The sequence below is a fragment of the Micromonospora sp. NBC_00617 genome, assembly GCF_045161355.1.
GTDB lineage: Bacteria > Actinomycetota > Actinomycetes > Mycobacteriales > Micromonosporaceae > Micromonospora.
This window is the reverse complement of record NZ_CP107751.1, coordinates 3204199-3261869: the sequence shown is the minus strand read 5'-3', so window position 1 is coordinate 3261869 and position 57671 is coordinate 3204199. Positions and strand designations below refer to the sequence as shown.

Below are 57671 nucleotides of genomic sequence, written 5' to 3'. Positions count from 1 at the left end.
AGGGCGAACGGTGAATGCCTTGGCACCAGGAGCCGATGAAGGACGTGGGAGGCCGCGATAGGCCTGGGGGAGCTGTCAACCAAGCTGTGATCCCAGGGTGTCCGAATGGGGAAACCTGGCACCAGTCATGTGGTGTCACCCACACCTGAACACATAGGGTGTGTGGAGGGAACGCGGGGAAGTGAAACATCTCAGTACCCGTAGGAAGAGAAAACAAATAGTGATTCCGTGAGTAGTGGCGAGCGAAAGCGGATTGAGGCTAAACCGGTTGCGTGTGATACCTGTCAGGGGTTGCGTGGTCGGGGTTGTGGGACCCTGCTGAACAAGCTGACACTTGTTCGAGGAGTTACAAAGTCAGTGGCTAGTCGAACAGTCTGGAATGGCTGACCGTAGACGGTGAGAGTCCGGTAGGTGAAAGTTGCTGACCTTCTGTGGGTGTTCCCGAGTAGCGGCGGACCCCTGAAATCTGCCGTGAATCTGCCAGGACCACCTGGTAAGCCTAAATACTTCCTGGTGACCGATAGCGGACGAGTACCGTGAGGGAATGGTGAAAAGTACCCCGGGAGGGGAGTGAAATAGTACCTGAAACCGTTCGCCTACAATCCGTCGGAGCCTTGCGGGGTGACGGCGTGCCTTTTGAAGAATGAGCCTGCGAGTTAGTGGCATGTGGCGAGGTTAACCCGTGTGGGGGAGCCGTAGCGAAAGCGAGTCTGAATAGGGCGATTCAGTCGCGTGTCCTAGACCCGAAGCGGAGTGATCTAGCCATGGGCAGGCTGAAGCGCGGGTAAGACCGCGTGGAGGGCCGAACCCACCAACGTTGAAAAGTTGGGGGATGACCTGTGGTTAGGGGTGAAAGGCCAATCAAACTCCGTGATAGCTGGTTCTCCCCGAAATGCATTTAGGTGCAGCGTCGCGTGTTTCTTGCCGGAGGTAGAGCACTGGATGGTCTAGGGGGCCCACAAGCTTACCGAAATCAGCCAAACTCCGAATGCCGGTAAGTGAGAGCGCGGCAGTGAGACTGCGGGGGATAAGCTTCGTAGTCGAGAGGGAAACAGCCCAGATCACCAGCTAAGGCCCCTAAGCGTGTGCTAAGTGGAAAAGGATGTGGGGTCGCATAGACAACCAGGAGGTTGGCTTAGAAGCAGCCACCCTTTAAAGAGTGCGTAATAGCTCACTGGTCAAGTGGTTCCGCGCCGACAATGTAGCGGGGCTCAAGCACACCGCCGAAGCTGTGGCATTCACATTTTAACCTCGCGTGCCCTTGATGGTGCGTGCAGGTGTGTGGATGGGTAGGGGAGCGTCGTGCCGCGAGTGAAGCAGCGGGGTGACCCAGTTGTGGACGCGGCACGAGTGAGAATGCAGGCATGAGTAGCGAAAGAAGGGTGAGAAACCCTTCCGCCGGATGACCAAGGGTTCCAGGGCCAGGCTAATCCGCCCTGGGTGAGTCGGGACCTAAGGCGAGGCCGAGAGGCGTAGTCGATGGACAACGGGTTGATATTCCCGTACCCGCGAAAGAGCGTCCCTGATGAACCTCGTTGTGCTAACCACCCGAACTGCCTGATGTCTTCGGACGGATGGTGGGGAGCGTGGGAACCTGATGGGTAGTAGTCAAGCGATGGGGTGACGCAGGAAGGTAGCTGAGCCCGGCCGGTGGTTGTGCCGGGGTAAGCGTGTAGGCCGTGTCGTAGGCAAATCCGCGACACATTGAGGCTGAGACGTGATGCCGAGCCGATTCAGGTGAAGTCAGTGATCCTATGCTGCCGAGAAAAGCCTCTAGCGAGTTCTTAGCGGCCCGTACCCCAAACCGACACAGGTGGTCAGGTAGAGAATACCGAGGCGATCGGGCGAACTGTGGTTAAGGAACTCGGCAAATTGCCCCCGTAACTTAGGGAGAAGGGGGGCCGGAGACGTGAAGCCCCGCGCGGGTGGAGCGTTGTATGGCCGCAGAGAGCAGGGGGAAGCGACTGTTTACTAAAAACACAGGTCCATGCGAAGAAGTAATTCGATGTATATGGACTGACGCCTGCCCGGTGCTGGAACGTTAAGGGGACCTGTTAGCTCTTCGGGGCGAAGCGGAGAACTTAAGCGCCAGTAAACGGCGGTGGTAACTATAACCATCCTAAGGTAGCGAAATTCCTTGTCGGGTAAGTTCCGACCTGCACGAATGGCGTAACGACTTCCCCACTGTCTCAACCACAGGCCCGGCGAAATTGCAGTACGAGTAAAGATGCTCGTTACGCGCGGCAGGACGGAAAGACCCCGGGACCTTTACTATAGCTTGACATTGGTACTCGAATTAGCTTGTGTAGGATAGGTGGGAGCCGGTGAAGTCCATACGCCAGTATGGGTGGAGGCAATCTTGAAATACCACTCTGGTTGATTTGGGTATCTAACTTCGGACCGTTATCCGGTTCAGGGACAGTGTCTGGTGGGTAGTTTAACTGGGGCGGTTGCCTCCTAAAGGGTAACGGAGGCGCCCAAAGGTTCCCTCAGCCTGGTTGGCAATCAGGTGTTGAGTGCAAGTACACAAGGGAGCTTGACTGTGAGACTGACAGGTCGAGCAGGGACGAAAGTCGGGACTAGTGATCCGGCACTTGCGAGTGGAAGCGGTGTCGCTCAACGGATAAAAGGTACCCCGGGGATAACAGGCTGATCTTCCCCAAGAGTCCATATCGACGGGATGGTTTGGCACCTCGATGTCGGCTCGTCGCATCCTGGGGCTGTAGCAGGTCCCAAGGGTTGGGCTGTTCGCCCATTAAAGCGGTACGCGAGCTGGGTTTAGAACGTCGTGAGACAGTTCGGTCCCTATCCGCCGTGCGCGTAGGATACTTGAGAAGGGCTGTCCCTAGTACGAGAGGACCGGGACGGACGAACCTCTGGTGTGCCAGTTGTCCCGCCAGGGGCACGGCTGGTTAGCTACGTTCGGAAGGGATAACCGCTGAAAGCATCTAAGCGGGAAGCCTGCTTCAAGATGAGGTATCCCACCCACTTTGTGGGGTAAGGCCCCCAGCTAGACGACTGGGTTGATAGGCCGGAAATGTAAGCCCGGTAACGGGTTCAGTTGACCGGTACTAATAGGCCGAGGACTTGACTACTAAGCTGCTACGCGTCCACTGTGCAACTCTGAACAAGCGAACACCCGTGACGTGTGTGCCGGGGTTGTTTGATATGTTCATAGAGTTACGGCGGTCATGGCGGAGGGGAAACGCCCGGTTACATTCCGAACCCGGAAGCTAAGCCCTCCAGCGCCGATGGTACTGCACTCGCGAGGGTGTGGGAGAGTAGGACACCGCCGGACAATCTTCCAGTCGAGGGCCGCCCCATCCGGGTCGGCCCTCGACTGCGTAGCGCCATTGGTGGCGCAATCAGGAAGGATGTACCTGTGAGTTCAGGACCGCAGGGCGGAGATCGTCCCCGTCGTTACGAAGACCGCACCGACGGCCCGGCTGGACGCGACCGTGGTGCGCGCCGCGACGACCGGCCCCCGTACCGGGGAGATCGGGACAACGCCGGCGGCGCCCGAGGCGGATACGCCGGCGGTCGTGACGGCGGTTCCCGTGGTGGCGACCGCGATGGCTCGCGTTCGGGTGCCCCGCGTGAAGGCGGTTTCCGCGGTGGCGACCGCGATGGATCGCGTTCGGGTGCGCCGCGTGAGGGTGGTTTCCGTGGTGGTGACCGTGACGGTGGTTTCCGTGGCGGTGACCGTCGTGAGGGCGGCTACCAGGGTGGCGGCGACCGTGGCCGTTCCGGTCCGCCCCGCGAGGGTGGTTTCCGTGGTGGTGACCGCGAGGGTGGTTTCCGTGGTGGTGACCGCGAGGGTGGTTTCCGTGGTGGTGACCGCGAGGGTGGTTTCCGTGGTGGTGACCGCGAGGGTGGTTTCCGTGGTGGTGACCGCGAGGGTGGTTTCCGTGGTGGTGACCGCGAGGGTGGTTTCCGTGGTGGTGACCGCGAGGGTGGTTTCCGTGGTGGTGACCGCGAGGGTGGTTTCCGTGGTGGTGACCGTCGTGAAGGCGGTTTCCGTGGTGGCGACCGCGATGGATCGCGTTCGGGTGCGCCGCGTGAGGGTGGTTTCCGTGGTGGTGACCGTGACGGTGGCTTCCGTGGCGGTGACCGTCGTGAGGGCGGCTACCAGGGTGGCGGCGACCGTGGCCGTTCCGGTCCGCCCCGCGAGGGTGGCTTCCGTGGCGGTGACCGTCGTGAAGGCGGCTTCCGTGGTGGCGACCGTGACGGGTCGCGTTCGGGTGCGCCGCGTGAGGGCGGTTTCCGTGGCGGTGACCGTGACGGTGGCTTCCGTGGTGGCGACCGTCGTGAAGGCGGCTTCCGTGGTGGCGACCGCGATGGATCGCGTTCGGGTGCGCCGCGTGAGGGTGGTTTCCGTGGTGGTGACCGTGAGGGTGGTTTCCGTGGCGGGGATCGCCGTGAGGGCGGCTACCAGGGTGGCGCCCGCACTGGTGCGCCGCGCGAGGGCGGCTTCCGCGGCGGTGACCGCGATGGATCGCGCTCCGGTGCGCCGCGCGAGGGTGGTTTCCGTGGCGGTGACCGCGAGGGTGGTTTCCGTGGCGGTGACCGTCGCGAGGGTGGTTTCCGTGGTGGTGACCGTGAGGGTGGTTTCCGTGGCGGGGATCGCCGTGAGGGCGGCTACCAGGGTGGCGCCCGCACTGGTGCGCCGCGCGAGGGTGGTTTCCGTGGTGGCGACCGCGATGGATCGCGCTCCGGTGCGCCGCGTGAGGGTGGCTTCCGTGGCGGTGACCGCGAGGGTGGTTTCCGTGGCGGCGAGCGTCGTGAGGGCGGTTACCAGGGTGGCGGCGACCGTGGTCGTTCCGGTCCGCCCCGTGACGGTGGCTTCCGTGGCGGCGACCGCCGTGAAGGCGGCTTCCGGGGCGGCGAGCGGGACGGCTCCCGTGCGCCGCGTGAGGAGGGTTTCCGTGGTGGTGACCGTCGTGAGGGCGGCTACCAGGGTGGCGGCGACCGTGGCCGTTCCGGCCCGTCCCGCGAGGGTGGCTTCCGCGGTGGCGACCGCGAGGGCTTCCGAGGCGGCGACCGTGGTGGCTCCCGCCCGGGTGCGCCCCGGGACGGCGGGCGCGAGGGTGGCTTCCGGGGAGGTGACCGGCGTGAGGGCGGCGCGTCCCGTGAGGGTGGCTTCCGGGGAGGTGAGCGTCGTGAGGGCGGCGCGTCCCGCGAGGGTGGCTTCCGGGGTGGCGACCGCGACGGTGGGTTCCGGGCCGACGAGCGGCCGCGTCGCGAGGGCGACTTCCGGCGCGACGACCGTGGCGCGGGCCCGGAGTCGTCCGAGAATGGGCGCAGCCTGGCTCCGGTGCTGCCGGACGACATCGTCGCGACCGACCTTGACAAGGACGTCCGTGCCGAGCTGCTCTCGCTGAACAAGCCGGTCGCTGAGACGGTGGCCCGGCACCTGGTCGCCACCGGTCAGCTGATCGACGAGGACCCGGCCGAGGCGTTGGCGCACGCGCTGGCCGCCCGACGGCTCGCGTCGCGTATCTCCGCGGTCCGCGAGGCGGTCGGCCTGGCCGCGTACCACGCGGGGGAGTGGCAGACGGCCATCGCCGAGCTACGGACGTACCACCGGATGACCGGCCTGCAGAGTCACCTGGCCGTGCTCGCCGACTGCGAGCGCGCCCTGGGCCGGCCGGAGCGGGCCATCGACCTGTTCCGCGGCGCCGACCAGGCGAAGCTGGACCAGGCCGTCGCGATCGAGCTGCTGATCGTCGCGGCCGGTGCACGGGGTGATCTTGGCCAGAAGGACGCCGCCGTCGCGATGCTCCAAGTGCCGGACCTCACCAGCGAGGCGACGCTGCCGTGGACGGCGCGACTGCGGTACGCGTACGCCGACGCGCTGCTCGCGGTGGGCCGACGTGAGGAGGCCCGCGAGTGGTTCTCCCGCGCCGCCGACGTGGACACCGAGGGCGAGACCGACGCCGCGGAGCGGTTGCTGGAACTCGACGGCGTCGTCATCGAGGGAGATGACGAGGACGAGGCCGAGGAGATCGCCGCGGGCCCGGGCGCGCCCGGCTCGGTGCCGGCCCAGCCGGACACCGACCTGACCGCGGGCGACGCCCGCGACCGTGACGCCGACGACTCCGACACGTCCGACCGCGAGACCGACGCCGAGGCCGACCTCGACGAGGATGAGGGCGAGGACGACCTCGACGACGACGACTTCGACGACGAGGACGACGAGGGCGAAGACGACGACGAGGACGAGGACGACGAGGAGGACGGCGTCGTCGGCCGCTCGGGCGACCGCGTGGACGGCGACGGCGAGGACGAGGACCGCCACGCGGACGCGAGCGGCACCTCCCCGGCAACCGCCACTGACTCGACCACGCCCGCCGGCGACAAGCGCGCAGATGACGCGGTGCGCGGCGACACGGTCGACGGCGACGGCACTGCCCCCACCCGGGGTGACGAGCCGGAGTCGACGCAGCGGTGAGCGCGGACGCCGGGAAGCGGCTGATCGACGGGTACACCCTGGTGGTCTTCGACCTGGACGGGGTGATCTACCTGATCGACCGGCCGATTCCCGGCGCGGTCGACGCGGTGGCTCGGCTGCACGCCGAGGGGCGGGCGGTGGCGTACGCCACCAACAACGCCTCACGTCGTTCCAGCGACGTCGCCGACCTGCTGACCGGGATGGGCGTGCCGGCGCGGCCGGAGGAGGTGCTCACCTCCGCCGCCGCGTCGGCCGAGCTGCTGCGGGAGCGGCTGCCGGCCGGGGCACCGGTGCTGGTGGTCGGCGCGGAGGCGCTGCGCGCCGAGCTGCGCGCGGTCGGGTTGACCCCGGTCAGCCGCGCCGACGAGAAGCCGGCGGCGGTGGTGCAGGGCTACGGTCCGCAGGTCGGCTGGGCCGAGCTGGCCGAGGCGTCGGTCGCGGTACGGGCCGGCGCGATCTGGGTCGCCACCAACACCGACCGGACGCTGCCCAGCGCCCGGGGCCCGCTGCCCGGCAACGGATCGCTGGTCGCGGTGCTGCGAACCGCGTTGGAGCGGGACCCGGACCTGGTGGTCGGCAAACCGGAGTCGGCGCTGTTCGAGACCGCCGCCCGGCGCGGCGACGGCGGCCGAGCCCTGGTCGTCGGGGACCGGTTGGACACCGACATCGAGGGCGCCCGCCGAGCGGGACTGGACAGCCTGCTCGTGCTCACCGGCGTCAGCGACGTACCCGAGCTGCTCGCGGCCGAGCCACGACGGCGGCCCACGTACGTCGCGCGGGACCTGGCGGGGCTCTTCGACCCGGCGGCGGCCGTGCAGGTCCCCGGCTCGGCGGACGCCGGCGGCTGGTCCGTCACGGACCGCGACGGGACGCTGGAACTGGCCGGCGCCGGCCGGGATCTGGACGCCCTCGCCGCGCTCTGCGCGGCGGCCTGGTCGGCTCCGGAGCTGCCGGCGATCCGCCCGGTGGGCCCGGACGCGGCTGCCGCGCTGGAGAGCTTCGGGGTGGCCGCCGACGGGTGACGCCGCCGAGCGCACTCGTCAGAGCAGCTTGCGCAGCTTCATCAGGTCGAACGGGTTGGCCTTGATCGACACCCGGCGGGACGTGACCGCCTTGGTGACGTCCAGGTCACCGCGGACCAGGGCGAGCAGATCGTCGCTGGACGTGCTCAAGGCGATCTTGGCCTTGGGGTCGTCACCGTCGGTCAGCTCGACCAGCCGGCCACCGCTGATCTTGCCGTGGAACGCCGTGTCCAGGTCGGTGACCCGGCAGGCCAACGTCCGTTCCAGGTCGATCCGTTCGCGGACCGTCTCGGCGTTGCGGTCCAACCGGGCGGCCAGCTCCTGCAACGCCTGCCGGCACTCGTCCACGCTGGCCACATCTCCCCCTCGCCGATCGCCACGCCGTCCCCGGCACCGTACCGCACGAGCCAGTCCGGGGTGCCCGGTAGCGTGACACCTGCAGACCCCGCCCCATGGAAGGACTCAGGCATGCAGGACGCGTGGCGCGCCTACCTCGAACTGGCCATGGGCCTGGCGGAGGCACCCCGGAAGAAGGCCCAGGACGCGGTGCGTCGCCTCGTCGGCTCGGGCGGCGCGACCGCCGCCCAGCTGCAGGCCCTCGGCGAGGAGCTGGTCACCACCGGCGCCGCCAACCGGGAGGCGCTGACCAAGCTGGTCCGCTTCGAGGTCGACCGGGCCCTCGGCGCGGTCGGTCTGGCCACCGCCGACGAGGTGGCTGAGCTGACCCGGCGCGTGCGCGACCTGGAACGGCAACTGCGCGAGGCGCGCGCCACCGAGCCGCTCGCGGCGCAGCCCGCCACCGAGCCGTCCGCCGGTCCCGCCCCGCAGCCGGCCGTGCCCTCGACCGGGCCCGCGCCGCAGCCCGATCCGACCCGCGCGGCGCAGCCCGGCAGCGGCCCGGTGCCGTCGGACGGCCCTGCCGGAGCGCCGGTCTCCGCGCCGGTGGCCAAGAAGGCCGTCGCCAAGAAGGCGCTGGCCAAGAAGGCTGTCGCCAAGAAGGCCATCGTGAAGAAGCCCCCCGCGACGATCAGCCGTACCGGGGACGACACCCCGACGCCGGTCGTGCAGGACGACACCCCGACACCGGCGGTCATGCCGGCGAAGAAGGCCGTCCGTAAGCGCCGCCCGGACGGTGATTCGTGAGCGACGGCGCGCGTCCGGGCCCGCCGCCCGGCATCCGCCCCGGCCCGCCGGGAGGCTTCCGGCCCGGGCCGCCGCCCGGGTCGTTCGCCGCCCGGCCCAGCGCGCCCATGGGTGCCCGCCCCGGCCCGCCGCCCGACGTCACGGATCTCGGCGACGACACGGCCCGCCACCCGGCGGTGGACGCGGCCGTGCGGGCCATGGACAACGCGGCGACGCTCGCACCGGCCGACCAGATCGCGCAGTACGAGGCGGCCTACGAGACGCTGCGCGAAACGCTCGCCACCATCGACCAGACCTGACCAGGGCGACGAGCCCGACAGACCGGAGAACCACCCATGGCACGTCGCAACCGGCTGGACGCCGAACTCGTCCGCCGCGGGCTGGCCCGCTCGCGTGAGCAGGCCGCCGCGCTGGTCGAGGCCGGCCGGGTCCAGCTGCGCGGAGTGCCCGCGCGCAAGGCCGCCGCGATGGTCGACCCCGCCGATCCGCTGCTGGTCACCGGGGCTGACCCGACCGAGGAGTACGTCTCGCGGGGCGGGCACAAACTCGCCGGGGCGTTGGCCGCGTTCGGCCCCGCAGGGCTGCGCGTCGCCGGGCGGCGCTGTCTGGACGCCGGAGCGTCGACCGGGGGCTTCACCGACGTGCTGCTGCGCGCCGACGCCGCCGAGGTGGTGGCCGTGGACGTCGGCTACGGGCAGCTCGCCTGGTCGCTGCGCACCAACGAGCGCGTCCGCGTCCTGGAACGCACCAACGTCCGTACCCTCGTCGCGGACGCGATCGGCGGGCCGGTCGATCTGACGGTGGCCGACCTGTCGTTCATCTCGTTGCGGTTGGTGCTGCCGGCCCTGGCCGGCTGCACCCGCGACGACGGCGACCTGGCGCTGATGGTGAAGCCGCAGTTCGAGGTGGGCAAGGAGCGCGTCGGCGCCGGCGGTGTCGTTCGCGACCCGACGCTGCGCGCCGAGGCGGTGCTCGACGTGGCCGCCGCGGCAGCTCAGCTCGGCCTCGGTCTGGCCGACGTGGCGGCCAGCCCGCTGCCCGGGCCCAGCGGCAACGTCGAGTTCTTCGTATGGTTGCGCCGGGGCGCACCACCGGCCGACCCGCAGCGCGTGCGGGCCGTGGTGGAGGCCGGGCCGAACGGCCCGACGACGGCCGGCGACGTGCCGGGCGTGGCGGCGGAGGAGGTCGCAGGGTGAACGCGTACAGCGAGCGGCGCACGACGGCCGGCGGCCGTGCCGGTGCGGCGATGGCGGCGTGTCGTCCAATGGCGGACGGGCGGGAGCTGCGATGAGCCGAACGGCGCTGCTGGTGACCCACACCGGCCGTCGACGCAGCACCGAGCACGCCCGGTCGGTCGCCGCCGACCTCATCGCCGCGGGCTTCGAGGTGCGGGTGGTCGCCGAGGAGGCCGAGGACCTCGACCTGCCCGGGACGGTTCCGGTCACCGGCCCGGAGGCCGCCGAGGGCGCCGAGATCGTCTTCGCGCTCGGTGGCGACGGCACCTTCCTGCGCGCGGCCGAGCTGGCCCGCCCGGCGAAGGCGCCGCTGCTCGGCATCAACCTCGGCAAGGTGGGCTTCCTCGCCGAGGCGGAGATCAACGATCTGGACACCGCGGTCCGGGACGTCGTCGAGCGCAACTACACCGTGCACGAGCGGCTCACGCTCGACGTCACGGCCGAGTTCGACGGTGGCCCGACCATCGAATCCTGGGCGCTCAACGAGATCAGCGTCGAGAAGGGGGAGCGGGCGCAGATGCTCGAACTCCTCGTCGACGTGGACGGCCGCCCGCTGTCCCGCTACGGCTGCGACGGCGTGGTCTGCGCCACCCCCACCGGCTCCACCGCCTATGCGTTCTCCGGCGGTGGTCCGGTGGTCTGGCCGGAGGTGGAGGCCCTGCTGCTGGTGCCGATCAGCGCGCACGCGTTGTTCAGCCGGCCCCTGGTCACCGCGCCCACGTCGACGTTCGTCATCACCGTCGACCCGTTCACCACCCTCGCCGTGCTCGCCTGCGACGGCAGGCGGGTCTACGACCTGCCGCCCGGCGCCCGGGTGACGGTGCGTCGAGGGGCTCTGCCGGTGCGCATCGTCCGGCTGCGTGCCCGTCCGTTCACCGACCGGTTGGTCGCCAAGTTCGGTCTGCCGGTGCACGGGTGGCGAGGCAACCGCCGGTGACGGTGACGCACGTCGACGCCACCCACCCCGCCCCGGATCACCTCGACCAGGTGCTCGACGACCTGCGCCCGGGGGCGTCGCAGCTGCGGACCAGCTCGTCGACGCGGGCCGTGGTGAGCTGGAGCCGGCAGCGGTAGAGCTCCTCCTCGGCGGGGGTCAGGCCGATCACGTCCAACACGGGGCAAGAACTGTACGTCGGTGGGGTGCGAGCCGTGCCGGTGCCCGGTCGTGGGGCCCGCCGGCTGGTCAACTGTCGGCCCTCGCGTCTACTGTCGGGTGCTGTGCTGGAAGAGCTGCGCATCACCGGACTCGGCGTCATCGAGGACACCACGCTGCCGTTGACCGGCGGGATGAACGTCATCACCGGCGAGACCGGTGCCGGCAAGACGATGGTGGTGACCGGCCTCGGCCTGCTCTTCGGCGGCCGGGCTGACGCCGGGCGGGTCCGTGCCCAACCGGGCCGGGCCGTGGTCGAGGGGCGGCTACGCCTGTCTGGCCGGGTCGCCGACGCGGTGCACGCCCGGATCAGCGACGCCGGTGGCGAACCCGACGAGGACGGCTCGCTGCTGCTCAGCCGTACGGTGACGGTGGAGGGCCGCTCCCGGGCCCACCTCGGCGGCCGGAGCATGCCTGTGTCGATGCTGGGCGAGGTCGGCGAGCAGGCGGTGGCCGTGCACGGCCAGTCCGACCAGTTGCGGCTGCTGCGCCCGGCCGAGCAGCGGGCCGCTCTGGACCGCTTCGCCGGGCCGGCGCACGAGAAGCTGCTCGACGCGCTGCGCGAGGCGTACACCGGGTGGCGGCGGGTGGTCGACGACCTGGCCGACCGGCGGCGCAACGCCCGCGAGCGCAACCAGGAGGCAGACCTGCTGCGGCTGGGCCTCGACGAGATCACCCGCGTCGACCCGCAGCCCGGCGAGGACGACGAGCTGAAGACCGAGGCGCAGCGGTTGGAGCACGCCGAGGGCCTGCGGACGGCCGCGCAGGTGGCCCAGCAGTGCGTGGCGGGCGGCGCGGAGGCGGCCGACGAGACACCGGACGCGGCGGCGCTGCTCGGCACGGCCCGGCGCACCCTGGAGGCGCAGGCCGGCACCGACCCGGCGCTGGGCGAGCTGGCGGCCCGCCTGGAGGAGGCGGCCACGCTGGTCACCGACGTCTCGGCGGAGCTGTCGGCGTACCTGGCGACGCTCGACGCGGACCCGGCCCGGTTGCAGCACGTCTACGAGCGGCGGGCCGCGCTGCGGGCGTTGACCCGCAAGTACGCCGACGACGTCGACGGCGTCATCGCCTGGGCCGACCGGGCCCGCACCCGACTGTCCGATCTGGACACCTCCGACGACCTGCTGGAGGAGTTGGACGCCGAGGGGCAGCGGCTGGCCGGCGAGGTGGCCGACCTGGCCTCCCGGGTGTCCGTGTCCCGGCAGGAGGCGGCGGTCCGCTTCGCCGACCAGGTCACCGTCGAGCTGGCCGGGCTGGCCATGCCGCACGCCCGGATCGAGGTGGCGGTGCTGCCCCGGCCGGCCGGGCGGGTCGAGCCGACGCTGACGATCAACGGCGTCGAGGCGGGTGTCGCGGCCGACGGCGGCGACGAGGTGGAGCTGCGGTTGCTGGCCCACCCGGGCGCGCCGTCGTTGCCGTTGCAGCGCGGCGCCTCCGGCGGCGAGCTGTCCCGGGTGATGCTCGCCATCGAGGTGGTCTTCGCCGGCTCGGGCGGTCCGCCAACGCTGGTCTTCGACGAGGTCGACGCGGGCGTCGGCGGCCAGGCCGCGGTGGAGATCGGCCGCCGGCTGGCCCGGCTGGCCCGCAGCCACCAGGTGTTGGTCGTCACTCACCTGCCGCAGGTGGCCGCGTTCGCCGATCGGCATCTGGTGGTGGCGAAGGACACCGGCGGCGCGGTGACCACCAGCGGGGTGCGGGTCGTGGAGGACACCGAACGCGCCCGCGAACTGGCCCGGATGCTGGCCGGTTTGCCCGATTCGGATCTGGGTATCGCCCACGCTGAAGAGCTGTTGGCCGTGGCCGCCAAGGAAAGGCGGTTGTGACGCCGCGTATTGTGAGCGCGAGCACACCGGCTTGTGCCGACGTGTGCTTCCCTGGGTAGGCGGCCCTGCTCAGGCATGTCGCGACAGAAAAGCCTGCCTCACATGCCAGGATGGTCACGATGCGTCTACCCACGTTGCGCCGGAACCGAAACGCGGAGCCGGGCAGAGTCCTCGGCACCGCGCGCCTTGATCGCCGGACGAAACGGCTGGTCGGCCGGCTGCGCCCCGGTGACATCGCGGTCATCGACCACGTCGACCTGGACCGGGTGGCGGCCGACTCGTTGGTCGCTGTCGGTGTCGCGGCGGTGCTCAACGCCAAGCCGTCGGTCTCCGGCCGCTACCCGAACCTCGGGCCGGAGGTGCTGATCGCCGCCGGCATCCCGCTCCTGGACGACCTCGGCGAGGGCGTCTTCGAGCGGATCCGCGAGGGCGACCAGGTCCGTATCGAGGGCAACACCGTCTTCGCCGGCGAGGAGCCGGTGGCGCACGGCACCCTGCAGGACGCCGAGTCGGTCGCCAAGGCGATGGCCGACGCCCGGGAGGGGTTGTCGGTGCAGTTGGAGGCGTTCGCCGCCAACACGATGGACTATCTGCGCCAGGAACGCGACCTGCTGCTCGACGGCGTCGGCGTACCGGACATCCAGACCCAGATCCAGGGTCGGCACTGCCTGATCGTGGTGCGCGGCTACGACTACAAGGCCGACCTGGACGTGCTGCGCCCGTACATCCGGGAGTTCAAGCCGGTGCTGATCGGCGTGGACGGCGGCGCGGACGCGCTGGTCGAGGCCGGGTACACCCCCGACATGATCATCGGGGACATGGATTCGGTCACCGACGACGTGCTGCGTTGCGGCGCCGAGGTGATCGTGCACGCCTACCCCGACGGGCGGGCGCCCGGCCTGCCCCGGGTCAACGGCCTCGGCGTCCCGGCGATCACCTTCCCGGCCGCGGCGACAAGCGAGGACCTGGCGATGCTGCTGGCCGACGAGAAGGGCGCGTCCCTCCTCGTCGCGGTCGGCACCCACGCCACGCTCGTCGAGTTCCTGGACAAGGGGCGCGGCGGGATGGCCTCGACGTTCCTGACCCGGTTGAAGGTCGGCGGCAAGCTGGTCGACGCCAAGGGGGTGAGCCGGCTCTACCGGCAGAGCATCTCCGGCTCGTCGCTGCTGCTGCTGGTGCTCTCGGCGATCGCGGCGATGGCCTCCGCGGTGGCCGTCTCCACCGTCGGGAAGGCGTACCTGGGCGTGGTCGCCGAATGGTGGGACAATTTCGTGTTCCAGCTGTACCGGCTCTTCTAGTTCCCGACCGATCAAGAGGCTGCAAGCGTGATCAACTTCCGCTACCACGTGGTGTCCCTCACCGCGGTGTTCCTGGCTCTGGCGATCGGCCTGGTGGTCGGCACAGCCGCCCTCAACGGCCCGGTCGCCGACTCGCTTCAGGGGCAGGTCACCGGGCTGCGCAAGGACAACCAGAACTGGCGCCAGCAGGTCAGCAACATGGAGAAGCAGCTCGGGCTGGAGGAAGAGTTCGCCGAGCAGGTGTCCCAGGTCGTCCTTCCAGGCACCCTCACCGGGCGCCGCGTGCTGGTGCTCAGCCTGCCCAACGGGCGCGACCACACCGAGGGCGTGCTCAAGAAGCTCCAGCGCGCTGGGGCGACCATCACCGGCCGGGTCGAGCTGCAGGACAAGTTCATCAACCCGGACAACAACTCCAACCTGCTGGAGTTGGCCGTCACCGCCGCCCGCCCGACGGCGCAGACCACCGGCCTGCCGGGCAACGGGCACGGCGTGGAGACCTCCAGTGCCATGCTGGCCAGCGTCCTGCTGGACCGGGCCCAGGGCACCGCGCCGGTCAGCGACGCCGATCGGCGGGCGGTGCTCGCCGCATACAACAACGCCGGCTACCTGACCACCGACAACAACAAGGTCACCGGCTCGGCTGAGGCGATCGTCGTGGTCAGCGGTCAGCCGTACGTCGACAAGGACTCCGAGAAGCGGGACGAGTCGGTCGTCAAGATCGCCGAGCAGTTCGACCGCACCGCAGCGATCGTGGTGGCCGGCAACGGCTCCGTCGGCGGCAACCTGGTGTCCGTGGTCCGCGGTGACCCGGTGCTCGCCCAGACCATCTCCACGGTCGACAACGCCAACACCGTGCAGGGCCAGCTGGTCGCCACCCTCGCCCTGGTGCAGCAGCTCACCGAGAAGAAGGCCGGTCAATACGGCGTCGGCGACAACGCCGCCTCCGGCCTGTTGCCTAGACTGCCCCAGTGAGCGAACGACGTATCCCGGTGTCCGGAACCGACGCGCCTGAGCGGGCGACCCTGCGTCGGAGCGAGGTGGCGGCGTGAGGATGCTGGGTCGGCTGCTGATCGCCGGCGCCGGTGCCGCAGCCGCCCGGTACGCGCTGCGTGAGGCTCGTACCTCCCCGGCCGGTCCGGCGCTGGAGCGCACCAACTTCCGTGGCCGGACGGTGACCCTGGCCGCCGGGCCGGCGCTCGCCGCCGGTGCGACCGCCGCGGGCGTGTTCGGCGCCACCAGCGCCGCCTCCGGTGGCGCCGCCCTGGTCGCCGGCCTCGGCGCCGGCGGTGTCGGGCTCTACGACGACGTGGTCGGCGCACGTCCGGAGCAGAAGACGGCCAAGGGCTTCGCCGGGCACCTCGCCGCGCTGCGCGAGGGACGGGTCACCGCCGGGCTGGTCAAGATCATCGGGGTGGGCGCGGCCGGGCTGGGCGCGGCCGCGCTGCTCGCCGCCGACCCGCGGGTCGGCGCACACCCGCGCCGGCAGCGCCACGGCGCCGTCGGCCGGGGGGTCGACGTGCTGCTCGGCGCCGGGGTGATCGCCGGCACCGCCAACCTGCTCAACCTGCTCGACCTGCGGCCCGGCCGGGCCATCAAGTCTGGGCTGCTGCTGGGCGTGCCGCTGGCCGGTGGCCCGCACGGCGGGATCGCCGCCGGCGCGGCCGGCGCCGCCGCCGGCCTGCTCCGCGACGACCTGTCCGAGGACGTCATGCTCGGCGACAGCGGCGCGAACGCGCTCGGCGCCCTGCTCGGCGTCGCGCTCGCCGCCCGCAGCGGCCCGCTCGGTAGGGCCGGTCTGCTGGCCGTGCTCGCCGGGCTCACCGCCGCCAGCGAGAAGGTCAGCTTCACGGCGGTGATCCAGCGGACCCCGGGCCTGCGGCAGCTCGACGCACTGGGCCGACGCGCCGACTGACGACGTGACCAGACCGGCACCCCTCGCCGGCGCCGGCCGGCTGGCCGGGGCAGCCGCGCTCATCGCCGTCCTCACCGTGCTCAGCCGGCTCGCCGGCTTCGGCCGTACCGCCGTGTTCACCGTGGGCCTGGGCCACACCGACCTCGGCGGCACCTACGTGGTGGCCAACGCGGTGCCGAACTTCATCTTCGAGATCGTCGCCGGGGGAGCGCTGGCCAGCCTCGTCGTACCGCTGCTGGCCGGCGCGGTCGCGGCGGACGACCGGACGGCCGTCGCCCGGACCACCGGGGCGCTGCTGACCTGGACGCTGGCCCTGCTGGTCCCGCTCGCGCTGCTCGTGGTGTTCGCCGCCGGGCCGGTGATCGGACTGCTTGGCGACGGGTTGACCGCCGCCCAGCAGCAGAGCGGCGTCCGGATGCTGCGGGTCTTCGCGCCGCAACTGCCGCTGTACGGAATCGGCATCGTGCTCACCGGAGTGCTCCAGGCGCATCGCCGCTTCGCCTGGCCGGTGCTCGCCCCGCTGCTGTCCAGCCTCACCGTCATCGTCGTCTACCTCGTGTTCGGCGCGACACAGGGCCGGTACGCCACCGTCGGCGGGGTGAGCCCGGGTGGCGAGTTGCTGCTTTCCGGCGGCACCACCCTCGGTGTGGTGGTGCTGTCGTTGTCGCTGCTGATTCCGGTCCGCCGGTTGCGTCTCGGGCTGCGCCCCGGATTCGGGTTCACCGCCGACGCGCGGACCCGGGTCGGCGGGTTGGCGGTGGCCGGCGCGGTCACCGTCACCACCCAGCAGATCGCCCTGATCGTCAGCCTGAACCAGGTCACGTACGGTGCGGCGACCAACCCCAGCGTCTACAACCTGGCGCAGACCGTCTACCTGCTGCCGTGGGCGGTGCTCGCGGTGCCGCTGGCCGTCGCGGCCTACCCGACGCTCGCGGCGGCGCGGTCGGCCGGCGACGAGGACGGCTACCGGGCGACCCTGGCACCGGCCGTACGCGGGGTGCTGCTGTTCAGTTGCCTCGGCGCGGCCGTGCTGGTCGGGACCGCGGGGCCGGTCGGGCACTTCTTCTTCCCCCCGTCCACCGCGCCGAGCGCCGCCGCCGCGATCATCGGGTACGCCCCGGGCCTGGTCGGCTACGGCCTCTTCGCGATCCTCACCCGGGCGCTCTACGCGCGCGGGGAGACCCGGGCGGCGACCGCCGCGACCGCCGTCGGCTTCCTGGTGGTGCCGCCCGTCGTCCTGCTGCTCGGCGCGATCCTGCCGTTGACCGACCGGGTGCTCGCCGTGACGTCCGCCAACTCGGTGGGCATGATGGTGCTCGGCGTGTTGCTCGTCACCGCGGTGCTGCGCAGCGCCGGCCGGCCGGCGCTGGCCGGCGCGGCGCGCGCCGGGGCGGCCGGTGGCCTCGCCGGGCTGCTCGCCGCGCTCGCCGGACTGGGCGTGAGCCGCTGGCTCGCCGGGCTGGACGGCGGCACCCCGACGACGGCCGCGGCACTCGGTCAGGGCATGCTGTCCGGGGTTCTGGTCGGTGTCGTGTTCCTCGTCGTGGTCTGGTTCGTCGACCGGCGGGACGTACGGCCGCTACTGACCGGGGTGGTACGCCGCCTCGGCCGGCGAGGGCCGCGGGGCCGGGCCGGCACGCCGACGCCGGACGCGGTCTCCCCCGAGCGGGGCGACGGGAAGGAGACGACGGTTCGGTGAGCGTTGTCAACGGGAACCGGCGGTGGCCGGAATGACGGAAACCAGCGGTTGGCGAGGGTCCGTGGCGCTGCTGCTGGCGTCCAGCACCGGCGGGGTCGGTCAGCACGTCCGCTCGGTGGCGCGCGGGCTCGTCGCGGCCGGTGCCACCGTGCTGGTCTGCGGGCCGGCGGCCACGCAGGAGCAGTTCGACTTCACCGGCGTCGGCGCGCGCTTCGAACCGGTGGAGATCCCGGCCAGCCCGACCCCCGCCGACGCGCGGGCGGTGCTCGCCCTGCGGCGGGCGCTCGCCGCGGCCCGGGTCGACGTGGTGCACGCGCACGGCCTGCGCGCCGGTCTCGTCGCCGTGCTGGCCCGTCCGTCCGCCCCGCTGATCGTGACCTGGCACAACGCGGTCCTCGCGGGCGGCCTGCGCGGCGGGGTCTCGCGGTTCGTCGAGCGGGTGGTCGCCCGGGGCGTCCGGGTGGCTCTCGGCGCCTCCACCGACCTGGTCGAGCGGGCCGCCGCGCTGGGCGCCGCCGACACCCGACTCGCCCCGGTCGCCGCCCCGGCGCTGCCCGCGCCGCGTCGACGCCGCGCCGCCGTGCGCGCCGAGTTCGGCGTACGACCGGAGCAGCCGTTGCTCCTCTCGGTGGGGCGGCTGCACCCGCAGAAGCGCTACGACGTGCTGATCGACGCCGCCGCCCGCTGGCGTACGCGTACCCCGCCGCCGGTCGTGGTGATCGCTGGGAGTGGCCCGGCGTACCTGCCGCTGGCCGCGCGGACCTCCGCGGCCCGAGCCCCGGTGACCCTGCTGGGGCACCGCACCGACGTGGCCGACCTGCTCGCCGGCGCCGACCTCGCGGTGGTCACCAGCGACTGGGAGGCCCGGCAGTTGTTCGCCCAGGAGGCGATGCGGGCCGGTGTGCCGCTGGTGGCGACCGCGGTGGGTGGCCTGCCGGAGCTGGTCGGCGACGCCGCCGCGCTGGTCCCCGCCGGCGACGTGGACGCGGTCGACGCGGCGGTGCGCGCGCTGTTGGACGATCCGCAGGCCCGGGCCGAGCTGGGTCGGCGCGGCGCCGAACGGGCGGCGACGTGGCCCACCGAGGCGGACACGGTGGCCGTGCTGGCGGCCCTCTACGCCGAGCTGGCCGCTCGTCCGACTCCTCCGGCCGCCCCCGGCTCCGACGCGCCGATGACGGGACACCGGTGATGATGCGTCGACTCGCTCCCGCCCTGCTGACCGTGCTCGTGGTGGTGTTGGGCGTCACCGCGCTGGCCGCCCGGCCGCCACAGGGCACCCCGCAGCGCACCGCCGACTTCGTGGTGCTCGCCGGGATCGCCGGGCTGCGCTGGGAGGACGTCGACCAGCAGAGCACCCCGACGCTGTGGCGGATGGCCCGGGACGGCTCGATCGGCTCCCTGTCGGTGCGGTCCGCGCACCGGCCCACCTGCCCGGTCGACGGGTGGCTGACCCTCGGCGCGGGAAGCTTCGCCGCGTGGAACGGCACCCGGCCCGATGGCGGCTGCCCGCCCGCCGGCGTGACCGTGGAACAACCGGACGGGATCGGCGCGAACCTGCCCGATCAGGAGAGCGTGGTCCAGCACAACCAGCAGCGGCTGCCCTGGGGCACCATGCCCGGGTCGCTGTCGGAGTCGGTGCGCTGCTCGGTCGCCGTGGGTCCGGGTGCCGCCGTGGCCGCCGCCCGCCCGTTCGGCCGGGTCGACCGGTACGCCGCGGGTCTGCCGGCCGATCCGCGCCAGCTGCTCGGCTCGTGCGTGCTGAGCATTGTCGACCTCGGCACGGTCGAGGGGACCGACCCGGCCGGGCGTGCCGAGCAGGCGCGGGCGGCCGACGCCCAGTTGGCCCGGGTCCTGGCCGCGCGGCCGGACCGGTCGCTGGTGCTGGTGGCCGGAATCTCCGACACCGAGCAGCCGTCGCGGCTGCACGTGGTGGTCGCCGACGGGCCGGGGTGGGAGCGGGGTTGGCTCACCTCGGCCAGCACCGGCCGGGACGGTTACCTGCAACTTGTCGACCTCGCGCCGACGGCGCTGGCCGCGCTGGGTCGGCCGATGCCGGAGCGGTTGTTCCTCGGCCGGCCGGCGGTCAGCACCGGCGGCCGACCGTCCGACCTGACGGAGGCGATCAACGCGCCGGCGGACGCCGACCGGGAGGCGATCGCCCAGCGGGCCGTCTCCGGCCGGTTCTTCGCCCTGCTCGCCGGGCTTCAGGTGCTGCTGGCTCTGGCGTTGCTGCCGTTGCTGCGCCGGGCCCGACCGCACGCCGGTCCGGCCGGCCCGACCCCGGTCTCCGCCCGCGTCGTGGCGGTGGTGGAGTTGCTGCTGGTGGCGGCGGCGTTGACCGTTCCGGCCGCGCTGCTCGCCGACGCCGTCCCCTGGTGGCGGGGCGAGCACCCCGGATGGATCTTCGCCGTGGTCACCGCGCTGCTGGTCGCGGGTGGCACCGTGGCGGTCCGGTTCGCCCCCGGGTACGCGAACACGCTCGGCCCGTTCGGCGCGGTGGCCGGCCTCACGACCCTGGTCGTCGGGCTGGACGTGCTCACCGGGTCGAGCCTGCAGCTCAACAGCGTGGTCGGCTACTCCGCGTTGCAGGGTGGCCGGTACGCCGGGCTGAGCACGGTCGGGCTGGGAGTGTTCCTCGCCAGCGCGCTGGTGACCGGCGGGTGGTTCGCCCAGCGGGTGCACCGCCGCTGGCGGCCCGCCGTGATGGTCGCCGTGGGCGGTCTCGCCGTGGTGGTGGTCGGCAGCCCGTACCTGGGCGCCGACCCGGTCGGCGCGATCGCGCTGACCGCCGGGCTGAGCGTGGCCGCGGCGATCAGCGCCGGCGGCTGGCTGACCATCACCCGACTGGCGTGGGCCACCATGGCCGCCCTGGCGGTCGGCATCGGCTTCGCCGTGGTGGACCTGCGGCGGCCGGCGGCCGAGCGGGGGAGTTTGGGCCGGTTCCTGTCCGCGATGGCGGACGGCACCGGCGGGTTCACCGTGCACCGGTCCAGCACGGCGAACTTCGAGACGTTGGTGAACAGCCCGTTGACCGTGCTGGCGCTGGCCGGTGGGCTGCTGGTGTGGTTCGCCCTGCTGCAGCCGTGGGGCGGGCTGATGCGGCTGTTCGGCATCTACCCGGCGATCCGCGCCGCGCTGGCCGGCACGGCGGTCGCGGCGGTGCTGGGTGGCGTGCTCGACGGCGCGGCGCTGGACGTGGCGGGCGCGGCGGCCGCCCTGGTGGTGCCGATGGCGGCGCTGGCGTCGCTGCGGGTCCTCGGGCATGCCGCCGACCGGACCCGTCCGGGCACGGGCCGTGCCCGGGAGAACGGGGCCGACGACGACTCGGGCTCCGGTGGCGACGGGCCGGCCGGTGGAGGTGACGGTCCGACCGGTGGCGGTGGACCGCTGGGCGCGGGTCATCCCCGGCCGATCGGCGGCCCGCCCGCGGCGCCCCCACGAGCGGTCGTGCTGCCCGCGGGGCCGGACGCGCCCGTGGGCCCTGCGGTGGTCGACGGGCCCGCGCAGTCGCCGCCGGAGCGTCCGGCCGCGGACGCGGCGGCCGGGACACCCGCCGCGCCGGCGCAGCGACGACCGGCGGACACACCGGCCGCGCCGGCCACCCGGCCATCGACCGAGGTTGCCGCCTCCTGACCGTCGGGCGTCGTCCGGGTGGCCCGCTCCGGTCGCACCCGGGGTGCGGCCTGCGAGTACCCGCCGGGGAGGTGTTACCGTGGAATCCCGTGGATCGCGTGATCACTTTGCTGATCGAGCACGGCGGTCTGCATGACCGCGACAGACGACACGGGAGCAGGCCTTGGCCCCATCAGCACGGACGACCAGGCACATTTTCGTCACCGGGGGCGTTGCCTCCTCGCTGGGTAAGGGCCTCACCGCCTCCAGCCTCGGCAACCTGTTGACCGCGCGCGGGCTGCGTGTGGTGATGCAGAAGCTCGACCCCTACCTCAACGTCGACCCCGGGACGATGAACCCGTTCCAGCACGGCGAGGTCTTCGTCACCGAGGACGGCGCCGAGACCGACCTCGACGTCGGGCACTACGAGCGTTTCCTGGACCGGGCGTTGTCCGGCAAGGCGAACGTCACCACCGGCCAGATCTACTCCGACGTGATCGCCAAGGAGCGCCGGGGGGAGTACCTGGGCGACACCGTCCAGGTCATCCCGCACATCACCAACGAGATCAAGTCGCGGATCCTGGCGATGGCCGACCCGGACGACGACGGCGTCCTGCCCGACGTGGTCATCACCGAGGTCGGTGGCACCGTCGGCGACATCGAGTCGCTGCCGTTCCTGGAGGCGATCCGCCAGGTCCGCCACGACCTGGGCCGGGACAACTGCTTCTACCTGCACGTGTCGCTGGTGCCGTACCTGGCGCCGTCGGGCGAACTGAAGACCAAGCCGACCCAGCACTCGGTGGCGCAGCTGCGCAACATCGGCATCCAGCCGGACGCCATCGTGCTGCGCTGCGACCGGGAGATCCCGGTGAAGCTCAAGGAGAAGCTGTCGCTGTACTGCGACGTCGACGCCGAGGCGGTCGTCGCCGCGCCGGACGCCCCGAGCATCTACGACATCCCGAAGGTGCTGCACCGCGAGGGGCTCGACGCGTACGTGGTGCGCCGGCTCGGGCTGTCGTTCCGGGACGTGGACTGGGCGAGCTGGGACGACCTGCTGGAGCGGGTGCACCGGCCCCGGCACACGGTCACCGTCGCCGTGGTCGGCAAGTACGTCGACCTGCCGGACGCGTACCTGTCGGTGAGCGAGGCGATCCGGGCGGCCGGTTTCGGTCACCGGGCGCGGGTGCAGCTGCGCTGGGTGCCCAGCGACGAGTGCGTCACCCCGGCCGGCGCGGCGGCGGCCCTGGCCGGCGTGGACGGCATCCTCATCCCGGGCGGGTTCGGCGTCCGCGGCATCGAGGGCAAGATCGGCACGGCCCGGTACGCCCGGGAGAACGGCATCCCCCTGCTCGGCCTCTGCCTCGGCCTGCAGTGCATGACGATCGACGTGGCCCGGCACCTGGCCGGCCTGGACGGCGCCAACTCGCTGGAGTTCGACGAGCAGGCCGCGCACCCGGTCATCGCCACCATGGCCGACCAGGAGGACATCGTCGCCGGCAAGGGCGACCTGGGCGGCACCATGCGGCTCGGGGCGTACCCGGCGACGCTGACCGAGGGCTCGATCGTCGCCGAGGCGTACGGCAGCACCGACATCAGCGAGCGGCACCGGCACCGCTACGAGGTCAACAACGCCTACCGGGACGCGCTGACCAAGGCGGGCCTGCACATCTCCGGCACCTCCCCGGACGGCCGGCTGGTCGAGTTCATCGAGCTGGACCGGGATCTGCACCCGTTCTTCGTGGCCACGCAGGCGCATCCGGAGCTGAAGAGTCGTCCCACCCACCCGCACCCGCTGTTCGCGTCGTTCGTCCGGGCCGCCGTGACGTACTCGCAGGCCGACCAGTTGCCGGTCGACCTGGAGGCCGCGTCGGAGGCCCCGTCGGCACGCAAGGCCGCCCGCAACGGCGCCGCGACGAAGGCCCCGTCGGCCTCGTGAGCGACCTTGAGCACCGCTACGAGGTGCGCTCCCGCGAGGAGCGCTACCGGGGTCGGATCTTCGATGTGGTCACCGAGGAGGTGACCATGCCGGGCGGCGGGACCGCGCTGCGCGACCTCGTCCGGCACGTCGGGGCGGTGGCCGTGGTGGCCCTCGACGACGCCGGCCAGGTGGTGCTGATCCGCCAGTACCGGCACCCGGTCGGCCGGCACCTGTGGGAGCTGCCCGCCGGGCTGATGGACGTCTCCGGTGAGGAGCTGCCGGCCGCCGCGCTGCGGGAGCTGGCCGAGGAGGCCGACCTCACCGCCGGGCGGATCGACGTGCTGGTCGACCTGCACAGCTCGCCGGGGTTCACCAACGAGATCGTCCGGGTGTTCCTGGCCCGCGACCTGGCCGACGTGCCGGCGGGGGAGCGTCACGAGCGCCACGACGAGGAGGCCGACCTGCAGGTCGTCCGCGTCGACCTGGACGAGGCCGTCGACATGGTCCTGGCCGGCGAGATCACCAACGCGTCCGCGGTGGCCGGCCTGCTCGCGGCGGCGCGCGCCCGGGACTCCGGCTTCGCGGCGTTGCGCCGGGCGGAGGCACCGCTGCCGCGCTGAGCGCCGCCGCCGGTCCTTCCCGGTCGGTCGTACGCACAAAGGGGCCCCGCGGTCAGCCGCGGGGCCCCTTTGCGTGTCGGCGTGGCCGGTCAGTCCCGCAGCGGGCGACCCTGCGCGTCCGTGCCGCCGTTGACCAGGATCAGGATGCCGTCGATGACGCCCCAGAGCGCGCCGAAGCCGCAGGTCACCAGGCTCACGACGAGCTGGAGGACGGCGATCTTGGTGTGTCCGGTGTAGAACCGACCGGCCCCGAAGGTGCCGAGCAGGATGCCGAGGATGCCCGCGACGATCTTGCTTTTGTCGGAGTAACCCGGGGCGTACCCGGGTTGGTAAGGAGGAGTGGTCATGGGCGGACACACTAGTGATCCACTCGCCCGCTGTCCGCACTGCCACCCGTCAGATGGGACGATAATGGGCGAACACTGTCCTGACGGCTGAGGTGGCGTCCCACTGCCGGCCCGTTCGGCGCCCGGACATTCCGTCAGGTCACCCGGGCACCGGATGCCACTGTGCTGGCTCGTGGCGGGGCCGAGCGCGCCTAGACTGCCGCCGGCGGGACCGGTGGACCGTGGCGGCAATGGGGCCGCCGCGGGAGCGAGCAGTCGGGGGCAAGCAGCCCCGAAGAGAGGTGTCTGCATCGTGAAGGTCGGAATCCCACGCGAGGTCAAGAACCACGAGTACCGCGTGGCGATCACGCCGGCGGGCGTCAACGAGTTCACCTGCAGCGGCCACCAGGTCTTCGTCGAGTCCGGCGCCGGCGTCGGCTCCAGCATCACCGATGACGAGTTCGCCGCGGCGGGCGCCACGATCCTGGCCACCGCCGACGAGGTGTGGGACACCGCCGAGCTGGTGCTCAAGGTCAAGGAGCCGATCGCCGAGGAGTACCACCGGATGCGCGAGGGGCAGGTGCTGTTCACCTATCTGCACCTGGCCGCCTCCAAAGAGTGCACCGACGCGCTGATCGACCACAAGGTCACCGGCATCGCGTACGAGACCGTCGAGCTGCCCGACCGGTCGTTGCCGCTGCTCGCCCCGATGTCCGAGGTGGCCGGCCGGCTCGCCCCGCAGGTGGGCGCGTTCTACATGATGCGCACCGGCGGCGGGCGTGGCGTGCTGCCCGGCGGCGTCTCCGGGGTGTACGCGGCGAAGACCGTGGTCATCGGCGCCGGCGTCTCCGGCCTGAACGCCGCCGCCATCGCCCTGGGCCTGCAGTCCGAGGTGCTCCTGCTGGACAAGAACGTCGCCCGGCTCCGCCAGGCCGACGCCATCTACCGGGGTCACCTGCAGACCGTCGCCTCGAACGCGTACGAGATCGAGCGGGCCGTGCTCGACGCCGACCTGGTCATCGGCGCGGTGCTGGTGCCCGGCGCGAAGGCACCGAAGCTGGTCTCCAACGAGCTGGTCTCCCGGATGAAGCCGGGCAGCGTGCTCGTCGACATCGCCATCGACCAGGGCGGCTGCTTCGAGGACTCGCGCCCCACCACGCACGCCGACCCGGTCTACAAGGTGCACGAGTCGATCTTCTACTGCGTGGCGAACATGCCCGGCGCGGTGCCGAACACCAGCACCTACGCGTTGACCAACGTCACCCTGCCGTACGCCCTGGAGCTGGCCAACAACGGCTGGCGCGACGCGCTGCGCAACGACCCGGCCCTCGCGCTGGGCCTCAACACCCACGACGGCCAGGTCACCTACGGTCCGGTCGCCGAGGCGCACGGCATGACCGTGCTCCCGCTGGCCGACGTCCTGGCCTAAGGCGGTGGCGGTCTGACCGGGGTCGCGCAGCAGGCCGGCGTGGGCGCGGAGCCCGCGCCGGCCCTGCGCCGTGCCGTGCGCGGCTACCTCGACCACCTCACCGTCGAGCGCGGCCTGTCCGCGAACACCCTCGCCTCGTACCGCCGGGATCTGGAGCGCTATCTCACGACCCTGGCCGACGCCGGCGTCGCCGACCTCGCGTCGGTCGGTGCCGGCGTCGTCGAGTCGCACCTGGCCCGACTGCGCGCCGGCGACGACGACCATCCGCCCCTCGCCGTGTCGTCCGCCGCCCGCGCGGCCAGCGCCGTCCGCGGCCTGCACCGCTTCGCGCTGCGCGAGGGACTGGCCGGCGCCGACCCCAGCCGCGACGTCCGCCCGCCCACCCCGCCGCGCCGGCTGCCCCGCGCGCTGGGAGTCGACGACGTGGTCCGGCTCCTGGAGACCGCCGGTGCGATCACCGCGACCGGCGAGGAGGCGCCGCTCGCGCTGCGCGACCGGGCGCTGTTGGAATTCCTGTACGGCACCGGCGCGCGGATCTCCGAGGCGATCGGCGTCGCGATCGACGACCTCGACGCCGACGAGGGCACCGTGCTGCTGCGCGGCAAGGGCGGCCGGGTGCGGCTGGTGCCGATCGGCGGGTACGCCGTCGAGGCGGTGCGCGCCTACCTGGTCCGGGCCCGACCCGGGCTGGCCGCCAGCGGCAAGGGAACCCCGGCGGTCTTTCTGAACGCGCGCGGCGGAGCGCTGTCCCGCCAGGGCGCCTGGGCCATCCTGCGCCGCGCCGCCGGGCGGGCCGGCCTGCCGGTCGAGGGCGCTGCCGCGGTCTCCCCGCACACCCTGCGCCACTCGTACGCCACCCACCTGCTCGACGGGGGCGCCGACGTCCGGGTGGTCCAGGAGTTGCTGGGCCACGCCTCGGTGACCACCACCCAGGTCTACACCCTCGTCACCGTCGAGCGGCTGCGCGAGGTGTACGCCACGGCCCACCCGCGCGCCCTCGGCTGAACCCCGGCGGTCGTCGGCTTCGACACGCCGGGCCGGTGCCGAACGCCCTGCTGGTCGGTGGCGTACAGTCGGCATCGGCGCGGACCTCCTGGGGCGACACGACCGGGGTGCGCAGCGGCGCCGCGAAGGACGTCGGACGGCTCCGACGCCGGGTGGGTCGTCGGGAGGGGGCAACGAGCACATGGCTGGCAACGGTGACCGTGCCGAGACCTGGACGTCGGAGCTCCGCGAGCAGCAGGCCACGCTCGGCGCGGACCTGGGTCCCGCGGACCCGGCTGCCTACACCATGCGCAAGCCGATCCCCGAGCCGATGCCCACCGACCGGCACGGCCCGGCGCGCATCATCGCGATGGCCAACCAGAAGGGTGGCGTCGGCAAGACCACGACCACCATCAACCTGGGCGCGGCGCTGGCCGAGTACGGCCGCAAGGTGCTGCTTGTCGACTTCGACCCGCAGGGCGCGCTCTCGGTGGGCCTGGGGGTCAACCCGCACAACCTCGACCTGTCCGTCTACAACCTGCTCATGCAGGACGACGTGACCGCCGAGGACGTCCTCATCAAGACCGACGTCGCGGGTCTGCACCTGCTGCCGGCCAACATCGACCTCTCCGCCGCCGAGATCCAGCTCGTCAACGAGGTCGCCCGGGAGATGGCCCTGTCCCGGGTGCTGCGCTCGGTGCGCAAGGAGTACGACTACATCCTGATCGACTGCCAGCCCTCGCTCGGCCTGCTGGCGATCAACGCGCTGACCGTCGCGCACGGCGTGCTCATTCCCCTCGAATGCGAGTTCTTCAGCCTGCGCGGCGTCGCGCTTCTGCTGGACACCATCGACAAGGTGCGCGAGCGGCTCAACTTCGACCTGGAACTCGAAGGCATCCTCGCCACCATGTACGACAGCCGCACCACCCACTGCCGTCAGGTGCTCCAGCGGGTGGTCGAGGCGTTCGGCGACAAGGTCTACCAGACGGTCATCACCAAGACGGTGAAGTTCCCCGAGTCCACCGTGGCCGGTGCCCCGATCACGACGATGGACCCGGCGTCCTCCGGGGCGCGCAACTACCGTCAGTTGGCCCGTGAGGTGATCGCCGCCCAGTCGGAGCGGTAGCCGGAACGCCCCGTGTCCGTGTCGTGGACTACGGTCGTGCGGTGACCGCGCCACCCCTCGACCCACCCGAAGCCGCTGCTGCGGCCGTGGTCGACGGTGTGCAGCCCGCCGACACGGCTGCCACCGGCTTCACGGTGCGGCTGGCCAACTTCACCGGCCCGTTCGACCTGCTGCTGCAACTGATCGGCAAGCACAAGCTCGACGTCACCGAGGTGGCCCTGCACACGGTCACCGACGAGTTCATCGCCTACATCCGCGCCATGGGTGACAGCTGGGACCTCGACGAGGCCAGCGAGTTCCTGCTCATCGCCGCGACCCTGCTCGACCTCAAGGCGGCCCGGCTGCTGCCCGCCGCCGAGGTGGAGGACGAGGCGGACCTCGCCCTGCTGGAGGCGCGCGACCTGCTCTTCGCCCGGCTCCTGCAGTACAAGGCGTACAAGGAGGCGGCGGCGCACATCGCCGAGTTGGAGGCGGTCGGCGGTCGGCGGTATCCCCGCGCGGTCAGCCTGGAGCCCCGCTACGCCGAGGCGCTACCCGACCTGGTGCTCGGCATCGGCCCGCAGCGACTGCTGAAGCTGGCCGTACGGGCGATGACCCCGAAACCCGTGCCCGAGGTGTCCATCGCCCACGTGCACATGGTCCGGGTCAGCGTCCGTGAACACGCGGCGATCCTCGCCTCCCGGCTGCGCCGGGCCGGCACGGCGACGTTCTCGCTGCTCTGCGCGGACTGCGAGGCCACCCTGGAGGTGGTGGCGCGGTTCCTGGCGCTGCTGGAGCTGTACCGGGAGGGTCTGGTGGCCTTCGTGCAGGAGCAGGCCCTGGAGGAGTTGACCGTGCGCTGGACCGGCCCGGTCGACGGCGAAACCGACCTGCACGTCGACGAGTACGCCGGCACCCCCGCCGACCCCGACCCGGCCCCAGCACTGGAGTCGGCGGGCGAGCCCGGGCCCGGGGCGGCGTTCGTGGCCGAGCCGGAGCCGGCGGGGGAGGCTGGGCCGACATCGGCGCGCGTGGCCGAGCCGGAGCCGGCGGGGGAGTCTGGGCCGACATCGGCGTTCGTCGCCGGGCCTGGGTCGGCGGCGCAGGCCGGGCCTGGGTCGGCGGGGGAGGCCGGCTCGGAGTTCGCGGGAGCGGGCGGAACGGAAATGACGGAGGGTGAGCGGGATGAGTGACGAGGAACGCCGGGACTCCCTGGCCGACCAGGCCGCCGCCTGGGTCCCGCCGTGGAATCGCCCCCGCCCACCGGCCCCCACCACTGCCGACGCCACCGAATCTCCCGCGGCCGCCGAGCTTTCCCAGGCTCCCGAGGCTGCCGAGCTTTTCCAGGCTGCCTGCGCTGCTGAGTCTCCCGCGGCCGCTGAGTCTCCCGACGCTGCTGAACCTGCCGAGGATGCCGACGCTGCCGGTGCACCTGACGCGCCCGCGCGGCTCGGCGTCCGCACCCTCCCTGGGTCTCCCAGCGCCGTCGAGGTCGACGGGGAACACGACACCGACCAACCCGCGAACGCAGCCGCGGCGGGCACCGTCCCGCCGACGCCCACCGACGACCGTGGAAGCGAACCGCCTCTCCAGGGGCCGAAATCATCCACGATCGTTGACGGGCCGGCCGAGCCTGCCGTCGAGCCTGCCGGGGCTGCCGAGCCTGCCGGGGCTGCCGAGTCGGTCCGGGCTGTTGAGCCTGCCGGGGCTGCCGGGGCTGGGGGCGTACCTCGGCGGGAGGTTGGGGGGCGGCGGCGGGTGACGGCCGCGCCGGAGCCCGCGCCCGACCTGCCCGACGCCGAGCTGCGCGGCGCGCTGGAGGCGATCCTGCTGGTGGTGGACGAACCGGTCAGCGAGCTGGTCCTGGCGCAGGTGCTGGAGCAGCCGGCCGAGCGGATCGGACCGATGCTCGACGAGATCGCCGCCGGTTACACGGCCGCCAGGCACGGGTTCGAGCTGCGCAGGGCGGCGGGCGGTTGGCGGTTGTACACCCGGCCGGAATACGCTACGTACGTCGAGCGGTTCGTCCTGGACGGGCAGTCCGTGCGGCTGACCCAGGCGGCGTTGGAGACTCTGGCCGTGGTCGCGTACAAGCAGCCGGTGACCCGGTCGCGGATCTCGGCCATCCGGGGTGTCAACTGCGACGGCGTGATCCGTACTCTGCTCACTCGCGGCCTCGTCGAGGAGTGCGGCGCCGAACCGGACAGCGGGGCGTTCCTCTACCGGACCACCACGCTGTTCCTGGAGAAGCTCGGGCTGAACACCGTCGACGAACTGCCACCTCTCGCACCCTTTTTGCCCGACGACGTAGAAGAGCTTGCTGATGCGACCCGATAACCGTTCCCCGAAATCCGACGCCCCCGTCTATGAGGGGGCAGAGCGCCTGCAAAAGGTGCTCGCCGCCGCCGGCGTGGGCTCCCGGCGTGCCTGCGAGGACCTGATCTTCCGGCGCCGGGTGACCGTGGACGGGCGCGTGGCGAAGCTCGGCGACAAGGTCGATCCGGCCACCGCGGTGATCCACGTTGACGGGGAGCGCCTCCAGGTCGACATTCGCCTGGTCTATGTGGCGATGAACAAGCCGCGCGGGGTGGTTACCTCCATGGCGGACGACAAGGGACGCAACGAGCTTGCCGAGTTCATCGGCAACCGGGTGGAGCAGCGGGTCTACCACGTCGGGCGGCTCGACGCGGACAGCGAGGGCCTGCTGCTGCTCACCAACGACGGCACCCTCGCGCACAAGCTCATGCACCCCTCGTACGAGGTGCTCAAGACCTACCTCGCCGAGGTGGTCGGGCCGATTCCGCGCAACCTGAGCAAGAGGCTCCTCGCGGGCGTCGAGCTGGAGGACGGGCCGGTCAAGGTCGACTCGTTCAAGGTGGTGGACACGCTGGGTAAATCCGCCCAGGTGGAGCTGAGCCTGCACGAGGGGCGCAAGCACATCGTCCGGCGGTTGATGGAGGAGGTCGGGCACCCGGTCACCCGGCTGGTGCGTACCGCGATCGGGCCGATCCGGCTCGGTGAACTGCGCACCGGGCGGATCCGGCGGCTGACCAACGCCGAGGTCGCCGCCCTGTTCAACGCGGTGGGTGACTGACCCCCGAGTTCGGGGTACGGGTGCCGGTAGGCTCGCGACGGCCGGAACGCGGCCGGCTGAGGTGGCGTGGGTCGCCTCGGGCGGCGGCGCGCGTGGGTCCGCCAGGAACCCCGGGCATGATTGATGACGATTGACAACCGCTTGCGGCGCCAGAGCACCGGGCGATCCGCGAGGTACGGGCTGAGGAGGACACGGTGGAGGAAAACGTACGGACCGGGCGATGTGTGGTCGCTGTGGACGGGCCGTCCGGATCGGGTAAGTCCACCGTGTCGCGGCGGCTCGCCGCCGGCATCGGCGCGCGCTACCTGGACACCGGGGCGATGTACCGGGCGATCACGTGGGCCGTGCTGCGCTCCGGCGTGGACCTCACCGACGCCGCGTCGGTGGCGAAGGTGGCCGGCGAGGTCGACCTGCGCATTGGCACCGACCCCCAGGGGTACGGTGTGACCGTCGACGGCGTGGGCGTGGACGCGGACATCCGCGGCGCCGAGGTGACCGGGGCGGTCTCCGCCGTGGCCGCGGTGCAGGCGGTCCGTGAGCTGCTGGTCGCCCGCCAGCGCGAGATGATCGTCAACGCCGGTCGGATGGTGGTCGAGGGCCGCGACATCGGCTCGGTCGTGGCGCCGGACGCCGACCTGAAGGTCTTCCTCACCGCCTCCGAGGCGGCTCGTGCCGCCCGGCGCAGCGCCGAGGACGCCGCCGACGTGGCGGCCACCGCCGCCGACCTGGCCCGCCGGGACCGGCTCGACTCGACCCGCAAGGTCAACCCGTTGGCCCAGGCGCCGGACGCCGTCGTGCTGGACACGACCGAGCTGGGCATCGACGAGGTCGTGGTCCGGCTGCGTGACCTGCTCACCGAGCGGGGCGTGGCATGAGTAACGCGCTTGTGGCTCTTGACGGTCCGCAGCGCAGCGGAGGAGCGGCATGAGTAGCGACGCCGGTTGGGTTGAGCTGCGCGAGCCCGACGTCGCCGTCGAGGAGCCGACCGGCCCGCAGCCGGTGGTGGCCGTGGTGGGTCGTCCGAACGTGGGCAAGTCCACCCTGGTCAACCGGATCATCGGCCGTCGACAGGCGGTCGTCGAGGACATCCCCGGCGTGACCCGGGACCGGGTGCCGTACGACGCGCAGTGGAACGGCCGGTCGTTCACCGTCGTGGACACCGGCGGTTGGGAACCGGACGCCAAGGACCGGGCCGCGGCCATCGCGGCGCAGGCCGAGACGGCGGTGGTCACCGCCGACGTGGTCCTCTTCGTGGTCGACGCGATGGTGGGCTCCACGGACGTGGACGAGGCTGCGGTGAAGATGCTGCGGCGCAGCGCCAAGCCGGTGATCCTGGTGGCGAACAAGGCCGACAACACCGCCATCGAGATGGAGGCCACCTCGTTGTGGTCGCTCGGCCTCGGCGAGCCGTTCCCGGTGTCCGCGCTGCACGGACGCGGCTCCGGTGACCTGTTGGACGCCATCCTCGCCGCGCTGCCGGAGGCCCCGGAAATCGTGGAGAACCGGCCGCGCGGGCCGCGCCGGGTGGCACTGGTCGGCCGGCCGAACGTGGGCAAGTCCAGCCTGCTCAACCGGTTCTCCGGCGAGGAGCGGGCGGTCGTCGACTCGGTCGCCGGCACCACTGTGGACCCGGTGGACAGCCTGGTCGACATCGGCGGTCAGACCTGGCAGCTGGTCGACACGGCCGGTCTGCGCAAGCGGGTCGGCAAGGCCAGCGGCACCGAGTACTACGCCAGCCTGCGTACCGCCGGCGCCATTGAGGCCGCCGAGGTGGCCGTGGTGCTGCTGGACGCCAGCGAACCGATCAGCGAGCAGGACCAGCGGATCCTGACGATGGTGACCGAGGCGGGCCGGGCGCTCGTCATCGCGTTCAACAAGTGGGACCTGGTCGACGCCGACCGCCGGTACTACCTCGACAAGGAGATCGACCGGGAGCTGCGCCGCATCCCCTGGGCGATCCGGCTGAACCTGTCGGCGATGACCGGCCGGGCGGTGGACAAGCTGGCCCCGGCCCTGAACAAGGCCCTCACCAGCTGGGAGACCCGGGTGCCGACCGCGCACCTCAACCAGTGGCTCACCGCGCTGGTGCAGGCCACCCCGCACCCGGTGCGCGGCGGACGCGCGCCACGCATCCTGTTCGCCACCCAGGCCGGGGTGGCGCCGCCGCGGTTCGTGCTCTTCACCACCGGCCCGCTGGATGCCGGATACCAGCGCTTCGTCGAGCGCAAGCTCCGCGAGGAGTTCGGGTACGAGGGCAGCCCCATCGAGATCTCCGTACGCCCTCGCAAGAAGCTCGGCCCCGGCGGCCGTGGCAAGGCGCACGGCTGACCCCGCACGCCCAAAAATGCCGGATGGCCCTTCGGGGTCATCCGGCATTTCTCTACCCCACCCTCCTAGGACGCTCTAGGCGGTGTGTGGTGGTTCGCGGCCCACGCGACCCGGGTGGGGCCTGTGCGGACGACCGGCAGCTGCTGCGCTAAGCTGTACCGGCTGTCGCGGGGGAAACCACGCGGGGGCGGGACGTGGCGCAGCTTGGTAGCGCACTTGACTGGGGGTCAAGGGGTCGTCGGTTCGAATCCGGCCGTCCCGACGCATCTGACCAGGGGATATGCCGACAGGCATATCCCCTGTGATCGTTTCAGGGCTGTATTGTCGCGTTGCTGTCGCACCCACGCACGGATCTTGCAAAAGCGGTCAGGCGGCCCGGGCGTCGGCCGCGTCGAGGGCCGCGCAGGTGGCGCTCACGCCGTCGGCGGCGGCGTCGCGGGTGAGATGGCCGTAGATGTCGACGGTGGTGGCCACGTTCCTGTGGCGCAGCGTCTTGGACACCACGGCGATCGGCACCCCTTGGTTGATCATGATGGTGGCGGCGATGTGTCGCAGGTCGTGCACCCGAATTGCCGGAAGCCCGGCGTCGGCGGTGAGGCGGCGCAGGTGGTCGAGCACGTACTGCGGCCGCAGGGGTTGCCCATCGGGTCTGGCGAACACGAGGTCGAGATTGTCGTGATGGCGGGCGGTCACCTGTTGCCGGCATTGGCGGCGGCGTTGCCGCTGCAACGCGGCGACGGCCCGGGTGGACAGGGCGACCCAGGCCCGGCTGCCGTGGGTCTTGGGCGCGTTCAACATGCTGCGGCTGTTGTCGACGCTGACCAACGTCCAGCGCACGAACAGTGCCCGCGCATCGAGGTCCACATCGGCCCAGTGCAGGCCCAGAGTCTCGCCTTTTCGCATCCCGGTGCAGATCATCAACTCGAACAGGTCCGCAAGCGGATCCTCAACGGCGTGGCAGTGCCGCAGGAACGCGCTTGTCTGGTTGGTGCTCCAGCAGGTGAGCTCGGGCGTCGGCGGTCGCGGGACCGTAGCGAAGCGAGCGGCGTTGTGGGGCAGCCGGTGGTTGCGGCGGGCGTCGTTGAGCGCGCTCGACAGGGTCGTGATGCAGCGGCGCAGGGTGACCGGGCCGCGGCCGGTGGCGAGCTCACGCTGGATGAACTGGGTGACGTGGTCGTGAGTGAGCCGCTCCAAGGGCACGGCGCCGAGCGCGGGGATGAGGTCGTTGTGGATGTAGGCGCTGTAGCGGTTCACGGTGTTCGTCTTGAGGCTCGGGGACTTGGCCTCAAGCCAGCAGGTGAGGTAGCTGGCGACCGTTTCGCTGTCGTCGAGGCTGACGCCGGCGCGCTCGCACTCAAGCACATGGGCGCGGGCCGCCGAGGCTGCCGCCTTGGTGGCGAAGCCGGTACGCCGCATGGTGCTGCGCTTGGTCAGGCTCGGCAGGTCGACGGCGAACGCCCAGCCGCCGTGCCGGGCATTGGACAGCTTGGGGCACCGGGGGCCGAGTAGTCGGCCGGTGCTGTCACGACAGGCGCAGCAGCGGTAGACGCGGCCCCGGTTCGGGTTCTGTCTCATGACGTCCTCCTCGGTAGAGGTGAGCTTTTGCCACCTCTACCGTTGCCCCGTTCGGCTGCGACAGCATCGCGACAACCCCGCATGTCCTGCCTGCGTGTGACGGTCCTACTTGTCGATCCGTCAAGGGTGAATCACTCCCCTGGCAAGTGGCGGGGGGAGGAAGTGGTGGGCGATGGTCCCGCAGGCCGCCGCCGTATGAGCGGCAGCCGAGGTGTCATGGCCAGCAGGGACGAAGAACCGGAGTTCGACGCGCTTCTACTGTTCTGAGGGCAACCCGGTCGGGGCAGTGGTCTGGCGGCCTCTTCGCACCCGGACCCTGGGTCAGCGCTAGGTGCCGGGCCGTCAGCCAGCCGACATCACCAACCCTTCGGCAGGCGTCGGCACTAACGTCCGTAGCAGGTCCGCAGGTCCGCAGGTCCGCAGGTCCGCAGGTACCAGCCGGCCGACCCCTGAGCGAGGTTGGATCGATGACGTCCGTGTCACCGAGCACCACCCTGCCGCATCCCAAACCGCGGTGCTGCCCGACCCTGACCCCGCGCCGAGCAGCACCGCATCCGTCAGCCCTCCATCGCTGCGACGAGCCGCCGGAGGCCGGCGTGTTCTCGGCGGTTCTCGTGGGTGATCCATTCCTTGCCTTCGGCAGCGATGCCCTCCAGCACGTGCAGGGTGCGCTCGAGGCCCGAGGCGTCGAGGGAGACCTGGGAGGCGATGCGGTCGTCGTCGCCGAGTTCCGGCATGCCTGGCCACTCACCGGTGATCGTCAGCTCGTCCCGGGGATTGTTCGTCAGGGTAAGGGATAGTTTTTTCTCGCCGTTGCGGGCATCGACGACGTGCGCCGCCACGACCGAGTTGTACTGGTAGGTGAGACGCTGCTGATCGCCGAATTCCATGGTCTCGAAGTCGAGGGTGACCGTGACCTGGCGGACGCCGTCCTTGGTGAGCAGGAAGAGGAGAAGTTTGTATCGTGAGTAGCGCCAGGGTCCCTTGCTGACCCGGGCCCGCTTGCACCCGGGCACGGGCGCCTCGATGAAGGCGTGCGCTATCACGTCCTGCGCGGCCACGCGGTAGTGCCGCAGCGTGTCCTCGACCAGGATCTTGCGGTCGCAGTCGAGCCAATGCGCCATCTCCGCGTCGGTCGGCTTCGATTCCAACTTGCGCACCCACCGGTCGTACGCCGCGCGCCGGTCCTCGTAGTCGCGCCGGACCCGGCCTAGGTCGTCCCGGTAGCGGTGGCCCTCGAGAAGGATCGCGAGCCAGCCCTGAATGGCGAGTCGAGCCCCGGCCACGATTCCGGCCATCGCGATCACCGTCGTGAACGGCGCCTCGACGAGGGCCTGCCACAGCAGCAGCGGTCCGGCAACCAACAGGGCGAACACCGCGGTGCCGAAGGCGGTCCGCGTCGAGGATGACACTCGGGAGTCCTCGGGATCCGCGGTCAGCTCACCGCTGAGCCACTGCCGCTTGACGTCGCTGGCCAGGAATCTCACTAGCCAGGCGACACGCTTGGCGTCGACCGGTTGCTCCCGATACAGCTCGACCAGCTCGTTACGGAGGGTCTGCCGGATGCCCGCCGTCTCCGCCAGCCACGTCTCCCGGGCTATGTCCGGCGGCAGGTAACGTCCGAAGTAGCGGTCGAACAAGGAGTCCATCGCTGAGGCGAACCGGTCGGACTGTGCGGGAGCACGCCGGGGTGTGAAGGTGAGACGCTGGCGGGCCGCCCGGCGTCGATGCCGAGCCAGCCTGATCGTGAATCCGGCCCGGACCACGACGACGACGGCTCCAAGAGCCACCATCAGGTAGCCGGCTGAGCGAAGCCATGAGTGGGCCCAGGCGTACTGGACCACCGCAAGGCCCGTGACGAGGAGCAGTGCCGAGCCGCCGAGGGCGCGTAGATAGTCCCCCGCGTCCTTACGGATCGGATGTGGCGGAACCGGCCTGGGAGGGATCGGCTTGGGCTGGAAGAACTTCCAGACCCGCTCCACCCGGTCGTTGGCTGTCCTGTCCCGCCGGGCGGCCGCGAACGTCTTCTGCCAGGTCCAGTCCTGGTGCGGGCCGGCCAAGAAAACCTCGAGGTGGTTGAGGATGCTTTCCTGCAGGGGTGGGTTGAGCGATTCGAACTCCCTGACCACCACACCGATCGCGGCCGGGTCGGGAGTCTCCGCCGTGGTCTGCGGCAGCGAGTCCAGCAGCGAGCTGACGACATTGATGCCCCGGGCCCAGGGATCTTGGGAGCGCTGCGCCGCCCAGCGGCGGACGTGTGCCAGCTGCGCGAGTTCCTGGTCCGTCAGGCTCTGCAGGGTACGGCCGCTCAACAGTGCGAGCGCCAGATAGAAGCAGGCGCGGGAGTTCTGGTAGCCCCGGGCGACCGCTTTCATGATTAGCTCTCTCGCCTCGGGTGGGGCGCTGATCTCCAGGTAGCGGAGACCGACCTCGAACTGCCGCTCAGGCGGGTCGTCGTCGCTGACGTGGTATCCGCCCTCAATGTGGACCTCCTGGGCCTGGAAGCCCACGTGGGCGTTGCCGTCCGCGACGTTGGTGAACGTCTTTTCCTGCGGTCCGGCGCTCATGACAGATCCCGCAGAGCCGACATGAGCCCCGTGACCCGTGTGGCGAGGTCCGTCCAGTCCAACAGCAGGCCGCGCAGCTTCCGCAGAGCCGTGGTTGCGCGGCTCCGTGCCTCGTCGTCGGCCGGGGGCACGTCGGCGGCGGCGGCGTCCAGCTCCTGCTCCGCCGCGCGGTAGGTGACCGCGTCCACGTCACCCGCCTCATGGATCTTACGGAGCGAGGCGCGCAAGTCTGCGAGCTGTTCGTGGAATGTCTCCCCGCCCGCACCGCCCGGCCCGCCGTAGACGGTCGCGTGGTGAACGGTGTGCGCTTGAAATCCGACGTGAGCGTTGCCCTTGGCGACGTTTCTGACGGAGCCGGACATCGACGCATCACCTGCTTCTTTCCGAGGACGGCGAGGGGAGGAGCCATGCTGCGCCCCGAGTTCCTGAGCGAGCGCGAGGGCGAAGGCCGCGGCGTTGGCGGCGGCACGCGGCTGCCAGTTCTCGCCGTCGGTGTGGACCTTGGTCCCGTCGGCACGGTCGCTGATGCCGCGGACGACGACGGCCGGCAGAGAGCGGTTCAGGTGGGCGGCCTGGGCGACCCCGGCCGACTCCATCTCCACCGCCAACGCGTCGTTGTAGTGATCACGGATGCGCGTCGCCTCAGGCGACGACGCCGAGTCGAGGACGACCTCTCCGGCGGCGATTGGGCCGAACCGCACCTTGGGCACTCCTCCGGCGAGGCCCCGCGCCCAGCCTCGCTCCCGCTCAAGATGCCGGGCGAGCTGATCACAGGCATGGGGGATCTCCCACACGCGAGGCCGGGTGCGGAAAGCGTCGCTCTCGCTAGTGCCGCCGTGATAGGCGTACACGTGGGTGGCCACGACGACGTCGCCGAGGCCGACGGAGGGCCAGAGCGCCCCAGCCACGCCGGCGAAGATGACCGCTTCCGGGTCGAACTCGGTCATGGCGCGCTCGGCGATGACGGCGGAGGGGTGGTTGCCCTTGCCGACAAGGCCGAGAACGATTTCACAGGAGCCTCCGGTCACGGTGCCACGCTCGAAGCGCGTGCCCATCGGATGTACGTGCGGTTCGACTTTCGTGAGACGTTCGCGGACTGCGTTGTACTCGAGGTCCAGTGCGGTGAGCACGACCACGGGTCTGGTCATCTCTCGTCTCCTCCGGCTGCGACGGTCGGAACCGTGCGGATCATGGGTGGGTAGAGGTTCCGGCGCGGACCAGCGCGGTAGACGCGGGCCGGGCGGCCGGTGCCCGTGGCGCGGGGCGGACCGGCGGGGACCACGAAGCCCTTCGTGCCCTGGACCTTGCGGTAGAAGTTGCGGGGATCGAGCGGTGTACCCCAGACGGCCTCGTAGACCTGCTGCAGCTCTGTGAGGGTGAAGACCTCCGGGCAGAAGGCCGTCGCCAGGTCCGTGTGCTCCAGTTTGGAGCGAGCACGCTCCACCCCGTCGACGACGATGCGCAAGTGGTCGAAGGCGAGCGGTACCCGCGCGGCCAGTACGTCGTCGACTGGCGTCCACTCAGCAGCTGCGGCGTCGGTTCCAGAGACGGGCTCGGGAAGGCGCGGCACGACGGCGAGGTGGGCGACGGAGACCACGCGTCCACGAGGGTCACGGTCGGGGTCGCCGTATGTACCGAGCTGCTCTAGGTGCGGGATGTCGGTGAGCCCCGCCTCCTCCCGCAGCTCCCGGCGGGCGGCGCTGAGAATGTCTTCGCGCTCATCGGCGAGGAACCCACCAGGCAGCGCTGCCCGCCCGACGAACGGCTCAACACCGCGCCGTACGAGAAGCAGGTTTAGACGACCGCCGCGCAGGGTGAGGATCACGAGATCGACAGCGAGCAGGATCAGGGGTGGTTCCCAGGTGTCATCGGGCACTGCTCGACCATAGCTTTTTGTCGATACGACAAAAAGGGCTCGGCGCTGTCGTAAGGCCGACACTTTGAGTAGTGTCTCGATCACCAAGAGGTGCCACGAGTGCGGTAGCGCCGCCATTCGTGGTAACGGTGATGCCGGGAAAGACGGTGTCTAGGCTAAGCGATCGATGAAGTGGGGGTAGTGGGACAAAGCCGGCTGAGTGCCGCGCATGGCTCGGTAGCCACTTCACCGTTTCGGCGTAGCGCCTAATCACTTGCCGTGGTCGGCCCGGGCTGGCATCATCCCGGCCATGATCGAGAGAATCGAGTCCTCCGTCCGCCGGTGAGCGTGACGACCGAGCCTGGATCGCTCGGACCCCAGACCGCCCTGTTCGAACACGCCCTGCGCCTGCATCAGCAAGATCCGGACTCGCCCCTGCCAAGTGATGGCGAGCCGTATCCGGACGACGAACGCCACCGCTACCGGCGGCAGCGCCCGCAGACCCGGAAAGATCAGCGCCTCCGCGGCGTCGACGTTGCCGCCATCCTCGACATGCACTTCGGCAAGGCCGATGCGCCACCGAGCGAACTCGCCGACGAGTTCTGCGAGGTTGACGTCCCGATCCACTACAACGAGCACATCGCGGCAGCGGCGCTGCGCGCGGACCGGCAGCGGGTGCGGCAGACCGGCCGGTGGCTGGTGCGGCACAGCACTGATCGATGCTCAGCCACTGTTGGGCTGGCACTGCTCGCCACGGATTGGGCGGAGGAAGACATCCCGCTGGTTCAGACCATCGGGCTGCTGTCGGATAGGTTTGGGCCGTTGGCCGCGGAGGCGCTGCGACGTCGCCGCGGAGGTGAGGAAGCGTTGTTGTGGCTGGCCCATCGTGTTGCCGGTTGGGGACGGGTCTACGTCATCGAGGCGCTCTGCCAGCAGGGGGCATACGCCTCGCGTCGATGGCTGCTGCGCTACGCCTGCGACGGTGACTACCTCAACGGCTACTTCGCCGGCCGCGTCGCCACTGCAGCTCACCTGCACGAAGCGATCACCGGAACTGAGACCGACGATGACCTGGTCGACCACACCGGGCGACTATTGAAGATAATGGCGGGCTGCGGTGGCATGGGCATGACCCTCGAGCACTATCCGCCGGCGCCTCATGTCCTCGCCGCGCACGTGGCTCGCCTCGGCCGGCAGACACCGGCCCTGAACAGGTACGTCGACGCCGCGGTCATCGCCGACCATCTGGCGGATCAGGATCCGCAGCGATCCGGATGCACCAATGAACAGCGAGACCACTTCGTCCGGCAGTACCTGGCCGTGCTCGATCGGCAGGACTGGTGTGACGCGGTTCGCGCCGGCCTTGATGCGGACAACGACTTCTTCGCCTGGTTCGCCAGCAACCCTGCGGCACGGCTGCATCTGCGAGCGTTCAGTGAGACCACGGGTGATGATCGATGAACGAGGCTGCCGATCAGCGCCTGATCGACGCCGTGCAGGCTGGGGACGAGGTGGCCGTCGGGCAAGCGCTGGCCAACGGCGCAGACCCGAACGTCCCGGTTGGCCGATTCCGAGGATCGGTGCTGGCCGAAGCAGCGCGCAGCGGCCGGCGGGGGATCGTAGGCATGCTGGTCAACGCAGGCGCGCGCACCGGCCCCGCCGATCCCTACACCGCCTCGCCGTTGCGCGCCGCCGTACTCGAGGCACACACGGAGGTGGTGCTGTTTCTTATCGCCCACGGGGCGCTCACGGCGGAACCCGCCACCGGACCGAGCGTGCTGACCCAGGCCCTGTCCCACACCGCGTTCCGCCCGACACCAACAGCTCTTGCGACGCTACGGGTGCTGCTGGAAGCGGGAGCGACCCCCGTCCCGAACGAGGAAGCACCACTCATCACCGCGGTGACGCGAGCCGTCGCACCGGCGGTGCTACGACTTCTCCTCGCCTATGGAGCGGACGCTAACCAACAGCGTTCCGACGCCACACCAGCGATCGTGGTGGCGGCGCGTCGAGGCGATCACGCCGCAGCCGACGTGCTCCTTGATGCCGGCGCCGACGTGAATGCCCGCGACCGGCAAGGGCGAACCGCTTTGATGCACGCAGTCGAACGCAACGAACGACGGGTCATCGCTACCCTCCTGCTGGCCGGCGCCGCCATCGACACCGTCAGTGCCGATGACATGACGGCCCTGCAACTTGCGCGTGGCTGGCAACGCCAGAACATCCAGTTCATGCTGGGCGAGCGCCACGCCGGCCTGGACGACGTGCCAATTGTTCGTACCGCTCTCCGGGTTGCCGCGTCCAACGTCCGGCTCGCCGGAGACGCGCAGATGCTCCATCTGCTGGCGGACGTCATCGACATTGCCCTAGGGGATCTCGGAGACGACGAGTGGAACACTCGGACGGGCACCGACGCCGAGGTGGCCCGGGCCTTTGCTGTCCGCCTGCGCGACGACGTCGTCCCAGCAGTCCACGCATCCTGGCATCAGCTCGACGCCACTGCGGCCGAGCTTGCCACCGCGCGCTCGGCGTTGGTGGAGCTCGCCTACGGCACCACGCGGATCATGCCAGCCGCCGCCAGCCGACTCGAGATAACCGACATGCTCGAGGAGCTGAATCGACAGCTTGGTCGCTAACGCCAACGCCAGTCACGTGCGTCGGAGCACGGGGCGCGGGAGGAAGTCGTACGAGCTGTTGAGAGGTCTGTGCCTCGAGCGTTCGGTGGCGGAGAGGCGCTGGTGCCGTTCTCTAGCGCTTCTCTGCAGCCGGGCCGCCCGTGAGATCTCACAACCGTCTCACGGACGGCCCGGGAAGGCCCGGTAGAACCCGACCTGCCTCGGACCGCCGCCTGGCCGGTGACCTGCATATTCGGCAGGAGGCGGTATCGTCCGGCAGCCGCCGGTAGACCTGCCAGTTCACTGGGGGTCAAGGGGTCGTCGGTTCGAATCCGGCCGTCCCGACAAACTTAAAGCCCTGATCAGCGGAAACGTCGGTCAGGGTTTTAAGTTTGTCTATGGGTTTTTGAACCGCCCCCCGAACCCCCCCCATTTACCGGGGTCGACAACCAGGTTTGTCATCCATGCGCATCGTTGGGCAGGGCGGGTGCGTGACGTTGCCGCCTTCCGTGGTCGGTGCCGAGTCGCTCGAGGATGTCCGAGACGTCCGGGGCTTGGGCAGGCGTGGCGATGTAGTACGTGGCGGTGACCTCCTCGCTGGAGTGCCCAAGTTGCGCTGCGGCGATCTTCGTATCGGTCGCTTCCTTGATGAGGGTGGCCACGGTCTTGCGGGAGGTGTGGGGAGTGACCCAGGTCACCGGCTTGTTGTCGTCTGTGGCATCCAGCCACGGAGTCTCCGCAAGAACCCGTTGGCGGATCACGGCGACCACTGCTACTTTCCCGGAGGGCCGTGCGAGACAACGAGGAGGTGGTACCCGTGAACGTATCGACATGGGTGCTTCCCTCCGGGGTCACGGTCGGGCGATAGGTCGTCCGGGAGCGCCGTCCACGAGCACACTCCTGAAGGGCACGACCATGCAATTCACTTCTGAGCAGCGCCTCGACGACGGTGTCCTTGAGCGCGAATTCACCCTCGGTGAGATCCCCGGCATCCTGTGGACGCCCGCGACCGCATCCGCGCCGGCGCCGGCGCCGCTGATCCTGGTCGGCCACCCCGGCGGACTGCACAAGATGTACCCCCGCTTGGTGGCCCGGGCGCGACAACTCCGTAGCGGCGGGCTTCGCCGCGGCCACCATCGAGCTCCCCGGGGGCGGTGACCGGCCCCGTTTCGCCGCCGCCGAGGAGGCCCGCGCCGACCTGCGCCGGGCGTTGGAGGCTGGCGAGCCGGTCGATGACGAGATCGTCGACCGGCTCGTCCTTCCGCTGGTTGAAAAGGCGGTCCCGGAATGGCGGGCCGCCCTGGATTCCCTCCTTTCGCTGCCCGAGATCGGCGGCCCGGTCGGGTACTCGGGAGGGGTGATCGCCATCGGCCTCCGGCTGGCGGTGGTCGAGCCGCGCATCTCGGCCGCCCTTCTGTTCGCCGGGAGTTTCGTGCCCCGCACCATGTTCGAGGAGGCCCGGCAGGTCACCATTCCGCTGCAGGTCCTGCTGCAGTGGGACGACGAGGGAAACGACCGGCAGTTGGCCCTGGACCTGTTCGACGCCTTCGGTTCCAAGGAGAAGACGCTGCACGCCAATATGGGCGGGCACACCGGCGTTCCGCAGTTCGAGGGGGACGATGGGAACCGGTTCTTCGCCCGGCACCTGAAGTGAGGCCGGCAGCAGACGCTACGAACTGTCGGCCAGGATGCCGCTCAAATGACCAGGATCGGCGTCAACGGCTGCCGACGAGGCCAGCGCCAGGAAGCTCAGGAACCGGTCAGCCACTGTCGATATCGGTCGCGATATCGCTCAACGCGATCCGGTTCGGCTGGCCGGTCTTGGTGATGAGGCTGGAGACATGCCGCTCCACCGTGCGCGGTGACAGGTGTAGTCGCTCGGCGATTTCGCGGTTGCTCAGCCGGCCGGTGAGCAGCCGCAGCACCTCCCACTCGCGTACCGTCACGCCCGCTGTCCGCAGCTCAGGTGGGATCTCTGCGGCGCCGCGCCGGCGTTGGGTGACCCGCGCGCCCGCTTGGCGCAGCAGCGTGCGACACGCCCCGGCGACCGGCGTGACCTTCGCCTGGTGGAAGTAGTCCTCGGCGGCACGCAGCCACTCCACAGGGGTGCCCCAGCCATCGGCGAGCGCCGACTCGGCGACCAGCCGCAGGGCGAGGTGCCGCCCCATCGCGTACAGCGCGCCGACCTCCATGGCCTCGGCCACGGTGGCGGTCGCGGCGTCGTGCTGACCCGCGCGGCCAAGCAGGACCGCCCGGGCGAAGAGCGCGAACTGCCGGTCCCACGGTAGCTGGCTCGCCGGTGTGCCGACGATCGCTTCGTACGCCGGAAAGCTGACCTCGCTGGCCATCGCCTGCAACAGCAACTGGAGGCCGAGCCGTCCACCCAGGTGGAACACGGTCGGGTTTGTCTCCTCCGCCCGTACCGCCAGGGACAGCTCGTCCAGCGCCCGCGGGCGGTCCTCCTCGAGCAGCGCGCAGAACGTGCCGGCCAGCCCGTGGACCCGCTGCGTGTGCAGGCTCTCGTCACCGCCCCAGCGCCGGAACTCAGCGAGCGCGTCCTGCATCTCCACCCGCCGGCCCTGGTGGGCGGCGAGCACCGCGCTGAGCAGCAGCACGTACTGGGTGGTCTCCATCAGCTTCAGGCGGGTCGTCGCGGTGAGGACCTGGTCGATCAGGTCCTGTGCGGCCGGGTACTCGCCGCGCATGATCAGGTGCAGCGCGATGCTCGCCTCGGCCTGCTGGCGGGCAGTCACCGCCCCGGCCCGCAGCGCTCGTTCTCGGGCCTGTTCCAGCCGGTCCAGTGTGCCGTGTAGCAGCGCGTCGTCGTTGCCGAGCCGGATCAGCGCGTGGACCTCCCAGATCGGCAGGCCGTGCTCGGCGGCGATGGACCGGGCCTGCTCCAGGCAGCGGGTGGCCTCGGCCGGGTCGCGATGCCGGACGAGCGCACCGAGCAACTGCCAGGCCTGACAGGCCACCACCGGCAGCGGCACCGCGGCGCCGACCGTGGCGGCCCGGCGGGCCAGGGTCTCGGCGACCTCCATCTGGTCCCGCCCTGGCGTGTCCAGGGCCAGGTGTGCGGCGACGACGTCGATCGGGGCTTCGTCCTCCGCCGCGGGGTCCGGGCCGAGCAGCTCACGGGCGATCTCCACCTGGGCCAGCGCGTCGGTCAGCTCCCCGGCCAACACGGCGGTCCAGGCCAGCCGGGTGTGCAGCCTGGCCTGCCGTCGAGCGGGAAGACCGGCCACCTGGTCCGGACTGTTGACCAGCTCCAGTGCCCGCCGGACCAGGCCAGCCTCGCCGAGGGCCTGCAGGAGTGTCTCCAGGGTGTCGGCGCGGGCCTCGGCCGGCCCGTCGGCCTGGAGCTCCCAGGCCCGGTCGAGCAGGGCGACGGCCGAGGTGGCGGCACCCTGCGCGAGGGCCCTCCGGCCGGCTTCGGCAAAGAGTCGACCGGCCAACAGGGCGTCGCCGGTCTCGACGCGCAGGGTGGCGGAGATCTGGCACCACTCACCCGGCAACTCCGGGTGGACCTTCGCGACGGCCTCGGCGACGGTGTGGGCCAACTCCCGCCGGTCGGTCGGCTCGACCAGGGCGAGCAGCGACTCGCGGGTGACACGGTGCCGGAAGGTGTACCAGTCGGTCAACTGGTCGTCCGGTGCCACCAGCTGGGCAACGATGTCGCCGTGCAGATGGTTGAACAGGTCGCGGTCGCTGAGCCCTGTCGCCGACTGCACCACGGCCACCGAGAAGCGTTGCCCGATCAGGGCGCCGCAGGACAGCAGCTCCCGGGCCTGCGGGCTCAGCTTCTCGATCCGGTGCGCCATGCTTCTGGCGAAGGCGGCGGGCAGGGTGGCGGGCGCCTGTGGAGTGACGAGCCACCCCTGTGGACCATGCCGGAGCAATCCGTTGTCCACCATCGCCGCGAGGATCTCCTCGATGAGGAACGGGTTGCCGCCGCTGCCGCCCCAAAGCAGCTCGGCCGCGGCCGTTGGTAGCTCATCCGCCGCCACGCCGAGGCAAGCCCCGGCCATGGCGCGCAGGTCCTCGGGCCCGAGACCGCCCAACTCGATCACGGTGCACCGGCCGCGGCGGGCCGCTGCCCGAGCGACCTCCAGCGCGGGGGAGCCGTCCGCTCGGAGGACGCCGACCAGCAGGGTGGGCTGCTCGTCGAGGTTGTCGATCAGATATTCGACCACCATGAGCGTCTCGGCGTCGGCGTCCTGGAGATCGTCCAGGACCATCAGGCACCCGCGGTCCTGGCCGGCGAGACCGGTCAGCCGGAGCACCGCCTCGGCCAGGATCACCACCGATCCGGTCTCCTGGTCGGCGAGGGGGGTGCCCCAGTCGGGCACCAACCGGCCGAGAATCGGCCCGTACGGGCCGAGCGCCGTGACGTCCACTGTGGCCGAACGGAGCAGGGACAGTACCGCCTCGGTGAGCGGGCGCAGCGGCACTCCGGTGCCGAGTGCGCTGGCCCGCCCCCGCAGCAGACTCATTTCGGCGGTGTAGGCGGACTCGGCGGCCGCCGCGGCGAGCCGCGACTTGCCGACGCCGGCCTCTCCGACGATGAAGACCGCGCCCCCGCGCCCGACGCGGGCAGCCTCGATCATGCCGATCAGCACACCGAATTCCGCATCTCGGCCGACCAGGACGCGTGATCGTTGCACGGCGGCAACGTTAGCGAGGCGGTCCATCGATAACCAGGGTCAACCGGTAGGCGCACCGAGCCCGGCGAGATTATCGTCCGACCGGCCTGATCGCGGCGCTGACCGGGCGGTCTCCGCCCAGGGTCACAAAGGGAAAGTAGGGCAGCAGGTGGTGAGCGCGAGCGGGACGGCGGCGTCGACGTCTCCGGCGTCGCCAGCGACCAGGTGTCCAACCAGGAGACCCACCGGGATGGCCAGACCGGCCAGGGCCGCCGTACGCAGGCCAAAGGCCACCATCGGGCTGACCTTTGGCTCCCCGGCGGGGTGCGGGTCCTCGACGTGGGCGGTGTCGGCGAGGTCGGCGGTGAGCTGGTGAGACATCATTTTTCTTCTCTCCTCGGGGTGAAGGGGTTGGTGAGCGACAGCCAGCCGGGTCCGGTTGGCTGCGGGGCGGGTTCCAGGAGCAACGCGGACGGAATCCGTGCGGCCAGGGCGGAGCGCAGCAGTCCGTAGCCGATGCCGGCGAGGCCGGTCAGCAGCCCCGGTGTGAGCACTCCGTCGGGTGTGCCGCAGTAGCGCGTCTGCCATTGAAGGGAGTTGAGGAGCAGGGTGGTCCGCTGCCGTAGCGCGGCGGCTGCCGCAGGGCCGGCCGGCCCCGCGGCCAGCACAGTCAGCGCCTCGCCGACGCCGGACTCGCCGTGGCAGAGACTCAGGTCGCGGGACAGCGGCCGGTCGGCCAAGCGTCGGACGAGGTGAGCCGGCGCGTCCGGGTCCGCGGTGGGGGAGGTGCCCGCGTCGTGCCGGCCGGCGAGGGCGAGGGCCAGGCCGGCGGTGCCGGCACACCACCCGGACGAGTTGGTCGGGGTCTGCCGGGCGTGCCGCAGAGCTTTCCGTGCCGCGTCCGCGTGCTGCGGGGAACCGCCGCCGGCGTTGACGAACCGGTGCAGGGCGTACGCGATGCCGGCCGTGCCATCGGCGAAGCCAGCCGGACTGGCGGGGTGATCGAACGCGGTACCGGCCAGCTGGTCGGCGCAGGTCCGGGCCAGCGCCGCCGCCCGATCGAGACCCAGCTCGGCGTGGATCGAGGTCATCGCGGCCAGGCAGCCGGCCTTGCCGGTGGCCCAGTCGTCGGTGGCGGAGCCGGCAACCGCGACCTCGGCGAGTTCGACCGCCGTGTCGACCCACCGACCGATCCCCGGGTCGTCGAGCAGCACGGCCAGCCGAGCCAGCCCGTAGGCCAGTCCGCCGAGGCCGTGCAGCCCGCCACAGCCGATCGCCGTGACCAGCTCGGGTCGATCCGAGAGCAGGCGCAGTAGCCCCGGCGTCGCGGCGACCGCCCGACGGGCCACGTCGCCGTAGCGGGCCACGCCGCTGATGTGAGCGAGCTGGCCGAGGAAGAGCGCCATGCCGAGGTACCCGTTGGCCAGGCCGGCGCCCATCGGGAGCAGCAGCCACTGCCGGTCGTCGACCAGTTCCAGGCCGAGCCAGTTCACCCGGTCCCGGCCCGGTGCGCCACGGGCGACGATCTGGTCGGCGATCGCACAGGCTGCTGAGACCAGCCGTTCGGGTGGGGCGGCCGTGCCGTGCGACGGCCCTGGCATCGGCGCCGCGTCGCCATGCGCGCCGACCGGCCGGCGGGTGGCCAGGCTGGCCGTGATGACCCACTCCTGGTCCTGCCGGTCGACCTCGCCGAGCCCGCCGATCCGGTCCAGTGCAGCGTCGACGCCACTGCGGTACAGCGGCACCGCGGTCGGCTCCCCGTCGGCTGCCAGGTGGGGACTGTCGGCCCGGGCGTGGAAGTACGGCACGTCACCGCGCCACAGGGCCACGATCTCGTGGCGCGCGAACACCGGGTCGCCGGGCAGTGTGGTCCGGCCGCAGAGCTGCCCGAGGAAGCGGTCCCGGTCCAGACCGTCGCGCAGCAGGCTCGGGTGGGTGGCCTCGTCGAGCAGCGTACGGTAGGCCCAGGTGGGCCGCACGACGAGTCGCACCGTCATGGCCGACGACGCCTTGACCAGCTGGGCGAAGTCCCCGCGGTGCGCCTCGATCGCTTCGTAGCCGAGCCGGAAACCCTCCAGCATCGCCGCCTCGTGGTCCTCCGGATCGATCACCCGGTCGCCGAGCCGGGGGCGGTTCGAGGCACCGTCAAAGGCGGATGCGCGACGTACCAGGCGCATCTGGTCAGTGCCCGGGTCCGCCCAGTCGATCCGACTGACCGGGCTCTGCCGGCCCTCGTCGCCGCCGGCGCCAGACAGGTCCATGATGCCCTGCTCACCGACGACGATCAGCGGCAGCAACGCGGTTCGGTGCACCGAGGCGGCGAGCAGGTCGGCGGCTGGATCGCCGCTCTGGGTTGCGGGCCGCCAACTGGGGCTGAACAACGTCTCGACGTCGATGGCCACGGGGTCCTCGCCGCTGGCGATCACATTCTCGTAGTGCAGATCGGTGGTGTTGAGCGCGTGGGCGAGCGCCAGCAGCGCGCCCTGCCGTCGATAGAAGCGGTCCGCGCCGTCCGGGTCGGCCAGCGGTGCCGCGATCACGAACTCGGTCCAGCCGTACTCCGGGCGGACCAGGCAGGCGGCTGTTCGCATGCCGACGGTGGGCACCATCCGGTTCATCCAGCCGACGAAGGCCGCCAGCCGGTCGTCGTGAGTGAGATCCCGGGGCTTGTAGACCAACCGCCGGCCGTCGGCGAACTGGACCACGGTGGTGGTCCGGCCGGCCCGGTGCGGATCACCCCGCCGGTCGTCGACGGCCACCAGAGGGCCGGGGTCGACGCCGCCCAGGAGGTTGTCGACCAGGCAGTTCCGATCGGCGGTGTACCGGGCGAGCAGCTCCAGCATCGCGTCGGTGACGTGCGCGGTGGCCTGCCCGAGCAGCCGGGCCAGGACCGGAAGATCGGTGAACAGCGCAGCCAGCCCTGCCGGGGTGGCAAGCTGGCGGACGAAGTCGACGAATCGGGCGCGACTGTCGGCACCCTGGAGGAGGCCGGCGGTCCTGCGGCGGTGCAGCTCCTCGACGAAGGTACGGGCGGCCAGCGCGGCCAGTTGCCGTTCCAGGGTGGCCCCCAACGCGGCATCCAGCGCGCCCAGGTCGACCTGGGCGTCGGTCACCGGGCCGGCGTCCCGGCGGAAGCGAGCCCTCGCTTGGTCGACCAACGGGCGCAACGGCAGGGCGAACGCCGTCCTCCAGTCCGCTGGGACCGGCACCGACGGAGGCGGTGCGGCGGCGCGCACCGCGGACTCGATCAGGACCGCCCAGGGCGGCGGGCCGACCCGCGCGGCGAGGTGCCCGTCCTCCTCGGCGAGGAACGTGAGCAACCGGTCCTCGTCGACGCCCAGCTCGCCCAGCCGGACGTCCAGCTCCGGGCCGCGGTCGGCCCGCCACAGATCCAGCCGCCGCCGCGCGTGCCCGAGCCGCCCGGTGTCCACCGGGTCGGTACCGCCGCCGCCGGTCACCCGCTCGTGCAGCGCCAAGCCCCGCGCCCACCAGCTCTGGCGGAGTCGGGGCGACTCGGCCGGAGCGAGGCTGGGTGGGCCGTCGGCGTCCGTGGTGTTCATCGAATTGAGGGTGCCAAGCGGCGGCGGGTAACTCATGCGTGGGATCCACCCAAATTCTTGTCGACCTGGCTGGTCGCCGCAGTTCGCGCACTTTCCGGTGCTGCCCGGACGACAGTCGGTGATGACCGCCCGGAGGGTGGGACCGGGGGCCGGTGTCGGTGGTGTGGCGACATCACGCGGGTGCGGACGACGGAACTTGGGTGCCCGGCACAGATGCGTCGACGCGCGACGGTGGTCGAGTCTCCGACTGTTCGATGGGCTGACCCGATCGGAGCGACTGTGGAGTTTCGCGTACTGGGGCCGGTGAGCGCCTGGCGCGACGGCGGTGAGGTCCCGCTGGACGGCGCCAAGCAGCGCACCGTCCTGGCCGTCCTGTTGCTCGCCCGAGGGCGAATAGTCTCCGACGCGCGTCTCTGCCAGCTGCTGTGGGACGAAAACCCGCCGGCGACATTCGCCGCCCAGCTCTACAACTACGTCTCCCGCCTGCGGAAATATCTCGGCGACGAGGTGGAGATCGTCCGGCAGTGGTCCGGGTACCTGCTGCGGACGGGGGACAGCCGACTCGACATCGACGAGTTCGAGCGGCTGGCCGGACTGGGTCGGGACGCACTGCGCTCCGGCCGGCACGAGGAGGCCGCGCGGGACCTGCACGAGGCGCTGGCGCTGTGGAGCGGAGCGACGCTCAGCAACGTCACCGACTACCTCATCGAGGCGGAGTCGCCCCGGATGGCCGAGGTGCGGATGGCGGTCCTGGAGGATCGCATCACGGCCGACCTGATGCTGGGCCGGCAGGCCGACCTGGTGGTGGAGCTGAGCGATCTGGTCGCCGCGCAGCCGCTGCACGAGCAACTGCGCAGCCACTTGATTACGGCGCTGCTGCGATGTGACCGCCAGGCCGACGCGCTGGCCGTCTACCACCAGGGCCGGCGGGTGCTCGCCGACGAGTTGGGTGCCGATCCGGGCCCGGCCCTGGCCGAGGCGTACCAGACGGTGCTGGCCGGCCCCGGGATGCCCGACGTCGCGGTCGCACCGCGGGCCGGACCGGGCTGGCGCGACGTCCGACCGGCGATGCTGCCGCCCGGGGCGCAGGACTTCTGCGGCCGGGAGCAGGAGCTGCGGGCGCTGGCCGGGCTGCTCGCCGAGACGTCGCCGTCCGCTCCGCAGCGGACGCTGCTGACCGGGATGGCCGGCGTCGGCAAGTCGGCGCTGGCGCTGCGGGCCGCGCACCTGTGCAGCAGCGAGTTCCCGGACGGGCAGCTCTACGCCGACCTCGGCGGCACCCGGGGCAACGCCACCGACCCGGGCGACGTGCTGGGCTGGTTCCTCCGGAGCCTCGGCAATGCCGAGGAGGCCATTCCGAGGCGCCTCGACGAACGCGAGTGCCTCTACCGCAGCCAGTTGGCTGGCCGCCGGGTCCTGGTGGTGCTCGACAACTCTGCCGACTATCCGCAGGTCCGCCCGCTGTTGCCCGGTGATCCGTCCTGCCGGGTGATCCTGACCTGTCGTGGCCGCCTCTCCGAGTTGCCCGGTGTCACCCGCGTCGAGGTGGGCATCCTCGATCCGGCGCAGGCGCTGGAGCTGTTCGCCACCATCGTCGGCTTGCCGCGGGTGGCCGCCGAGCCCGGTGCCGCACACCGGATCGTGCAGTTGTGCGGGCGGCTCTCGATCGGCATCCGGGTGGCTGCGGCGCGGCTCATCGCTCGGCCGCACTGGTCACTGCGCTACCTCGCGCAGCGGCTGGCCGACGAACGGTTCCGTCTCAACGAGCTACGGCTGGGGACGCTGGACGTGCGGGCCCGCATCGAGGGCAGCTATCAGGAGTTGGAGGTCGAGAGTCAGGTCGCGCTGCGCCGGCTGGCACTGCTGAAAACGGCCGTCTTCCCGATCGGGGCCGCCGCCCGGGTGCTCGGCGTGACGCGCCGGGTGGGGGAGGAGGTGGCCGAGAGCCTGGTCGATGCCCGGCTGTTGGAGATCGCGGGCTCGGACGGCGGGCGCCGGCAGCGACACCGCTTCCACGACCTGGTGCGGGTCTTCGCGCGGGAGAAGGCCGACCCGGTGGACCACCGCGTGGTGACCGCCAGATCGGCGTTGTCGGCATAGCCGCGCCTGCGGATCCCCGGCGTTGCCGCCGTGCTCCCGGCGTATGGAGAAGATATAGCCGGTGCCAGCACGGTCAGTGAGTGACCATCCTGATCCCGCCCGAGTGCGCGACCAACGCGCGGATCGACCTCGACCACGCCAGCGGGGACGAGATCGTCGGTCGAGTTCGGCCCGACCGGGACGACCCGGTCTTCGCCGGGCACTATCCCGGCTTCCCCCTGCTGCCCGGTGTCTACATCGTCGAGTACGTGCACCGCGCCGTCCTCGCGGCGATGCCGTCGGAGATCCTCGCCGAGCTGGTGTCCTGCCGGTTCTTCCGAACGATCGATCTCGACGACGAGCTGGTCATCACCATCCGGCGCGACGGCGGGCTACGCCGGGGCACGGTCGCCGTGTCCGGCGTACCGGCCGCCGAGGTGGTGTTGCGCTATCAGGAAGGAAACCCTTGATGCTCGACCGCGACGACATTCGACGGCTCATCCCGCACCGACCGCCGATGCTCCTGGTCGACCGAGTCAGCGAACTGGTACCCCGGAGCCGGCTGGTGGGCAGTTACACGGTGACCGGGACCCGGCCGCTGCCTGCCGTGCTGCTGTTGGAGTCGTGGGGCCAGGCCGCGCTGGTGCTGATCAGGCACGACCGGCCGATGCCCGCCGTGCTGACCGACGGAGTGCCGATCGCGGGTGCCTTCGAGGGGATCCGCTTCGGCCGGCCGGTGCTGCCGGGTGAGACGGTCGAGCACCGGGTCGAGCTGATCCGGCTGATCGCCGACACGGGTTTCGTTCGGGGCGAGAGCGTGGTCGGCACCGAGGTGGTCATGCAGGTCGGTCGTCTGGTCGGCGCGGTGCGCCCGGCGGCTGCGCTTCGCCCCGCCGTCCTGGCCGGGGTCTCCGACGTCAAGGAGTCGACATGAGTGAAATTCGACGACCGGTCGCCTTGGTCAGCGGCGGATCCCGAGGGATTGGCCGGGCCGTGGTCCGGCAGCTCGCCGCAGACGGGTACGACGTGGGTTTCTGCTATCAGAGCAGCCGGGAGGCCGCCGAGAAGGTGGCCGCGGAGGTGCTGGAGACCGGTGCCCGGGTGCTGGCCCGGCAGGTAGACGTCGCCGATTCCGCGCAGGTGCGCGACTTCGTCACGGGGGTGGAGCGGGACCTGGGCGAGATCGCGGCCCTGGTGACCGTCGCCGGGATCATCCGTGACCGGCCGGTGGCGATGATGGCCGACGAGGACTGGCAGTCGGTGATCGACGTCAACCTCGGGGGTGTCTACAACGTGTGCCGGGCGGCGATCCGCCGGATGATGCGGCGTCGTGGTGGCGCCATCGTCACGGTGTCCTCGGTAGCCGGCATCACCGGCAGCCCGGGCCAGACCAACTACTCGGCCTCGAAGGCCGGCATCATCGGCTTCACGAAGGCGCTGTCGAAGGAGGTCGGCCCGTACGGGATCAGGGTCAACGCCGTGGCGCCGGGGTTCATCGAGACTGACATGCTGAACGACCTGCCTGCCGGGCTGGCCGTGAGCGTCCAGCAGCGGACCGCCCTCGGCCGGCTGGGCCAGGCGGAGGAGATCGCCCCGGTGGTGACGTTCCTGCTGTCGGAGCGGGCCTCCTACCTGACCGGGCAGGTCGTCACGGTTGACGGTGGTCTGACGTTCTGACCCGCTGTGCCGCGAGCCGGGTCCGCATGGCCTCCAGGCGGACCTGGCTCGCCTGCGTCCGGGCCCGGCGCGCCGTGATCCGGGGATAGGCCGTGCCGAGCAACCGGGTGAGCAGGTCGACCCGGCGGGCGTCCGCCCCGACGACGATCTTCACCCGGTTGCGCCGGACCCCGCGCAGGATGAGCCGTGCGGCCTGCTCGGCCGAGGTCGTCGCCTCCCGGGCGAAGCGCTCCCGGATCCCGCCGTAGCCGAGCCCTTTCGCGGCCCGGGCGTTGCTGAAGATGTCGGTCCGCACCTTGCCCGGGTAGACGCAGCTGACCTTCACCGGCACGTCGCCGACCCGCATCTCCTGCAACACCGCCTCGGTGAAACCCCGGACGGCGAACTTGGCCGCGTTGTACGCGCTCTGCGCCGGTGCCGCGGTCAACCCGTACATGCTGGAGATGTTCACCAGGTGGCCCTGGGAGGCGACGAGTAGCGGCAGGAACGCCCGGGTGCCGTGCACCACGCCCCAGAAGTCGACGTCCAGCACCCACCGCATGTCGTCCCACTCGGCCTCGGTGATCGAGGCCAACAGAGTCACCCCGGCGTTGTTGATCACCACGTCGGCGCCGCCGAAGTCGGCGCGTACCTCCTTGGCGTGGGCCTGCACCGCCAGCCTGTCGGTGACGTCCAACCGGTAGGTGCGGACCTCGGCTCCCCGCTCGGCGCAGCTCGCCGCGGTCTGCGCCAGGCCCTCCTCCGCCGCGTCGGAGAGGGCCAACCGGGCGCCCTGGGCGGCCAGCTCGACCGCCAGCGCCCGGCCGATGCCCGAACCGGCTCCGGTGACGACCGCGACCTTTGCTCGGAACTCCTCCATGCGCGCTCCCTCGGAATCGGCGTGCCCGCCTGCGGCGACACACTTCCGCCGTACGGTCCGGGGCCGGGCTATCTCTTTTCCATACCGGGCGCGATGTAGAGAAGTTATGAGAGCCCCGCCGAACACTGCCTCCGGACGGTGCCACCAGGACGCCGACCAGGCGTGGTGCGGAGGAGGCGATGGCACAGATGACAGGTGCGGCAATCACCGGGCTCGGGGCGTACCGGCCGAGCAGGCTGATCACCAACGAGGAGATCGCCGAGGAAGCCGGTGTGACTCCGGAGTGGATCGAGGAGCGGACCGGCATCCGGTCGCGCTACCGGTCCGGGCCGGAGGAATCCGTGACGATGATGGCCGCCGAGGCTGGCGGAAAGGCGTTGGCCATGGCGAACGTCGACCCGGCCGACGTGAACCTGGTCATCCTCGCCTCGGCGACGAAGAAGGACCGCATCCCGGGCGGGGCGCCCGAGGTAGCCAGCCGGATCGGCATCACCGCCACCGGCGCGTTCGACCTGAACGCCGCCTGCGCCGGCTTCGCCTACTCGATCGGGATCGCGGCCAACGAGATCCGGATGGGCAGCGCCCGCAACGTGCTGGTCGTCGGGGCGGAACAACTGAGCCGTTTCATCGACCCGGAGGACCCGGCGACGTACGTCATCTTCGGTGACGGTGCGGGTGCCGCGGTGGTCTCCCCCGCGGAGGTCGACGGAATCAGCCCGACCGTGTGGGGCAGCGACGGCTCACGGTCCGACATCCTCGGCACCAAGTGGGACGCCAACGGCCGCGAGTTCGCCAAGATGGACGGCCCCCTGGTCTACCGCTGGTCGACCAAGAACGTGCCGAGGGTGGCCCGCAAGGTGTGCGCCTCCGCCGGCGTCGAGCTCTCGGACATCGACTGGTTCGTGCCGCACCAGGCGAACCTCCGCATCGTCGACCAGCTGGCCGAGATCCTCCAGATCCCGGACGAGAAGGTCGCCAAGGACATCATCGACACCGGCAACACCTCGGCCGCGTCGGTGCCGCTGGCGCTCAGCCGGCTGTACGAGAGCGGTCGGACCACCCCCGGCGACCGGGTGATGCTGCTGGGCTTCGGGGCGGGACTCGCCTACGCCGGTCAGATCATCCGGATGCCCTGACCACTCCGATCAAGACCCCTTCCTACGAAAGGACATGCACCATGACGATGACCGTGAACCAGGTGTCCCTCGACGTCGTATCGCTCACCCGCAAGCTGATGACCGAGGACGTCGACCGAAAGATCAACGCCGACGACACCTTCGTCGACCTCGGGCTGGACAGCCTCAAGCTCGTCGACCTGCTCGCCGCCGTGGAGACCCACTTCGACATCGAGGTGCCGGACGAGCTGGTCGGCAGCTTCGCCAAGGTCCAGGATCTCAGCGACTTCGTTCTCTCCGCCAGGTCTCCGGTGTGACCGAGGACGTCCGGGAGCTGTCGGTCGGGCAGCGAGCGCTGTGGCTGGTCCACCGGTTGGCCCCGGACAGCCCGGCCAGCAACGTGGTCCACGGTCTGCACGTCGAACCGGTGCTCGACCTCGACCTGGTACGCCGGGCGGTGGCGGCGGTGCGATCACGGCACGACCTGCTCAGGTCCCGGTTCGTGCAGACGGATCAGGGGCCGGTGCGGGTCGTCGATCCCGACCTCGGGTGCGAGGTCGAGGTCCACGATGTTCCCGACCTGGACGACGACGGGCTGTTGCGCCGCTGCCAGGAGTTCGGCGACCAGCCGCTACGGCTGGCGCAGGACGGTCCGATGCGGGTGGCGTTGCTGCGGCGGCGCACCGACTGCGTGCTGGTGGTGGTCATCCATCACATCGCCACCGACTTCCACTCGCAGCGGATCGTCTGGCAGGAGTTGGACGGCGCGTACGGGGCGTTGCAGACCGGGCGGTCGGTGGAGTTGCAGCCGGTCTCCGGCAGCTACGACGACTTCCTGGCCCGGGAGCGGGCGGCCCTCTCCGGCGAGCGCGGCGAGCGGCTGCGCGCCTACTGGGATCAGGTCTGCGACGGCGCCACGGCGGCCACCGTGCCGACCGACCGGCCCCGTCCGCCGGTGCGCTCGTTCCGCGGCGGCGCGTTCAGTCAGGAACTCCCGGACGACCTCGCCCGCCGGCTGCGGGAGACCGCGGCGGCGGCCGGGGTGACGCCGTACAGCGTCGTGCTCGCCGCGTTCCAGGCGACGATGTACCGCTACACCGGTCTGGGGGAGCTCACCGTCGGTTGTCCGGCCTCGCTGCGTCGGGGACGGGCGCTGCGCGGGGTGGTCGGCATGTTGATCAACACGATCGCGCTGCGTGGATCGTTCGACGCGGACACCACGTTCGCCATGGCGATCACCGCGGCGAGCCGACAGCTGACCGACGCTGTAGCCCATGCCGCCTACCCGTTCCCGCTGCTCCGATCGGGCCGTCGTAACCAGGATCCGCCAGTGCGGGTGACCGTCACCCTGCTGGCTCACCAGCACGGCGACAACTACACCACCCGGCGGCACGCGTTCGCCGGGCGCCAGATCCGGCTGCTGGACATCCCGTACGACGAGGGCCAGTTCGACCTGTCGGCGACCCTCACCCAGTACCAGGACGGCCGGCTCCAGGCGGAGTTCGGTTACGACACCGACCTGTTCGACGAGGCGACCGTGCAGCGGCTGGCCGGGCACTTCCTCCAGATGCTGCGGGTGGCCTGCACGGCGCCGGAGACGGTGGTGTCCCTGGCGCCGATGGTCGACCAGGCGGAACTGCGCGAACTGCTGGCGCTCGGCACCCGATAGACCGGTGCGGCGTGGCCCGCGGCGCCCCCGTGCTGCCGGGCCGGCGCGTCCGCCGCACGGGCCGGATCCGGCCGGCGCGACCCCCGTCGCCGGCCGGACCCAGGCCCGGCGGTGGCCGCCCGAGGCACCGGTATAGGGGCGGTATAGCGCTGATTGACAACTTCGTGGCATTGGTAGGTCACTTGTGGAGGGAGGAACGGTGCGCGAGGGCATCCTCTCGACGGTCGGGAACACACCGCTGGTACAGCTGGTCCGGTTGTTTCCGGAGTTCCCCTCCCGGTTATTCGTGAAGCTCGAACGCTTCA

General features: G+C 71.2%; 44 protein-coding genes, 1 tRNA gene, 2 rRNA genes and 3 pseudogenes (2 of these 50 only partly in view). 37 read left to right on the top strand and 13 right to left on the bottom strand.

Annotation, left to right across the window (positions count from 1 at the left end; translation table 11 throughout):
• Both OG505_RS14855 and rrf read left to right on the top strand, forming a co-directional pair.
• Positions 1–3095, top strand: a 23S ribosomal RNA gene (locus tag OG505_RS14855); it begins 13 nt to the left of the window's first position.
• 86 nt (positions 3096–3181) lie between these two features.
• Positions 3182–3298 (top strand): 5S ribosomal RNA (rrf, locus tag OG505_RS14850).
• Between the two features lie 90 nt (positions 3299–3388).
• Here rrf and OG505_RS14845 read toward each other — a convergent pair.
• Positions 3389–5413, bottom strand: a complete 2025-nt coding sequence (locus tag OG505_RS14845) for a hypothetical protein (RefSeq protein WP_405433906.1) — start codon at positions 5411–5413, stop codon at positions 3389–3391.
• Between OG505_RS14845 and OG505_RS14840 the strand changes: the two are divergent.
• Together OG505_RS14840 and OG505_RS14835 are read left to right on the top strand one after the other, a co-directional pair.
• Positions 5402–6092, top strand: a pseudogene (locus OG505_RS14840) (hypothetical protein); the annotation flags it as partial. The gene OG505_RS14845 and the pseudogene OG505_RS14840 overlap by 12 nt on opposite strands.
• A 355-nt stretch (positions 6093–6447) precedes the next feature.
• On the top strand, positions 6448–7473 hold the full coding sequence (locus OG505_RS14835) for an HAD-IIA family hydrolase (RefSeq protein WP_405433904.1): 1026 nt from the start codon (positions 6448–6450) through the stop codon (positions 7471–7473).
• An 18-nt stretch (positions 7474–7491) separates the two neighbouring features.
• Here OG505_RS14835 and OG505_RS14830 read toward each other — a convergent pair whose 3' ends face one another.
• Positions 7492–7830 (bottom strand): SCP2 sterol-binding domain-containing protein, encoded by a 339-nt coding sequence (locus OG505_RS14830; protein ID WP_405433903.1) that lies wholly within the window; start codon positions 7828–7830, stop codon positions 7492–7494.
• A gap of 111 nt (positions 7831–7941) precedes the next feature.
• Between OG505_RS14830 and OG505_RS14825 the strand changes: the two genes are divergently transcribed.
• The 4 genes from OG505_RS14825 to OG505_RS14810 all read left to right on the top strand — a co-directional run bounded on the left by OG505_RS14825 (position 7942) and on the right by OG505_RS14810 (position 10788).
• Positions 7942–8616, top strand: a complete 675-nt coding sequence (locus tag OG505_RS14825) for a hypothetical protein (protein WP_405433901.1) — start codon at positions 7942–7944, stop codon at positions 8614–8616.
• Between the two features lie 32 nt (positions 8617–8648).
• Positions 8649–8915: a hypothetical protein gene (locus OG505_RS14820; protein ID WP_405434506.1), complete on the top strand. Its 267-nt coding sequence runs from the start codon at positions 8649–8651 to the stop codon at positions 8913–8915.
• Positions 8916–8951: 36 nt separating this feature from the next.
• Complete coding sequence (locus OG505_RS14815) at positions 8952–9812, top strand: TlyA family RNA methyltransferase (RefSeq protein ID WP_405433900.1); 861 nt, start codon at positions 8952–8954, stop codon at positions 9810–9812.
• A gap of 91 nt (positions 9813–9903) precedes the next feature.
• On the top strand, positions 9904–10788 hold the full coding sequence (locus OG505_RS14810) for an NAD kinase (protein WP_405433899.1): 885 nt from the start codon (positions 9904–9906) through the stop codon (positions 10786–10788).
• A gap of 37 nt (positions 10789–10825) precedes the next feature.
• Here the strand turns inward: OG505_RS14810 and OG505_RS14805 are convergent, their stop codons facing one another.
• Complete coding sequence (locus OG505_RS14805) at positions 10826–10966, bottom strand: hypothetical protein (RefSeq protein ID WP_405433898.1); 141 nt, start codon at positions 10964–10966, stop codon at positions 10826–10828.
• 103 nt (positions 10967–11069) lie between these two features.
• Between OG505_RS14805 and recN the strand changes: the two genes are divergently transcribed.
• From recN to OG505_RS14760, 9 genes are all read left to right on the top strand, one after another.
• A complete protein-coding gene (gene recN, locus OG505_RS14800; protein ID WP_405433896.1) occupies positions 11070–12827 on the top strand; it encodes a DNA repair protein RecN in 1758 nt (585 codons plus the stop codon).
• 119 nt (positions 12828–12946) lie between these two features.
• Positions 12947–14125, top strand: coding sequence for a putative cytokinetic ring protein SteA (gene steA / locus OG505_RS14795; protein WP_405433895.1), 1179 nt, complete (start codon positions 12947–12949; stop codon positions 14123–14125).
• 27 nt (positions 14126–14152) lie between these two features.
• A complete protein-coding gene (locus OG505_RS14790; protein ID WP_405433894.1) occupies positions 14153–15097 on the top strand; it encodes a copper transporter in 945 nt (314 codons plus the stop codon).
• Between the two features lie 73 nt (positions 15098–15170).
• Positions 15171–16037: a hypothetical protein gene (locus tag OG505_RS14785; RefSeq protein WP_405433893.1), complete on the top strand. Its 867-nt coding sequence runs from the start codon at positions 15171–15173 to the stop codon at positions 16035–16037.
• A gap of 4 nt (positions 16038–16041) precedes the next feature.
• A complete protein-coding gene (gene murJ / locus OG505_RS14780; RefSeq protein WP_405433892.1) occupies positions 16042–17736 on the top strand; it encodes a murein biosynthesis integral membrane protein MurJ in 1695 nt (564 codons plus the stop codon).
• 31 nt (positions 17737–17767) lie between these two features.
• Entirely contained in the window at positions 17768–18925 is a 1158-nt protein-coding gene (locus OG505_RS14775; RefSeq protein ID WP_405433891.1) for a glycosyltransferase family 4 protein, read from the top strand.
• Positions 18925–21369 (top strand): hypothetical protein, encoded by a 2445-nt coding sequence (locus tag OG505_RS14770; protein ID WP_405433889.1) that lies wholly within the window; start codon positions 18925–18927, stop codon positions 21367–21369. The genes OG505_RS14775 and OG505_RS14770 overlap by 1 nt, the downstream gene beginning before the upstream one ends.
• Before the next feature lie 163 nt (positions 21370–21532).
• Positions 21533–23284: a CTP synthase gene (locus OG505_RS14765; RefSeq protein ID WP_405433888.1), complete on the top strand. Its 1752-nt coding sequence runs from the start codon at positions 21533–21535 to the stop codon at positions 23282–23284.
• Positions 23281–23886, top strand: a complete 606-nt coding sequence (locus OG505_RS14760) for an NUDIX domain-containing protein (RefSeq protein WP_405433887.1) — start codon at positions 23281–23283, stop codon at positions 23884–23886. Before OG505_RS14765 ends, OG505_RS14760 begins: the two co-directional genes overlap by 4 nt.
• Before the next feature lie 89 nt (positions 23887–23975).
• On the opposite strand, the gene OG505_RS14755 is transcribed toward OG505_RS14760, so the two are convergent.
• A complete protein-coding gene (locus OG505_RS14755; protein ID WP_405434504.1) occupies positions 23976–24299 on the bottom strand; it encodes a TM2 domain-containing protein in 324 nt (107 codons plus the stop codon).
• A gap of 226 nt (positions 24300–24525) precedes the next feature.
• Between OG505_RS14755 and ald the strand changes: the two genes are divergently transcribed.
• The 9 genes and pseudogenes from ald (at position 24526) to OG505_RS14710 (ending at position 33414) form a co-directional block, all read left to right on the top strand.
• Positions 24526–25641: an alanine dehydrogenase gene (gene ald, locus OG505_RS14750; RefSeq protein ID WP_405433885.1), complete on the top strand. Its 1116-nt coding sequence runs from the start codon at positions 24526–24528 to the stop codon at positions 25639–25641.
• Positions 25642–25653: 12 nt separating this feature from the next.
• Positions 25654–26646 (top strand): site-specific tyrosine recombinase XerD, encoded by a 993-nt coding sequence (locus tag OG505_RS14745; protein WP_405434503.1) that lies wholly within the window; start codon positions 25654–25656, stop codon positions 26644–26646.
• Between the two features lie 181 nt (positions 26647–26827).
• On the top strand, positions 26828–27751 hold the full coding sequence (locus OG505_RS14740; RefSeq protein ID WP_405433883.1) for a ParA family protein: 924 nt from the start codon (positions 26828–26830) through the stop codon (positions 27749–27751).
• Between the two features lie 41 nt (positions 27752–27792).
• Positions 27793–28923, top strand: coding sequence for a segregation/condensation protein A (locus OG505_RS14735; protein ID WP_405433882.1), 1131 nt, complete (start codon positions 27793–27795; stop codon positions 28921–28923).
• Positions 28924–29443: 520 nt separating this feature from the next.
• A pseudogene (scpB, locus tag OG505_RS14730) lies at positions 29444–30067 on the top strand (SMC-Scp complex subunit ScpB); the annotation flags it as partial.
• Positions 30054–30824 (top strand): pseudouridine synthase, encoded by a 771-nt coding sequence (locus OG505_RS14725; RefSeq protein WP_405433880.1) that lies wholly within the window; start codon positions 30054–30056, stop codon positions 30822–30824. The pseudogene scpB and the gene OG505_RS14725, both read left to right, overlap by 14 nt.
• A 194-nt stretch (positions 30825–31018) precedes the next feature.
• A complete protein-coding gene (gene cmk / locus OG505_RS14720) occupies positions 31019–31699 on the top strand; it encodes a (d)CMP kinase (RefSeq protein ID WP_405433878.1) in 681 nt (226 codons plus the stop codon).
• A gap of 49 nt (positions 31700–31748) precedes the next feature.
• Positions 31749–33152 (top strand): ribosome biogenesis GTPase Der, encoded by a 1404-nt coding sequence (der, locus tag OG505_RS14715; RefSeq protein ID WP_405433876.1) that lies wholly within the window; start codon positions 31749–31751, stop codon positions 33150–33152.
• A gap of 188 nt (positions 33153–33340) precedes the next feature.
• Positions 33341–33414, top strand: a tRNA-Pro gene (locus tag OG505_RS14710).
• 104 nt (positions 33415–33518) lie between these two features.
• Here OG505_RS14710 and xerC read toward each other — a convergent pair.
• The 4 genes from xerC to OG505_RS14690 all read right to left on the bottom strand — a co-directional run bounded on the left by xerC (position 33519) and on the right by OG505_RS14690 (position 39170).
• Entirely contained in the window at positions 33519–34727 is a 1209-nt protein-coding gene (xerC, locus tag OG505_RS14705) for a tyrosine recombinase XerC (RefSeq protein WP_405433875.1), read from the bottom strand.
• A 557-nt stretch (positions 34728–35284) separates the two neighbouring features.
• Entirely contained in the window at positions 35285–37294 is a 2010-nt protein-coding gene (locus tag OG505_RS14700) for a hypothetical protein (protein ID WP_405433873.1), read from the bottom strand.
• Positions 37291–38442: a purine phosphorylase gene (locus OG505_RS14695; protein WP_405433872.1), complete on the bottom strand. Its 1152-nt coding sequence runs from the start codon at positions 38440–38442 to the stop codon at positions 37291–37293. Before OG505_RS14695 ends, OG505_RS14700 begins: the two co-directional genes overlap by 4 nt.
• Positions 38439–39170, bottom strand: a complete 732-nt coding sequence (locus tag OG505_RS14690) for an NUDIX hydrolase (RefSeq protein ID WP_101409329.1) — start codon at positions 39168–39170, stop codon at positions 38439–38441. Before OG505_RS14690 ends, OG505_RS14695 begins: the two co-directional genes overlap by 4 nt.
• A gap of 321 nt (positions 39171–39491) precedes the next feature.
• On the opposite strand from OG505_RS14690, the gene OG505_RS14685 reads away from it, so the two are divergent.
• Entirely contained in the window at positions 39492–40610 is a 1119-nt protein-coding gene (locus tag OG505_RS14685) for a hypothetical protein (RefSeq protein ID WP_405433870.1), read from the top strand.
• Positions 40607–41785, top strand: a complete 1179-nt coding sequence (locus tag OG505_RS14680) for an ankyrin repeat domain-containing protein (protein ID WP_405433869.1) — start codon at positions 40607–40609, stop codon at positions 41783–41785. Before OG505_RS14685 ends, OG505_RS14680 begins: the two co-directional genes overlap by 4 nt.
• Positions 41786–42222: 437 nt before the next feature.
• Here OG505_RS14680 and OG505_RS14675 read toward each other — a convergent pair whose 3' ends face one another.
• Entirely contained in the window at positions 42223–42534 is a 312-nt protein-coding gene (locus OG505_RS14675) for a hypothetical protein (RefSeq protein WP_405433867.1), read from the bottom strand.
• A 145-nt stretch (positions 42535–42679) separates the two neighbouring features.
• On the opposite strand from OG505_RS14675, the pseudogene OG505_RS14670 reads away from it, so the two are divergent.
• A pseudogene (locus tag OG505_RS14670) lies at positions 42680–43418 on the top strand (alpha/beta hydrolase).
• A gap of 106 nt (positions 43419–43524) precedes the next feature.
• On the opposite strand, the gene OG505_RS14665 reads toward OG505_RS14670, so the two are convergent.
• The 3 genes from OG505_RS14665 to OG505_RS14655 all read right to left on the bottom strand — a co-directional run bounded on the left by OG505_RS14665 (position 43525) and on the right by OG505_RS14655 (position 49967).
• Positions 43525–46428: an AAA family ATPase gene (locus OG505_RS14665; RefSeq protein ID WP_405433866.1), complete on the bottom strand. Its 2904-nt coding sequence runs from the start codon at positions 46426–46428 to the stop codon at positions 43525–43527.
• A gap of 123 nt (positions 46429–46551) precedes the next feature.
• Positions 46552–46791, bottom strand: coding sequence for a hypothetical protein (locus tag OG505_RS14660; RefSeq protein ID WP_405433864.1), 240 nt, complete (start codon positions 46789–46791; stop codon positions 46552–46554).
• Positions 46788–49967, bottom strand: coding sequence for a type 2 lanthipeptide synthetase LanM family protein (locus OG505_RS14655; protein WP_405433862.1), 3180 nt, complete (start codon positions 49965–49967; stop codon positions 46788–46790). The genes OG505_RS14660 and OG505_RS14655 overlap by 4 nt, the downstream gene beginning before the upstream one ends.
• Positions 49968–50246: 279 nt before the next feature.
• Between OG505_RS14655 and OG505_RS14650 the strand changes: the two genes are divergently transcribed.
• From OG505_RS14650 to fabG, 4 genes are all read left to right on the top strand, one after another.
• Complete coding sequence (locus OG505_RS14650; protein WP_405433860.1) at positions 50247–52067, top strand: BTAD domain-containing putative transcriptional regulator; 1821 nt, start codon at positions 50247–50249, stop codon at positions 52065–52067.
• An 80-nt stretch (positions 52068–52147) separates the two neighbouring features.
• Entirely contained in the window at positions 52148–52516 is a 369-nt protein-coding gene (locus OG505_RS14645; protein WP_405433859.1) for a hypothetical protein, read from the top strand.
• Positions 52516–52980 (top strand): 3-hydroxyacyl-ACP dehydratase FabZ family protein, encoded by a 465-nt coding sequence (locus tag OG505_RS14640; protein WP_405433857.1) that lies wholly within the window; start codon positions 52516–52518, stop codon positions 52978–52980. The genes OG505_RS14645 and OG505_RS14640 overlap by 1 nt, the downstream gene beginning before the upstream one ends.
• Complete coding sequence (gene fabG / locus OG505_RS14635; protein ID WP_405433856.1) at positions 52977–53723, top strand: 3-oxoacyl-ACP reductase FabG; 747 nt, start codon at positions 52977–52979, stop codon at positions 53721–53723. Before OG505_RS14640 ends, fabG begins: the two co-directional genes overlap by 4 nt.
• Here the strand turns inward: fabG and OG505_RS14630 are convergent.
• Complete coding sequence (locus OG505_RS14630; RefSeq protein ID WP_405433854.1) at positions 53695–54582, bottom strand: SDR family NAD(P)-dependent oxidoreductase; 888 nt, start codon at positions 54580–54582, stop codon at positions 53695–53697. The two genes, fabG and OG505_RS14630, sit on opposite strands and share 29 nt — an antisense overlap.
• A 179-nt stretch (positions 54583–54761) precedes the next feature.
• Here OG505_RS14630 and OG505_RS14625 point away from each other — a divergent pair, with 179 nt between their 5' ends.
• The 4 genes from OG505_RS14625 to sbnA form a co-directional block, all read left to right on the top strand.
• Positions 54762–55718 (top strand): beta-ketoacyl-ACP synthase III, encoded by a 957-nt coding sequence (locus tag OG505_RS14625; protein WP_405433853.1) that lies wholly within the window; start codon positions 54762–54764, stop codon positions 55716–55718.
• Between the two features lie 41 nt (positions 55719–55759).
• Complete coding sequence (locus OG505_RS14620; RefSeq protein ID WP_405433852.1) at positions 55760–56014, top strand: acyl carrier protein; 255 nt, start codon at positions 55760–55762, stop codon at positions 56012–56014.
• Positions 56011–57366, top strand: a complete 1356-nt coding sequence (locus tag OG505_RS14615; RefSeq protein ID WP_405433851.1) for a condensation domain-containing protein — start codon at positions 56011–56013, stop codon at positions 57364–57366. The genes OG505_RS14620 and OG505_RS14615 overlap by 4 nt, the downstream gene beginning before the upstream one ends.
• Positions 57367–57577: 211 nt before the next feature.
• Positions 57578–57671: the beginning of a 2,3-diaminopropionate biosynthesis protein SbnA gene (gene sbnA / locus OG505_RS14610; RefSeq protein ID WP_272619357.1), read on the top strand. It continues 875 nt past the right edge of the window; only the first 94 of its 969 coding nucleotides appear in the window; the start codon lies at positions 57578–57580; its stop codon lies off the right edge, out of view.

What these genes read in the sequence shown, in the direction of transcription:
- OG505_RS14700 (WP_405433873.1), bottom strand. Translation starts at nt 37,294, where the DNA reads ATGAGCGCCGGACCGCAGGAAAAGACGTTCACCAACGTCGCGGACGGC.
- OG505_RS14655 (WP_405433862.1), bottom strand. Translation starts at nt 49,967, where the DNA reads ATGAACACCACGGACGCCGACGGCCCACCCAGCCTCGCTCCGGCCGAG.
- OG505_RS14630 (WP_405433854.1), bottom strand. Translation starts at nt 54,582, where the DNA reads ATGGAGGAGTTCCGAGCAAAGGTCGCGGTCGTCACCGGAGCCGGTTCG.
- OG505_RS14825 (WP_405433901.1), top strand. Translation starts at nt 7,942, where the DNA reads ATGCAGGACGCGTGGCGCGCCTACCTCGAACTGGCCATGGGCCTGGCG.
- steA (WP_405433895.1), top strand. Translation starts at nt 12,947, where the DNA reads ATGCGTCTACCCACGTTGCGCCGGAACCGAAACGCGGAGCCGGGCAGA.
- OG505_RS14810 (WP_405433899.1), top strand. Translation starts at nt 9,904, where the DNA reads ATGAGCCGAACGGCGCTGCTGGTGACCCACACCGGCCGTCGACGCAGC.
- OG505_RS14620 (WP_405433852.1), top strand. Translation starts at nt 55,760, where the DNA reads ATGACGATGACCGTGAACCAGGTGTCCCTCGACGTCGTATCGCTCACC.
- OG505_RS14770 (WP_405433889.1), top strand. Translation starts at nt 18,925, where the DNA reads ATGATGCGTCGACTCGCTCCCGCCCTGCTGACCGTGCTCGTGGTGGTG.
- OG505_RS14815 (WP_405433900.1), top strand. Translation starts at nt 8,952, where the DNA reads ATGGCACGTCGCAACCGGCTGGACGCCGAACTCGTCCGCCGCGGGCTG.
- OG505_RS14740 (WP_405433883.1), top strand. Translation starts at nt 26,828, where the DNA reads ATGGCTGGCAACGGTGACCGTGCCGAGACCTGGACGTCGGAGCTCCGC.
- OG505_RS14640 (WP_405433857.1), top strand. Translation starts at nt 52,516, where the DNA reads ATGCTCGACCGCGACGACATTCGACGGCTCATCCCGCACCGACCGCCG.
- der (WP_405433876.1), top strand. Translation starts at nt 31,749, where the DNA reads ATGAGTAGCGACGCCGGTTGGGTTGAGCTGCGCGAGCCCGACGTCGCC.
- xerC (WP_405433875.1), bottom strand. Translation starts at nt 34,727, where the DNA reads ATGAGACAGAACCCGAACCGGGGCCGCGTCTACCGCTGCTGCGCCTGT.
- OG505_RS14775 (WP_405433891.1), top strand. Translation starts at nt 17,768, where the DNA reads ATGACGGAAACCAGCGGTTGGCGAGGGTCCGTGGCGCTGCTGCTGGCG.
- fabG (WP_405433856.1), top strand. Translation starts at nt 52,977, where the DNA reads ATGAGTGAAATTCGACGACCGGTCGCCTTGGTCAGCGGCGGATCCCGA.
- OG505_RS14625 (WP_405433853.1), top strand. Translation starts at nt 54,762, where the DNA reads ATGGCACAGATGACAGGTGCGGCAATCACCGGGCTCGGGGCGTACCGG.
- OG505_RS14680 (WP_405433869.1), top strand. Translation starts at nt 40,607, where the DNA reads ATGAACGAGGCTGCCGATCAGCGCCTGATCGACGCCGTGCAGGCTGGG.
- OG505_RS14695 (WP_405433872.1), bottom strand. Translation starts at nt 38,442, where the DNA reads ATGACCAGACCCGTGGTCGTGCTCACCGCACTGGACCTCGAGTACAAC.
- OG505_RS14725 (WP_405433880.1), top strand. Translation starts at nt 30,054, where the DNA reads ATGCGACCCGATAACCGTTCCCCGAAATCCGACGCCCCCGTCTATGAG.
- OG505_RS14660 (WP_405433864.1), bottom strand. Translation starts at nt 46,791, where the DNA reads ATGATGTCTCACCAGCTCACCGCCGACCTCGCCGACACCGCCCACGTC.